Here is a 57671-nt window from a genome sequence, read left to right as displayed (position 1 = left end):
GGATCGCGTTGCCCAGCACGACGCTGCAGCGCAGCAACTCCTCGACGCAACCCGGCATCGTCTCCGGGCGGGCTCGTACCGCGTCCATGACCTCGGGGTGCTGGAGGAGGTTGAAGGCGGCCACGCCCAGGAAGCTCGCGAAGTCCTCGTAACCGCTGACGAAGAAGACGGACACGATGTTGGAGAGTTGACGGTCCGTCAATCCCTTGTGCGCGGCGTTGAGATCCGCCAGTCGGTCCGCCAGGCCGCGCGGCTCGCCCGGGCTGCGTGTGGCCATGTGGTCGTGCATGTAGACGCGGATCTCCTCCCAGTTGCGGGCGAGTTCCTCGTGGGTGGGCGTGACCATGGTCAGGTCGAGATCGGCCCGTACCGCGAGCCAGGCGCGGTCCTCGAAGGGCAGGCCCAGCAGACGGCACATGCACTGCGCGGCGACCCACTCCGCGAAGTGGTGCTGCAGGTTGCCCGGACCGCCTTCGCGGACCATCGCGTCCAGGCCCTCGCGGGTCACGTCTTCGACCCAGCCGGCGGGCAGGGCGGGCTGGTCGCGGCCGAGGGCCTTGAGCACCTCGTCGCGAAGGCCCGCCTTCTGTAAGTGGTTCATGGCGTCGAGCAGTTCGGGCGCCATGATCGGGGCATCCTGCGCCGGGCTGGCCGCCTCGGCCAGTACGGAGCGGCTGAAGGCGCGGTCGCGCAGCACGTGCTGGGTCAGCTCGTAGCCGGTGACGAGCCATGCCTCGTCGCCGGAGTTGGTGCCGACCCGCGCCACGGGACAGCGGCCGCGGAGCTCGGTGAGCTCCGGGGCGAGCCGGTCGCCCCGGGTGCTGAAGGGGTAGTGGGGGAGATCCCCGGTCGGGGATTCCTCGGAGGTGGGTGCTTGGGGGGTGGTCACGGGGTGCGGGCCTTTCTCCTGGGTCGCGTACGGGAGCGGGGGTGTCGTCACCAGCGCACGGGCAGTACGGCTGGTGCGCGCAGCGGGGTGGACTCGTCCCACGGGATCGTCTCCGCGGGCACGGCCAGCTCGACGCCGGGAAGCCGCTCCAGCAACACCTCGATGGCGATGGCGAGTTGCAGACGGGTCAGATGCCCGCCCATGCACGCATGCGGGCCATGCCCGAAGGCGACATGCGCGTTCGGGGTGCGGGCGAGGTCGAGGCGGTCGGCATCGGCGAACGCCTCCGGGTCGCGATTGGCCGACGCGGGCACCGGGACGACCGCGTCACCGGCACGGATCCGCTGCCCGTGCAGGGTGAAGTCCTCCGTCGCGACAAGGATGTTGATGGCGTTCATCAGCGGCACGTACCGCAGCAGCTCCTCCACCGCGCTGCCGATCCCCTCGGGCGCCTCACGCAGCCTGTCCAGCTGACCGGGGTGGGTGAGCAGCGCGAGCAGGGCGTTGCCGGTGTGCTGGATGTTGGTCTTGTAGCCGGCCATGAGCATGGTGACGACGAAGCTGACGACGTCGTCCCGGGTGAGCCGGCCGTCCGGACGCCGAGCCTCCGCCAGGAGCTGCCCGATGTAGTCCTCGCCCTCGCCGTCCTTCTCCCTGCGGGAGATCAGCCCGTCGGCGTAGTCCTGAAGGGCGTACAGCGCGGCGAGCACCTCCTCCATGGAGAGCCCGGAGGCGCCCAGGAGCGTGAGGGTGTGCGGAAGGTAGATCTCGCGGTCCTCATACGGCAGGCCGACGGTCTCGCACAGCACGCGCAGCGGCAGCGGCTCCGCGTAGGAGGCGACGAGATCAGCCGCCTCGCCATCCGCCGTGCCGGCCACCATCGCGTCGACGAGTTCCCCGGCCATCGCCCTGATCCGGGGCCGCATGAACTCCAGTTGGCGTCGGCCGAACATCGGCAGCACGGCGCGGCGCACACGCGCGTGGTGCTCGCCAGTCATCTCCAGGAACGTCGGCAGGGCGGGTGGCGGGGCGTCGGCACCTTCGCGGGGCGGCCAGGCCGAAAGAAGCGGCCGGACGAGCCGGGGGTCGGCGAAAGCGGCACGCACGTCCTCGTAGCGGCTGATCAGCCAGCCGGTCTCGCCGTTGGGCAACTGCGCCTGGACCACGGGCTGTTCGGCCCGCAGCCGGGCGTACGCGCACGGGGGTCCCGCGGTGCCGGGTTCGACGTCCGGGACCGGGACGAGGGCTTCGGGACGGCTCATGCGGCGTGCTCCGATCCCGCCGCGTCGGCGCGCGGCGTCGCGTGCCCCGGCGCGGGTGCGGGGCGTGCGATGTAGCCGGAGGCGAAGAAATACTCCAGATACCGGTCGAGCAGCGCCGAGTCGACCGGCGGGCAGTCCAGCCCGCTGCCGGCCAGCGCTTCCTCGGCGTTGCTCCGCCCCAGGACCGGGAAGGTGCCCTTGAGGTACATCTCCTTGACCGACATGTCGGCGTTGCGGCTGCGGTCCACGCACAGCGACACGAACGGCGCCGTGGCGCTGGTCGGGTTCTCGGCGACGTACCGCACCAGCTCGCCCACCCACTGGGCGTACGGCAGTGTGCGCAGGGCGATTCCCGCCGAGCGCATCCGGTCGAGGACGTCCGACAGCATGGCCGGGCGGGGGTTGGTGAGGTGGTAGACCCGGCCGTCGGCCGCCCGGTGGGTGGCGATGTGGACCACCGACTCGGCGAGGTGGTCGACGGGGACGAAGTCCATCGGCAGCTCGATGTCGGGCGCCAGACCCGTTTCGGCGATCGTCTTGAACAGCGAGCAGATCGCCGTCTCGGTGTTGCACGCGCCGTGCACCCGGTCGCCCGTCACCTCGTACGGCCGGTACACGGCCACCGGCAGCCCCTGTTCGGCCGCCCGCCGCAGCACGCCTTCGGCCACCCATTTGCTTTCCGCGTAGCCCATGGTGAGCCCGTCCGCATGGGCCAGTGGCACGTCCTCGGCCACCTCGCGCACCCCGGCGGTGCCGAACCCGGCGACGACGGCGACGGTCGAGACGAAGTGCACCGGCACGCGGCGGGGCGCCGCGATCCGGACGACCTCCCGGGTCCCGTCGACGTTCGCCGGGCGCAACTCGGCATACGGATAAAGGAAGTTGACCCGGGCTCCGTTGTGCACGACCAGGTCGAGACGGCGGGCCAGGTCGGCGACACGCGGGGCTGACAGCCCCAGCCCCGGCTGAGTGAGGTCGCCGGGGAAGCACTCCACACGCCGCCACTCGGCCTCGTCGAGGCGCAGCCCGTAGCGGGCGAGCGTGGTACGCACCCGCTGCTCGGCATGCGCCGGGCTCGTCGCCCGTACGGGGCAGTGGACGCGGGCGGCCGTCGAGCGCAGCAGGCGGTGCAGCAAGAACGCGCCGACGAACCCCGATGCTCCTGTGAGCAGTACGTCCTTGGGATCCCGCGGGCTGGGGGCCGGGCCTTCGGCGGGCGGCAGGGTGAAGCCGAGCTCCGTCTCGCGCACGAAGTCGACGACGGGTTCCGGGCCGGCCCCCGCGCCGAAGCCGCCCCGGGCGTCGCGTACGGCGGCCGTGAACCCCTCAAGGGTCGGCGTGGCCAGCAGGGCCCTGATCAGGGTCGAGCCGAGCGCGGCGTCGAGGTTGAGCACGGCGAGGGCGCGCGTGACGACCTCCGAGGCGAGCAGCGAATCCCCGCCGAGGAGGAAGAAGTCGTCCTCGGGAAGCGGACGTACGCGCAGCACCTGCCGCCACACCTCGGTGAGGACGTCGAGCAGCCCCTCGACCTTCTCCCGCGCGTTCCGAGCGCTCGCTGGGCCGCGGCCGGTCAGGGGCGCGGCGGACTTGAGACGGGTGCGGTCGATCTTGCCGCCGCTGGTCACCGGGAAGTGATCCACGGGCACGAGTACGGGGACGGCCTGCGGGGGCAGCCACTGGGCGCAGTACGCGCGAAGGGTGGCCGACGCGAGGGGGCGGCCCGGCGTGGAGGCGGTGACGTAGGCGGTCAGGGCATCGGATTCGGCCTCGACGACGGCCTCGCCGATCTCGGGGTGGGCCCGCAACCGGGCCTCCACCTCGTCGAGTTCGATGCGGGCGCCCCGCAGCTTGACCTGGCGGTCGAGGCGGCCGCGGTACTCAAGGCGCCCGTCGGCGGTCCGTACGGCGCGGTCGCCGGTCCGGTACAGACGCCCGCACGGTTCGACGGCGGGCAGCGCGACGAACCGTTCCGCGGTCAGCCGCGGGTCGCCCAGGTAGCCCAGGGCGAGGCCGTCCCCGCCGACGTACAGTTCGCCCTCCTCGCCCGGCCCCGCCACCGAGCCGTCGGCACGCAGGACATGGCACGTGGTGGCGCCGAAGGGACGGCCGAGGGGGACGCCGGTGGCGTCTTCGGGAAGGGGGCTCAGCACGTGCGCGGTGGAGACGACGGCGTTCTCGGTCGGACCGTAGAAGTTGACCACCGTGGTGCCGGGGCAGGCCGCGAGGACGGCGTTCGCGAGGCGCGGGTCCATCGCCTCCCCGCCCGCGGAGACGAAGCGCAGCGGGGCCAGCGCTTCGGGGCGGGTGCGGGCGACCAGGTGGAACACGCTGGTCGTCAGATACGCCACGGTGACGCCGGCAGTGTGGAAGAGCCGTTCCAGCGCGGCGGGGGAGAGCAACTCCTCGCGGTCGGCGATGACCAGACAGGCGCCGGTGAGCAGCGCGCCCCATATCTCGATCGTCGAGGCGTCGGAGGACAGGCCGTACGCGTGCAGCACCCCGTCCCCCGGCCCGGGCGGCGGCAGTTGGGGCTCCGAAAGGACCAGGCGCACCACGCCGCGGTGGGGCACGGCGACCGGCTTGGGGCGGCCGGTCGTGCCGGAGGTGAAGGCCACGTAGGCGCAGTCCGTCGCGGAGCCGCGCCGGGGGAGGGCGCCCGGCGAGGTGACTTCGTCGGTGGCGTGGTCGGCCGGCCGCGTGAACCGGGTGGTGGTGATGTGATCGTGCGGCCGGTTGCGCTCGTCGGCGGTGTGGTCGAGCGGCCGGGTGGGTCGGTTGGTGGCATGGCCGAGGGGACCGACCTCGACCGACGCGCGTAGACCGCGCACCCGGCGCGTGCTGCCCGGCAGGGTGACCGCGGCGCTGAGCCCCGCGTCCTCGGCCATGGCCCGCAGCCGGGCCGGAGGAAGATCCTCGTCGAGCGGCACGTACGCGCAGCCCGCCTTGAGAATGCCGAGCAGCGCCACCAGCGCCTCCAGCGAGCGACTCCCGCACACGCCTATCAGGTCGCCGGGGCGGACGCCGTGCGCGTCGAGACGCGCCGCCAAATCATCGGCGTAGGCGTCGAGTTGACGGTACGTCACGACACGCTGCCCATGTCGCGCGGCCGGCGCGTCCGGCCGGGCCGCGGCCTGCGCCTCGAACAGCGCCGGGATGACGCTGTCCCGGGGGTAGCCGGGCACGGGCGCGCCGGCCGCCGGGCGCGGAGGAACGGGTAACGGGCGTGACGGGGCTAACGGAACATCGGTGTGGTTCATCAAATCCTTCTTGCTCGAACGGCTTTCGTGCGTAGGCCCTGCTCGGCCCACGCGGGGGTTGCGAGGCGGGAGCGCTCAGCCCGTGCGGCTTTCCGCGCCTTCCTCGGCGAAGTCCGCCGCGAACGCGGCGAAGTCGGCGCTGCGCCAGCGTTCCGGGCGCATGCGGAAGAGGATGTCGTCCTTGAGCTGGGCCGAGGTCGCCAGCAGATAGGCGCGGGCTTCCTCGGGGTCCAGGTACCGATGAGCGAGCGCCTCGCGCACGGCCGGGGCTATCGGATCCTCGATCGCCGTGACGGGCCCCTCGACGCTGACGTATCGGTAGGGCCGCGCCTCGTCCTGCACACAGAGGCTGAAGCGCCCGGCGGTGCGCAGGAGGCGCGACTTGATGTTCTCCCGGTTCGTACCGACGACCACCTCGCCCCCGGGCTCGTAGCCGTACCACACGGGCACGATCAGCGGCGCGCGGTCGCCGCCCCGGGAGTCGCTGACGCCGAGGACGCCGACGCGTGGCTCGGCGAGGAATCGCTCGCGGTCCTGACGTGACATGGAAGGCAGCATGGGTGGGGCTCCTGTCTCGGTGTTTTGGCTGTGTGATCGGCCTGTGTGTTTTGGCTGAGGTGCCGCTTTTGTGGGCGCCACCGTCGTGAGCAGACTTGAGGACGAGTGATCACTCCCCGGGCAAATAGCCAATAAACTCATGGTTTAGGCGGTTTTGAGCCGGTTTCCGCGGTGCTTTGTCCGGTAGTGGGGCGACCGGGATCGACCCGGGGTCTCCGGCAACTGGGGGAGAATCCGGTCCGAGTCGACGGCGCCTGCGTTCCGGAGCCTGGCGCTGCGCCAGGCCCGAAGTGCACGAAATCCCGCCCAGTCGCATCGACTGGACGGGATTTCGTGAAGGGATGCCGATCAACTCCGGCCTCAACCACGGGAGTTCTGCCCCTGGCTTCCGTTCCGGGCTTCCATGCCGACGGGCGGCGGTCTCTACGGCTCGATGTCCTGGGCGAGTCCGTCCCAGTCGATGCCGCGGAGAGCGGTGTCCGCTTCGGTGCCGCTCGGAACGCTGGGGGGACTTCCACGGCCGTCCCGCTCGTCAGGGCCGTGTCGGCAGCACCCTTGTCTCCGCCTCGGGGAGCTTCGCCCACCAGTGGTTGTAGCGGCTGTACGGTGCCGGCTCCCGGTCGGCGAGGAATGCTGTCAGGGACTGGGCCTCGGCGGCGAGACCCTCCCAGGTGGCGCGTGAGAGGGGGTGGAAGGCCGTGGCCTCGATGCCGGCGTCCACCGGGCGCCACACTCCGGCTACGTATCCGTCCACCAGCAGGGTGGGCAGGACGTCACCGTTGTTCCGGATGACGGAGGGGCGGTAGGCCGCGGGGATCACTCGGCTGCGGTCGGCGTAGGCCAGCAGGACGCTGTCCCACATCGCCATGAGGCGGGGCGGGGCCGGTGTGTCCGAGGGCGGGCGGGAGCCATCCGGGAGGTCGAACAGGGGGACACCGGCCGGCCCTTGGAGTTGTTCGACCGCGCCGTCCAGGGCGCGCAGGGCTTCGCGTACGGGTGCCCGCCGCACCATCGCGAACTGTGCGACGTCCGCCACCGACGCGGGCCCGAACCCTGCCAAGTAGCGCAGGATCAGGGCTCGGAGAGCCTCCGGATCCGCCGTCTTCCCGCCAGGCACCGGCCCCTTCCCGGCCGCGACGAACGACGACCGGACGCCGAACGACCACGGCGGACCCGAAGGAGCGTGGTGCAGCGGCGCGTACGCCTTCAGCCCCCACCAGCCCCCCTCCGCCTTCTCGGCGCCGAGCCGCTCCGCGACCCACGCCCTCATCTCGGCCATGCTCCGCGGCCGGTCCGCGAAAGCCAGCAGCTGCGGCACCAGCTCCTCGGCATCGGCGGGCGTCAGCCCTGCGGCGGCGAAGCGGTACCCGAGCCGGGAGCCGTACAGCGTCGGCTGCATCGCCGCGCGGAAGACCTCGTAGTCCTCGGCGAGCACCGCGTGCAGGGTGATCCGCATCAGGGTGGCCCTGACCACCGAACGCCCCGCGAAGGCCTCGTCCAGCTCTGCCGCATCGAAGCCGGCGAGGCGGTTCCAGAGCGCGAGATAGGGAGAGGCCGGGTGCTGCGCCTGAAGCGCGACCACACGCCGTAGGCCTTCCGGGACGGTCAACGGCTCCCGCGCCAGAAGCAACTGCCGACTCAGGGTGGCCCGGTTGAGCTCGCGCTCGGTGATCTCCATGGTCGGCGATTCTGCCGTGCTCCATCCCGCACCCGCCAGCATCGGCCGCCGCCCATCAGATGGTTGCCTGGAGGTCGCCCCATCCCGCGCTCGCCCGGGGTAGGCCGTGCCCACGTCTCAGCGGCGCGGGCTCACGGTCATGCGGATGTCGTCGGCCGCCCACAGCACGAAGCGTTCGATCGGCGTCACCTCGTGCCCGGGCACGGGCCGGAACTGGAAGCGCTTGAGCAGGACGGCAAGGACCAGTTGGGCCTCGACCACGGCCAGTCCGGCGCCCTCGCAGCTGCGTGGCCCGAACCCGAAGGGGATGTACGCGAGCCTCGGCCGCTTGGCCACCTCCTGCGGAGCGAACCGCTCGGGCACGAACTTCTCGGGCTCGGGCCAGTAGGCGGGATTCATGTGCACGGCCCAGAACGGATAGAAGACCGTCGCCCCGGCCGGGATCTCGTACTCGCCCAGGACGACGGCCTCGGTCGTCTCGCGCGCACCGTACGGGCCGGGCGGATAGAGCCGCATCGACTCCTTGAGGACCATGTCCAGATAGGTGAGCCCTCGCAGGTCGGCGTACTCGGGTGCCGCACGGTCACCGAGTACGCGCTCCAGCTCGTCCGCGACGCGGGCCGCCGCCTCGGGATGGCCGCCCAGCAGATGCAGGGTCCAGGAGACGGCCACCCCGGTCGTGTGGTGTGCGGCGAGCAGCGACATCATGACGGTGTCGCGGATCCGCGCGGGCCGCTCACCCGCCTCGACCAGCGCCCCGATCAGATCGCTCCTGTCCGTTCCGCCCCCGGAGCCGTGCGCCGCGACGATCCGGTCAACTGTCGCGCGCAGATAGGCGAGAGCGTCCGCGGCCCGTTTGGCGCGCTCCTCCCCGGCGTCCGGGGCCGGCGCCTCGTAGAGCCGCCCCAGATACTCGGTGAGTACCTCCTCGAACGCGGCGATGACGCCGTCCGGGTCCTCGGCGTCGCCCCCCAGCGCGTACTCGCAGATCATCCGCAGCGTCAGCGCGGTGAGATCCTTCTGCAGCGCGACGGGCTCCCGGCAGGCCCGCTCGGCCCAGCGGTCGGCGAGCGCTGTCGTCAGCTCGGTGAACCGTGCGAAGTGCCGCTCGTGGGAAGGGCGTCCTGCCAGCACCGAAAGCAGCAGGCGCCGCAACGGGGTGTGCTCGTCGGCCGGCAGCACCTGCAGGTTCCCCGCCTCGAACAGCGGAGCCAGGAAGTCGAAGAGCCGCTCCGGCCGCTTGTCGATGTGAGCCGTGGCCTCAAGGAGTACGGGATCGGCGACCGACACGGCGGTCTCCGAGCCCGGGAGTTGGAACCGCACCACGGGCCCGTACTCGGCGTGCAGCCACCGCTGGTAGTTGTGCAGCCCGCCCGCCGCCGCGATGGCGCCGGCCCCGCCGTCCGTCCGGGGCTCGGGACCGGGGATGTTCATGGCCGCTCCTCATGGTTGTCGGGCATGTGGTCGTCGGACATGCCTCCGAGCATCCGTGATTCACCCGTGGTCCACCAGGGCATCCGGCCAGTCCGCCATCCGCATCGAGCCGCCGTGGACGGTAGCCCCGCATGCCCTGTTCGGGGCACCCGGAACGCTACGGAGTGACAAACAGCCAGGGGGCTGGTGCTCGCTGCCCACCTGCGCCGGAAGCCGATCGAGGTCGGCACGGAGCCCTTCCGTAACCGTGCTGGACCGGCATAAATCGACCCCGCTCGGAGCGTACGAAATCGGCCAGATCCCAGGAGTTGACCGATGGTCAGGATGTGTAACGTTCGACCTGAGTGAGGATCAGTGACGCGGGGGTGAGGAGGGGGCAGTGAGCGGGGTAGTGATCTATGTGCCGCAGGGGGCCGCGGAGGGTGCGGGTGAGCCGGCCGGTAACGCGGTGACGCTGCGGCTGGGACCGGGCGAGGTGGCCCGCTTCGGGCGGGGCTCCGCGACGACCCCGGTCGAACTCCGCCTCGACGACGAGGCGATCTCCCGGCTCGCGGGCGAGATCCGGGTGACGGACGACCACTGGCAGCTCAGCAACCTCAGCACGACGCAGAGCTATCTGGTCGAGAACCCGGAAGGGGCCGGGGAGTATCTGCGGGTGCCGCCGCGGCGGGCCGGAGCGCCCATCCCCTTCGAGTTCTCGCGGGTCGTGCTGCCCACCCGCCGCAACACCACGGTCGCTTTCCAGGTGTTCGCGCCCGACCACGTCTACCTGGACCCGGACGGCATGGGCGGCCAGTGGGGGAGCCGCACCGTCACGGCGTACTCCCTGGACGAGACGGCCCTCTACTTCCTCATCCTCGTCGCCCTCTGCGAACCGCGGTTGCGCGACGAGTCACCCGTCGCGGTGCCGACCACGCCCCAGATCGTCGACCGGCTCAAGGGGCATCCCGCGTGCGCCCGCCTCACGGCCCGGGCGGTCAGCTCGCACATCGACTACCTCGCCGACGAGAAGATGCGGATCAGCGCACCGGCCGAGTCCGGGCCGCGCAGGGAAGCCCGCCGCAACGGCAAACGGGAGGCGATCGTCGGGCTCGTGCTGCGCTTCGGCCTCGTACGGGAGGAACACCTCGCGCTGCTCCCGCCCCGGACCGGAACCGGCGCGCAGGAGCGGGGGACGGCGGGATGAGGCGGCGGCCCACAGATGACGGCCGACGGACCGGAGGGGGACACGGTGCAGGGTCCGGCAGACACTTCGGGAACTGACCGCACGGACCTCCTGCCGCCCGGCTACCGCGTGGGCCGCTGGGAGGTCACCGAGCCGATCGGCGCCGGGGGCTGGGCAACTGTCCATGCCGGACGGCCAGTTGGGAGTGAAGCCGAGGAAGAGGAGGCCGTCGCGCTCAAGGTGCTGCCCACCGCCGGGCTCGCACCGCGCCAGGCCCGCAAGGTGGCCGAAACCGCCCGGCGCGAGGTCGAGTTCGGCCGCCGGTCCTCGCACCCGAGGCTGATCCGCCTCCTCGACACCGTCGTACTGAGCGAACCCGACCACCCCCTCCTCGACGGCGCGATCGTGCTGGTCATGGAGCGGGCCGAGCGGAGTCTGCGCGAGCTGCTCGGTAGCGGGGTCGGCGAGGCCGAAGGCGCCCGGCTCGTCACCGAGATCTGCGAGGGCCTCGCCCATCTGCACCGCAGCGGCTGGGTGCACGGCGACCTCAAGCCGGACAACATCCTGCTCATGGCGGACGGTTCGGTGAAGCTCTCGGACTTCGGGCTCGTCACCCGGCTGACCGGAACCCACGGCACCCATGGCTACGCCCCTCCGATGGGCACCTTCGACTACCTGCCGCCCGAGCGGTGGAAGGCGCCCCTCGGCGAGCAGGGCGTCGAAGTCCGGCCGAGCGCCGACATCTGGGCCCTCGGCATCACCATCCACGAGCTGTTCGCCTCCGGTGCCTCGCCGTTCCCCGGCGCCACACCCATGGCGCGCGGCGCCGCGACACAGGAGTACGCCGACGGGCGGACCCCGCTGCGCCTGGACGGCGCGGTGCCACCCTTCTGGCGGGCGCTGGCCGCCGACTGCCTGGCCCCGACCCACCTCGCCCGCGCCGAGCACACCCCCGAAACCCTGCTCGCGCGTATCGCCGACCGGCAGTCCACCGGGACGGACGCCGATGCGCCGGCCGCGCGGCCCGCGGCACGCCGACGAGGACGAAGACGGGCCGCGTTCGTCACCCTCGCGGTGTGCGCGGTGGGCGCGACGATCTGGCCGCACGTCGAGGACGACGGCGCGTCCGGCGCGACGACCGCCGAACCGCCGGGCCGCATACGGGTGTTCAACGCCGACCGGAGCTGCCGGGTCCGTACCGATCGGGACGCACAGTGCAGTCTCGGCCTGGCGATCGACCCGACGCGGCCCTACACCATCGACAACGTCGTACCGACCCGGGTGTGGCACGGTGATGAACTCGCCGTCGACTGCCGGCTCGCCCAGGGCATGCCGATCATCGACGAGGCGGACACGCACTCCGCCGACTGGTACCGCGTCCGGCTGCCGCGGGGCTCCGACCGACCCACGGCCTGGCTGCCCGCCGTACGCACGAAGGACCGCCCCTCGGTCCCGGACTGCCCGGCTCCCGCACCCGTCCGGTGAGGGGACCCCGGCCCACCGGGATCCCCCACCGCTACGGGCGTCCGATGCCCGCCCCCGTACGTCGCCACCGTCAACTACCTTGCTGAGCAGGGTAGTTGAGCCGTCGGCTGTGGGGCACCGGTGCACGAGTCGAGTCCATCGCGGATCCGCGGGCATGTCATTCCGGATCGTTCCGGATGCCGGGCCCGGCATCCGGCGACTACCGTGCGGACCGTCGGCCCCGGGACCACGTCAGCACGTCGCACTTACCGGTCATTCACCGATCAGGAGGATCTGTTGAGCGAGCAGCACCGCCCCACCCGCAGGAACGTTCTCAAGGCCGTCGGCGGAGCCTCCGCGGCGCTGGCCCTCGGCGCCGGGACCGTCCTTTCGGCGGCGTCCGCGGCCAGCGCGGCCGACGACGGCTTCGGGCTGCGCATCGTGGAGCGCGGCGAGGGCGACCCCCGCATGTGGTACTACCGCTTCCAGACCGCCGAGATCGGCTGGAACCCCGCCGTCAACGTCCTGCTCCCTGACGACTACCACACCAGCGGGCGCACCTACCCCGTCCTCTACCTGCTGCACGGCGGCGGCACCGACCAGGACTTCATCACCTTCGACCGCCTGCACATCCGCGACTGGACGGCGGGCAAGCCGGTCATCGTGGTGATGCCCGACGGCGGCCACGCGGGCTGGTACTCCAACCCGGTCAGCTCGACCGTCGGCCCGCGGAACTGGGAGAGCTTCCACATCAACCAGCTGATCCCGTGGATCGACGCCAATTTCCGGACGTTTGCGGAGTACGACGGCCGTGCGGTCTCCGGGTTCTCGATGGGCGGCTTCGGCGCGCTGAAGTACGCGGCCAAGTACTGGGGCCACTTCGCCTCGGTGAGTTCCCACTCCGGCCCTGCCAGCCTGCGCGGCAACGCGGCCGGGATCCCCGGCGGGGTCGTGCACTGGGCCAACGCGTCCTCGGCCGCCATCGAGCTGGGCGGCGGCACCGTCTACGGCGTGCCGTGGGACCAGAACCGCGTCAGCATGGACAACCCGTGCGAGCGCGTCGAGAGCTACCGCAACAAGCGGATCTTCATGGTCGCGGGCACCAGCCCCGAGCCGACCTTCTGGGACCGGTTCAACGAGACCGCGGTGCTCGAAACCCAGCGCGAGTGGCGCGGCTTCCTCGACCGGGCCGGTATCCCGCACGAGTGGTACGAGGTGCCCGGCGGCCACTTCGTACGGCCCGACCTGTTCATCCGCGACCTCGACGGCATCGTGGACAGGCTCCGCAAGGCATAGCACCCGGCGACGTCGCGTCGCTGCTGAAGGCACCGTCCAGGTGAGCCGTGTCTCACCTGGGCGGTGCCGCTTGTCTATGCAACGAGTTGCATAGAAGGATTCGGGCATGGCGCTTGAGCACGCGATTCTCGTCTCGCTGTTGGAGAAGCCGGGCTCCGGCTATGAGCTGGCCCGGCGCTTCGACCGGTCGATCGGCTACTTCTGGGCCGCCACGCACCAGCAGATCTACCGCATCCTCAAGCGCATGGAGAACGACGGCTGGATCGACGTCCGCGAGGTGGCGCAACAGAACCGGCCGGACAAGAAGGAGTACTCCGTCGCCGCGGCCGGCCGAGCCGCGCTCTCCCGATGGCTGCACGAGCCGATCGAGCCCGAGAGCGTCCGGCACGAGCTCGCCGTGAAGATCCGTGGCGCGGCCTTCGACGACCCGGCCGCGCTACTGGCCGAGGTGGAGCGGCACCGCCGGGCGCACGCCGACCGGCTCGCGCACTATCTCGCGGGGGAGCTGCGCGACTTCACGGGTCCCGACGCCCCCGAGGCGTCCGACGCCGGACAGGAGCTCCAGCACGTCGTGCTGCGCGGCGGCATCGCGTACGAACGCATGACGCTCGCCTGGCTCGACGACGTGATCGCCACCCTCCACCGGATCGGCCCCGAGCGCTGATCCGGTGCATCAACCTGCCCTCGGGCAGCCCGAGTTCCCCGTCACCCCTCCCCAACTCCCCGAGCCGGAAAGGCGAATGGCCATGGCCGACCCGCTGCTGTTCAACCCGCGGACCTATGACCCGACCCACTTCGACCCCGAGACCCGCAGGCTGCTGCGCGCCACCGTCGACTGGTTCGAGCAGCGCGGCAAGCGCCGGCTGATCGAGGACTACCGCTCGCGCGCCTGGCTGGCGGACTTCCTCGCGTTCTCCGCCAAGGAAGGCCTGTTCGCGACCTTCCTCACCCCGGCTTCCGCCGCCGGACAGGAGACCGGACAGGACGAGGGGGACAAGCGCTGGGACACCGCGCGGATCGCCGCCCTCAACGAGATCTTCGGGTTCTACGGCCTCGACTACTGGTACGCCTGGCAGGTCACCATCCTGGGCCTCGGCCCGGTCTGGCAGAGCGACAACGCCGTGGCCCGCGCCCGCGCGGCCGAACTCCTCGACCAGGGCGAGGTGTTCGCGTTCGGCCTGTCCGAGAAGACCCACGGCGCGGACATCTATTCCACCGACATGCTCCTGGAGCCGGACGGCGACGGCGGCTTCCGCGCCACCGGCTCCAAGTACTACATCGGCAACGGCAACGCCGCAGGGCTTGTGTCCGTCTTCGGCCGCCGCACCGACGTCGAGGGCCCCGACGGCTACGTCTTCTTCGCCGCCGACAGCCGCCACGAGGCGTACCACCTGGTGAAGAACGTCGTCGACTCCTCGAAGTACGTCAGCGAGTTCCGCCTGGAGAACTACCCGGTCGCCGCCGAGGACGTCCTGCACACCGGCCGGGCCGCGTTCGACGCCGCCCTCAACACCGTCAACGTCGGCAAGTTCAACCTCTGCACCGCCTCGATCGGCATCTGCGAACACGCCATGTACGAGGCCGTCACCCACGCCCACCAGCGCATCCTCTACGGCCGCCCCGTCACCGCCTTCCCGCACGTGCGCCGCGAGCTGACCGACGCCTACGTCCGTCTCGTCGGCATGAAGCTGTTCAGCGACCGCGCCGTGGACTACTTCCGCACCGCGGGCCCCGACGACCGCCGCTACCTCCTCTTCAACCCGATGACGAAGATGAAGGTGACCACGGAGGGCGAGAAGGTCATCGACCTGATGTGGGACGTCATCGCCGCCAAGGGCTTCGAGAAGGACAACTACTTCGCCCAGGCGGCCGTCGAGATCCGCGGCCTGCCCAAGCTGGAGGGCACGGTCCACGTCAACCTCGCGCTGATCCTCAAGTTCATGGGCAACCACCTCCTGAACCCGGTCGAGTACGCACCCGTGCCGACCCGCCTCGACGCGGCCGACGACGCCTTCCTCTTCCAGCAGGGACCGGCCCGCGGCCTCGGCGCCATCCGCTTCCACGACTGGCGGACCGCCTTCGACGCGTACGCCGACGTGGCGAACGTCGGCCGCTTCCGCGAACAGGCCGACGCGCTCTGCGAGTTCGTCACCACGGCCGCCCCCGACGAGGAGCAGAGCCGCGACCTCGACCTGCTGCTCGCCGTCGGCCAGCTCTTCGCGCTGGTCGTGCACGGCCAGCTGATCCTGGAGCAGGCGCGCCTGACGGGCCTGGAGGAGGACGTCCTCGACGAACTCTTCGCCGTCCTGGTGCGCGACTTCTCCGCGCACGCCGTCGAGCTGCACGGCAAGGACTCCGCGACCGCGGAGCAGCAGAGCTGGGCGCTCGGCGCCGTTCGGCGTCCGGTTGTCGACGAGGCTCGCTCGGCACGTGTCTGGGAACGCGTCGAGGCGCTGGCCGGGGCGTACGAGATGGCGCCCTAACGGCGGTCGCTGAGTCCGTTCACCCGGCTTGGCCGACACGGCGTGGTACAGGTCCCCGGTCTGTGATGAGACCGGGGACCTGCCGCGTTGGTCAGCCCCGATGGCGCTCTTGAGCGACGTCACCCCTGGTGGGGATAGCCGGGGAGCGTCATGGAGTTGGCCGCGCGGGCGAGTTCGGCGGGTGGTGTGCGCGTGGTGCCGTCGGCCCTGCGATGGGCGAGCCGCTGATTCTTGCGGACGTACTCCCACATGAGCTGCTGGTAGCCGGCGAAGGCAGCACGGTGGTCGTCCCGGTGGTTGGCGAGTTCGCCCGCGAGTACGTAGGCGCCGACCAGGGCGATGCTGGTGCCTTGGCCGGACCGTGGCGAAGGGCAGTACCCCGCGTCGCCGACGAGCCCGACCCGCCCCTTCGACCAGTGGTCGAGGCGGACCTGGCTCATCGAGTCGAAGTAGAAGTCCGGGGCGTCCCGCATGCTCGCGAGGAGGCGGGGCGTTTCCCAGCCGACGTCGGCGAAGCGCTCGGCGAGGATGTTCTTCTGCTGCTCGGGATCGCGGTGGTCGAAGTCGAGTCCCGGGGACCCGAACAGCAGCATCGCCCGGGCCTCGGTGTTCTGCCGGGCGCTGTAGACGCCGACCAGCGCGTCACCGGCCGTGTGGTACATCTGCCAGTGGTCGAGGCCGAGAAAGTTCTCCACGCTGAAGATCGCCAGATAGCTGTCGAGGAAGTGGAGGAATGCGGACTCCGGGCCGAAGGCCAGCCGGCGCACCCCGGAATGCAGGCCGTCCGCGCCGATCACCAGGTCGAAACGGCGGGCACGTTCGTGCCGGAAGCGGACCTCGACGCCGTCCTCGTCCTGCGTCAGGGAGGTGATGGCATCGCCGAACAGGTACTCGTTCCCGTAGCGACTCGCGTCGAACAGCAGGGTCGTCAAGTCGTCACGCATGATTTCGACGTCGTCGTTGTCGATCAACCCGCCGGTCAGGGTGGCCTCGGTGGACCGGGACAGCTCCTCACCCCGGCCGTCCACGAACGACATGCCGCGCATGTCGGTGGTGACCTCCCGGACCTTGTCGAGCAGCCACATCCGTTCCACGACCTGTAACGCGACGCCCCGGATGTCGATGGCCTGCCCACCCCTGCGCAGACCGGGCGCCCGTTCCACCACCGTCGGACGGAATCCCGCGCGCTGCAGCCAGTGAGCCAGCGTCAGCCCCGCGACACTCGCTCCGGAGATCAGAACATTCCTGTTTCGCATGGCCTCTCCCAATGCTGCCGACGTGTACGCCAGTGACCGGATCGTCCGCGTTCGCGGACTCCTTGAGTCTTGACATGGGATGACGCGACGGCAATGCCCGGATCGGCAAGCAATAGTTCCGTTCCGAGCAATGGCCGGGCGGGAGGAGACGGCTTTCGGACAGCAGCCGGTCACGCCACTCGGGGGTCCACGGGGGCGTAGGCGGCGATCGCGAGCCGGACGAACGAGCGGACGGCGGGGTTCGTGTCGCCCTCCCGCCATGCCACCACCATGCGGCTCGGCGGCATGTCGATCAGCGGCACCACGACGAGCCCGTCTCCCGGCTCGTCGTCCAGCAGCGTCATACCGACCGTCCCGTTCCAGAGCACGGCCTGCCGGCACTCCTGGACGGCGCGTACGACCGGCCCTTCGCGTGGCTCCCCGCCGTTCCAGTACGCCTGCCAGAGAGGGTCGGTACCTTCCGGGAAGCGGAACCAGCGGCGGTCGGCCAGGTCGGCCGGCTTCAGGCTGTCGCGTCCGGCCAGCACATCGTCGGCGCGAAGCAGCGCGCCCACCGGGTCGCTGCGAAGCTCGCGCACGACCAGGCCGGTCTCGTCGAACGGACCGCGGGTCAGCGCGACATCGACCACTTCGGCGTGCAGCCCACAGGTGGGATCGGTCAGGCCGGTCTCGCGGACGCGGACCTCGACATGCGGGTGACGGCGGCGGTGTGCGGAGGCCAGCCGTGTCGCGCGAGGGTCGGTGCTGTCGCCCAGGATGCCGACGGTGACGGCCGTGGCTCCGGCCGCCGCGGCCACACGGTCGCGCATCCGGGCGGCCTGGGCGAGCAGGGCGCGCGCCTCATGAAGCAGCACCGCTCCCACCGGAGTGAGCGCGACACCGCCCGGGGACCGCTCGAACAGCGAGACGCCGAGCTCGGTCTCCAACTGCTTGATCGCCCGGCTCAGCGGAGGCTGACTCATGTGCAGCCGGCCGGCGGCCCGGCCGAAATGGAGTTCCTCGGCGACTGCCACGAAGTAGCGCAGCGTGCGTAGCTCCATGCCGTGACGATACCCGTTCGATATCGGCGTCCCAGAATGGGTCTTGGACAGTCGACAGCCGCCGGCGGTGGAATTCAGGCATGACTGAAGAACCGAAGGCCAGTGAACCGATCGCCGAGCCCGCCGAGCCCGCCGTGTCGGTGGTCGGTCCGGGCGACGGCGAGACGATCGTTCTGGGCACCACGCGCCTGCGCGTCCTCGAAGACGGCAGCAACACCGGGCACCGCCTCGGGATCGCCGAGTCCGTCCTCGCGCCGCACACGCCCGGGCCACCGCAGCACCGGCACGCCGAGCACGACGAGGGCTTCTACATCATCTCCGGCTCAGTCCGGTTCACCGTCGGAGTGCGGGACTACGACGCGAGCGCGGGCACGCTCGTGATGGTCCCGCCCGGAGCCCCGCACACGTTCGCCAACGTGACCGACCAGCCGGCCGTCATGCTCAGCACGTTCACGCCGGACCTGTACGTGCGGTACTTCCGCGACCTGCGGGACATGATCGCCGGCGGCCAGGCTCTGACGCCGCAGGCGACCGTCCGAACGATGAGCCGCTACGCCACCGAGCCCGCCACCGAGTTCGCCCAAGGAGCGGGGGAGTCGTGAGCGCCGCCTTGGGGGGGGCGCTGCCGGGCTGTGACGGCTCCGCCCTCGCCCTCCGTCACCGCCCGACGGAGCCGGAGGGCAGGGTATGCCCGGGGGCACCGAGTTGTCTCGTGTCACCTTCTCCAGAACAGATGGTGGGTCACGCCACTCGGGCTGGGGACGACCTCCAGGTGGAAGCGGTCGAGCAGTTCATCGGGTGACTCCCAGAGCCGAAGGCCGGACCCGAGTTTCACCGGGGAGACCGCGACATGCAGAGTGTCGACGAGGCCGGCGTCGAGGAACTGCCGGATGGTGGTGACCCCGCCGCCGAGGCGGACGTCCTTGCCCCGCGCCGCCTCCCGTGCCTGTTCGAGGACCGTGGCCGGGTCGCCGTCGACGAAGTGGAACGTCGTGTCGGAGAGTGTGAACGAAGGGCGCCTGTGGTGGGTCATGACGAACACCGGGGTACGGAACGGGGGTTGGTCGCCCCACCACCCGCGCCACTCGTGGTCGGGCCAGGGCCCGCGCTGGGGCCCGAACTTGTTGCGGCCCATGATCTCGGCGCCGATGTTGCGCGCGTAGTCCCGCGTGAAGTAGTCGTCGATGCCCCGGCTGCCCCCAGGATCGGTGCGCATCGGCCAGCTCGCGGTGGCGCCGGCCCAGGCGAAGAGTCTCCCGGGATCGACGTGGCCGAAGGGACTCTCAAGGCTCTGATCCTCACCGGCACCGATGCCGTCACTTGAGACATTGAAGTTCTGGACTCTCAGCAGCTGAACCACGCGTTCCTCCTGTTGCTGTCGATGACGGTGGTGAGACTCTCCGAGCCGGCAAAACTCATCGCCGCGTCCGTGACCGATCAGAAGAGGGGCCCCACCACACCATGGCGGGTTGCCCGGGCTGGTAGCGGTAGCCCCACTGGGGCTGGGGGGACAGCGGTAGTGAACTGGGTCGGCTGGTGCGCCTAGCGTCTGACGGTGTGAGCCACAGGCTCTCAACGTCCAGCACCTCAAGGAGACTTCGTGATCACCCCCAGCCCGGCCGTGCGCCGCACCGCGGCCGTCGGCCTCGCCCTCGCCGCCTGCCTCGGCACGACACCGGCGGTCACGGCCGCGGCTGCGCCCGCCGCGTCCAAGTCCGCTGCTGGGCTCGACCGTTACTACGACCAGCGCCCGGGCTGGGGCAGCTGCGTCAAGGCCCCGGGCGACACCATGGGCCGCGACCTGGACAAAGCCGGCGTGCAGTGCGCGGACGTCGTCGTGCCGCTCGACTACGCCGCCCCCCGGGGCCGTACGATCACCGTCGCGATATCCCGGCTCAAAGCCACCGACACCCGCCACCGCATCGGCTCGATCCTGCTCAACAACGGCGGTCCCGGCGGTCCCGCCGTTCAATCCCCGCCCGAATTCCATACGTGGATGAAAAAGGCCGGCCCGCGCTACGACGTCGTCGGCTTCGATCCGCGCTTCGTCGGCCGCAGCACCCCGCTGGACTGCGGCTGGCCCGTCGGCACCAACCTCTTCTCGGCAGGACTCGGCCGGGCGGGCTTCGAGCGCCAGGTCGCCCTCCAGAAGGATCTGGCCGACAAGTGCCGAGCCACCAACGCCTCCGTACTGCCGCACATCACCACGCGCAACACCGCCCGTGACATGGATGTCATTCGCGGAGTGCTCGGGGAGAAGAAGATCTCCTACTTCGGCTACTCGTACGGCACTTACCTGGGCACCGTCTACACGCAGATGTTTCCCGGTCGTGTCGACCGCATGGTTCTGGACGGTGCCATCGACCCGCGCGAGTTCGGGCCCCGGCTGCTCCGGGAGACCGTCGGCGAGAACGAACAGGCGCTCGCCGACTGGGCCACCTGGGCCGCGGCCCGCCATGGGACCTATGGCCTCGGCCGCACTCGTGGCGAGGTACTCGCCACCGTCGACCGCGTCATCAAGGCGTCAGCGCGCGGCCCGCTGACCGTGGGTGGCGCCCCGGAGAGCTACCAACTCGACGACACCCTGGTCCCGTTCATCCTGCTCGCGGGCATCGACAGCGACACCGACGCGTCCCGTGCGGCGCTCGGTGAGCAGGTGTCCGTGCTGAACAAGGCGGCGGCCGGGCAGCCGACCCGGCTGTCTCCCCAGCTCGCCGCCACCCTGCGGCTCGCGCTGACCGGCGAGCAGTCGCGGAGCGGCAGTGTGCAGTCCGCCGTCATCTGCGGAGACCGGGCGGCACCGCGCGACCCGGAGATCTACTGGCGGGACATCGAGCGCAGCCGTGCCGCCTACCCGCGCTTCGGCGCGTTGACCAACAACATCGGCCCGTGTGCGTTCTGGGACCGGCCCCGGGAGGAACCCACCCAGGTGAAGGAGGACGCCAAGGTGCTGATCGTCTCGGCCACGGGCGACCCCCGCACTCCGCACAAGGGCGCCGTCGCCCTGCACGGACTACTGCCGAGCTCCAAGCTGATCACCGTCGAGGGCGCCAACCGGCACGCGATCTACGGCATTTACGAGAACGCGTGTGTCGACAACCAGGTCAACCAGTACCTGGCGACCGGCAAGCTGCCGGCCGGCGACAAGGTCTGCCGCAAGTAGGCGGCCCGGCCCGGCCCTCCGCGCGAACGGCAGCCGTCGGCTGGATGCCAACGGCCGCCGAACTGCGGCGAGTTGACGCATTGGCTACCGGAGGGCGCCGTGCACGGCCTCGGGGTCGGTGGGGGAGAGGGGGCCGGTGGTGGTCTTGCGGGTGAGGCTCGGCGGCGGGGTTATGTAGGTGGGGGTGGGGTCGGCCTCCGGGGCGCAGGTCTTGGCGATGCGGCCCGTGCCCTTGGGCAGGCTGCCGTCGCGGAGGTAATCGGTGAAGGTGTCGTCCAGGCAGGCGTTGCCGTGGAAGAGGATCTCGTGGAAGCTGCCGCCGTTCTGGACGACGAGCTTCGAACCGGGCAGCGCGTCGCGCATGGCGAGCCCGCCCTCGTACGGGGTGGCCGCGTCCTCGGTGGCCTGGAAGAGCAGCACGGGCGGCAGACCCTTGCCGGTGATCTTCATCCGGCCCGCCGGATTGCCCTGGTAGGGCCAGAACATACAGGCGGCATTGTACCACATGTTGTTGTACGTGTAGAACGGCGCCGAGGCGTTGACCTTGGCCTGGTCCTTCTTCCAGAACTCCCAGTCACGCGGCCAGGCGTTCTCGGTGCACTGTGCCGCGTTGTAAGCGGGGAAGGTGCCGTCGTCGGAGCCCGGCGCCGCGTACAGGTTGTAGGCGGTGTTGAGCGGCCGGGTGTCGTGGTGGGTGACATAGGCGGAAAGCACGGTGGCCATCCGGGGCCAGCGCAGGAAGTTGTAGCCACCGCCGTAGAAGGTGTCCTCGAACTCGGCGGGACCGATCTTGCCAGGGGCCGGGGCGGCGTTCACGGGGTTGCTCCGCAGGTCCGCTTCGATCTGCTGGTACGCCTTCTCGACGGCGGCGGCGTCGGTACCCAGGTGGTAGACCGAATCCGCCTTGGCCGCCCAGGCAGCGAAGGCGTCGAAGCGGCGCTGGTGCTCCTTGTCCTGCAGGACGTTGTGGTCGTACCAGGTGATCGTGGGGCCGACGATGCTGTCGAGGACCATCCGCCGGACGCGCGAGGGGAAGAGCTGGCCGTAGGTGGAGCCGAGCGAGGTGCCCCAGGAGCCGCCGTAGAAGTTGATCTTCGGTGCTCCGAGTGCCCGGCGGATGCTGTCCATGTCGCGCGCGTTGTCGACGGTGGTCATGTGCGGCAGGAGCCAGGACCAGTTGGCCGCGCAGTCGGCGGCGTACCCGGCGGCCTTCTTCAGCCACGCCTGTGAAGTGCCATGGCTCACCTGGTAGTCGGGCCGCGCGCCGTCGAAGTAGTGGGCGTCGCAGGTGACATGCGGCTCGCTGCCGTTGGTGCCGCGCGGGTCGAAGCCGATCCAGTCGTAGGTCGAGGCGACGTCCTTCGGGATCTGCCCGGAGATGTAGGCGGGCATCCAGAGCCCGGAGTCCCCGGGGCCACCGGGGTTGAGCAGGATCGGGCCCTGCTGCTTGCCCTTGGGTGCGGTGGCGGGGAGCCGGTTCACCTTGATCTTGATCTTCCGGCCGTGCGGGTCGGCGTAGTCCACCGGCACGTCGAGCATCGCGCACTGCAGCGCGGGCGTACTGGTGTCGTTGCAGGAGCTCCAGGCGAGCTTCCCCTGCCCGGTGTCCGCGGCGGCAGCCGCGCCGGGTGCCGCGCTGGCGGACGTTCCGGTGAGGGCTGCCACGGCAGTGGCTGCCGAGAGCAGGGCGATGATTTTTCTCATGGAGAGCATGATGTGATATGTGAAATTTTACAGCTAGGGAACTGACGGGACTTTATCAAGCTGTGACTGAAGGGGAGTCGGGGGCGTCCTCCAGTGACTCGGAGCCGTCCGTGCGTCAGAGTGGTCGGCATGACGACACGGTCGCAACCCGTCACAGTGCCCGCACCGTCGCGATGCCGCCCTGCTCATCGGCGGCGTGCGGCAGCCCCTCTTCTCGCCGCGGCCTGCCTGGTCGCCGTACTCGACGGGCCGGTGGCCGCGGCCGCCCAACCGACCGGCACCCACAACGCTGGGCGGGCCGGCGCCACGTCCCCCTCCGTGGGGAGCCCCGGCAAAGCGGAGCGGCGAGCCCAACTGGAGCGCCTGGTGCGGGAGTTGATGGCAGCCGGGGCACCCGGTGTGATCGTGCGGGTGGACGACGGCCACGGTCGGCCGATCCGGATCGCCGAGCAGGCCGCGTGGAGCAGGCCGGATCACCGGCTCCGGGCGGAGGACGAGTTCCGGATGGGATCCAATACCAAGACCATGATGGCCACTCTCGTACTGCAACTGGTCGCCGAGGGCAGGCTCGCCCTCACCGACCCGGTGGAGAAGTGGCTCCCCGGCCAGGTGCCCGACGGAAGGGCGATCACGCTGCGCATGCTTCTGAACCACACCAGCGGCCTGTACGACTACACGCAGGATCCCGCGCTCCTGCCATCCGCCCTGGGCAAGGATCCGAAGCAGTGGACGTCCGAGCAGCTGCTCGCCGTCGGGGTGCGGCACGATCCGCTCTTCGCGCCGGGCACCGCGTGGGCGTACAGCAACACCGATTACGCGGCGATCGGCGCCGCCCTGGAGAAAGCCACCGGGAAGAGCCTGGCCGAGCTGGTCCGCGACCGGATCGCCCGACCGCTTCACCTTCAGCACACCTACTACCCGACGGACTCCACCTGGCGCGGCCGCCACGCCCACGGCTACGAACCCGATGCCGCCCACATGCCGCCAGGTGTGCCGGCCGAGGCCAGGGACTACGCGGGGATCCACCACGACGGCCATGTGGACGTCTCCGACAACAACCCCTCGTGGGGCGGGGCGGCCGGGGCCGTGGTGTCCACCGCGCAGGACTGGGGCCGCTTCTACACCGCGTTGATGTCCGGCAGGCTGCTGCCCGCCGCCCAGCTGGCCCAGATGCGTACGACCGTGCCGGTCGACCCGGACCAGCCGGACGGGCCCGGCTACGGTCTCGGCATCGAAACCGGCACGACCCCGTGCGGGGCGGTGTGGACCCACGACGGAGGCATCCCCGGATACCTCAGCACCAACGTCACCGACTCCACCGGCCACCGCACGGCGTCCGTTCTCGTCTCGACGGAAGCCTTCGCCGAGACGCCCGCCGCGTTTCCCGACATCAACAAAGCCGCCAAAGCCCTCCGGTACGCCACGATCTGCGCCATGTTCGACAAGCCGACGCCGACAACACCTCACATCGGCTGAGCCCCCGGCCGAACCGTCAACGGCGGTACGTGTGGAGCCCTGCCGCGCAGACGCTATGGACACCGGTCCGTCGGCCGTCCTAGATTCGTCCCAGTGCGAGGTCGGCCAGGGGGAACGCGCCAATCGTCACGTATCAGGGGGAGCATGAGATTCGGCTTACTGGGGCCGTTGCACGCCCAGATCGCCGGACGTGCGGTCCCGTTGAACGGGCCGCGACAGGCCAAGATGCTGGCAGCACTGCTGCTCGACGCCAACAACGTGGTCGCCATGGAACGGCTCGTCGCCGTGATGTGGGACACGAACGTGCCCGCCACCGCGGTCCGCCAGGTCCAAGACGCTGTCTCCGGGCTGCGCCGCAACCTCGTCGCCTGCGGAGCACCCGATTCCCTGATCAGCACGCGGCGCGGCGGCTACGAGATCCACCTGGCTCAAGATCAGCTCGACCTGCTGGAGTTCGACCACGAGCGACACCTCGCCGAACAGCAAACGGCCCCGTTGGAGACAGCGCTCGCGCTGCGGCGGGCGCTCGCCTGCTGGCGCGGAGACGCCCTGGTCGACACGCCCAGCCAAGTCCTGGAGATCGATGCGGCACGCCTCAACGAGAAACGCGCGGCGACGCACAAACAGTGCCTGGCCATCGAACTCGACCTGGGGCGTCATCGGGAGGTCATCGATGAGCTGACCGCTCTGCTCCGCGAGCACCCCTACGACGAGCAGGTCGCCGAACACCTGATGGTCGCCCTCTACCGGTGTCGAAGACAGGGCGAGGCGCTTCAGGCGTACGAGCGGCTGCGCCGGACACTGGCCGACGAACTCGGTGTCGACCCCACCCCGCCGCTCCAGACGCTGCACCAGCGCATCCTGACCGCCGACCCCGCCCTGGCGGCCCCGGTCTCGGCAGATGGCCCCTCGGCCACACCACCGGAAAGCTCTGCCTCGGCGGCCCCCGAGCCGGCGATGGCGATGCCGGTGCGTCAACTGCCCCTCGACGTACCGGACTTCGTGGGCAGGTCGGAAGCGCTGGCGGAGATCGCCCGACTGCTCGACGGGTCGGCACCGAACCGGGCCCGGGTGGCCGTCATCGTGGGCGGTCCCGGTGTCGGCAAGTCCTGCCTGGTGACGCACGCCGCGCGGCTCGCGAGCGCCAACTTCCCCGACGGCCAGCTCTACCTCAACCTCGCGGCGACATCGGACGAGCCACGGGACCCCGCACTGATGCTGGCCGAAGCACTGCGCGCGCTCTCGATCGCAGGCAGCGCGATCCCGAACGGCCTGTCCGAGCGGGCCGCGCTCTACCGGTCGTTGCTGGTGGACCGCCGCATGCTGGTGGTCCTGGAGGACGCCGGGCACGCCGATCAGGTGCTGCCCCTGCTGCCCGGCGCCGACGGCTGCGCCGTGTTGATCACCAGCCGCACTCTGCTGACGCAACTTCCCGGCGCTCGCCACATCGACCTGGACGTGCTGAGCCCGGCAGAGGCACGGGAGTTGTTCACCGGCATCATCGGGTGGCAGAGGGTCGAACGGGAACCGGGCGAAGCTGACGCGATCCTCGACTGCTGCGGCAACCTGCCGCTGGCGATCCGCATCGCCAGCGGGAAGCTCACGGGCCGCCCGGCCTGGTCGCTGCGAGTGCTGCGGGAACGAATCGAGGATGAGTCACGGCGGCTGGCCGAGCTGAGGATCGGCGACCTCAGCATTCGAGCCAGCGTCGATCTGAGCCTACGGCTCCTGCCCGCCGACGCGGTGCGCGCGCTGAGCCTGCTGGGTCTGCTCGGCCCGTACACCCTGCCCGGCTGGGTAGTCGGCCCGCTCCTGGACCGCCCGGACGGCGAAGAAGTGCTGGACAGCCTCGTCGACGCCAGCCTGGTGCGGCTGACCGCCACCGACGCACTCGGCGAGCCGCGCTACCGACTGCACGACCTGATCAGGACCTGTGCCAGGGAGGCCGCCGCCGCGCTGCCGACGGCGGACAAGCGGGACGCGATCATCCGGGTGCTGTCCGTGTGGCTGGATCTGGTCAGGCGCGCCACCGACCGGCTGCCCGGCGGACTGCTGGCCGCCGCCCCCGGTTCGGCGCCGCGCCGATCGCTGCCCGACGCCGTCGTGAACCGGCTCATGGCCGATCCGTTCGGCTGGTTCGACGCGGAACGCGACAACCTGCTCGGCGCGGTCAAACTGGCCGTCGACTGGGGCCTGGACGAGTTGGCCTGGGAGCTGGCGGCCGGCACGGCGACCTACTACGACCACCGGTGTCTGTACCAGGACTGGCAGCACGGGCACCAGCTCGCGCTGGGCGCGGCCGAGGCCGCCGGCAACGCGCGCGGGGTGTCGGTGCTGCTACGCGGACTCGGCCAACTGCACATCTACCAGGACGAGTTCGACCGAGCCACCCGCGCCCTGGAGACCTCCATCGAGCTGTGCCGGGACACCGGGGACAAGCGCGGCGAGGCGCTGTCGGTGGCGACGCTCAGTACGGTCAGCCGGGTGCAGGGCCGTGACGACGAAGCACTCGAACGTGTCGAGCAGGCGCTGAGCATCGCGGTCGGCGAAGGCGACCGGCACATCGAGGCGCAGCTGTCCTGCTCGATGGCCGTGATGCGACTCATGCAGGGTCAACTGGACGAGGCGGAGTCCTGGTTCACCGGAGCCTTGCGCCTGGCCAGGGCGCTTGACGACGAGCATCGCGTGGCCGTCGTGCTGCGGCGGTTCAGCCGGTTGCACGATCGGCGCGGCGATCCGGACGAGGCGCTGCGCTGCCTGTGGCAGGCGTTGGCCACCTTCGAGCAACTCGTCGACGAGCGCTGCGCCGCCTACACGCTGCTGGAAGTCGGCCGCGTATACGCCGGTCAGGACGACCGGGACCAGGCGAGCCCGGCGTTGGAACGCGCGGCGGGCCTGTTCCACCGGCACGGCGACCGCCAGGACGAGGCCACATGCTGGCAACTGATCGGCGACCTGGATGCCGCCGCCGGCAACCACCACACGGCGCGCCAACACCGAAGACGGGCGCTGCGGCTGTGGCAGACGATCGGCGAAATAAACCAGACGACAGCTCCAGCGCGACCATCGTCGCCGTGAAGCGCGGCCGCATCCAGCATGTGTGCGCGACCGGCCACCAGGCATGGGCGGAGTCCGGGCGCGCGTCGATGTTCGCAATCTCTCCGCTCAGGACCGGCTGGAGGCAAGGGCGGTTTCCCGGCCAACTCCCTTGCCAGGCAAGGGAGTTCGCCCCCCATAGGGAGGCTCCCCAGGGGCCGTCCAGGGCCGGTCGGGCCTGTCACCCCGGATCATTCCGGATGCCGTGCCCGCCACTCCCCGCACTACCTTGTCGACCGCGCCAGACCGACAAGACCGGGGAGCAGCGATGCCGACGACCGCCACTACCGGGCGGCCAACTGCCACCACGCTCAGGCATCAGGAGCGCAGAGTGCTCCATGCCGTCGGCTGCGGCCTGCGCGACGACGAGATCGCCGCCGACCTCGCCATCCCCGAGGACGCTGTGGCCGGACACCTCGCACGCATCCTCGCGAAACTCGGGCTGCGCGACCGGGCCGCCGCCATCGTCCACGCCTTCGACTGCGGCCTCGTCGTCCCCGGCCGCGGCCCCCGCACGCGGGAGGCGAGACCGGAGCCGCCAAGAGCCGTCGGCCGGGAGGCCGGCCCGAAGGTGCGGATCTCCGTGCTCGGACCGCTCCAGGCATGGCAGGACGGGCGGCTCCTGAACCTGGGCCATCTCCGCCAGCAAGCCGTCCTCGCGGCGCTTGCGCTGGGCGCCGGGCGGACGGTCAGCCAGCAGGAACTGCTCGACGGCGTATGGGGGTTGGAGCCGCCGCTCACGAACGTCGTGCCGGTGTACGTCTACCGCCTGCGCAAGGCCCTGCGCAACGGCGAAAGCCCGGACGCGGTGATCGAGCACGACCGGTGTGGCTACCGGCTGGCCCCGGGCGCGGTCGAAGTGGACGTGGCGCGCCTGGAGAAACTGCTCACCGATGTCCGCGGGGCAGATCGGGCGGGCGACGCGACCGAGGCGGTCCGCCTGTGTTCCCAGGCGCTGGACCTGTTTCGCGGGGAGCCCCTGGCCGGCCTGCCCGGGCCGCTCGCCGAGCTGGAGCGGCTGCGGCTCACCGAGCGCAGGATCACCGTCATGCAGCGGAAGTTGGAGTGGCAGCTCCGGCTGGGCCAGCACACCGAGGCGATCGCCGAACTGTTCGCGCTGACCGCGGCGCACCCCCTGAACGAGCCGGTGGCCGCCATGCTGATGCACGCGCTGTACCGGAACGGCCGTCAGGCCGACGCGCTGACCGTGTTCGACCGCGCCCGCCGCCGGCTGGCCGACGACCTGGGGGTTGCGCCGAGCCGGATGCTGCGAGGCACGTACCAGATGATTCTGCGCGGCGACGAGGCCGGTCTCGGCGCCACCGGAACGGAGGGGAGCGGACCGACGCCCCGTATGTGCGGCGCGGTCGGGGACCACCCTCACGGTGAACCCCGACCGACGCCTCTCGCCTGACGGCGATTACCAGGGGTACCAGGCGCTGTTGTACCACTGCTCGTTGGCGTCGTCGTTGTGGTCGATGACATCGCGATGAAACCTCCCCGGGCCGAGCGGACCCCGCACCCGGGCACGGACCGGAACGCCCTGCGAGGCAGGGCACGGGCGGCGGCTCCATCGGGATTTCATCGGTCGTCCCTAACGTGTCCGCGTTCAGGCGAGGGCCTGGACCACAGGGGAAGGGCGGTTCGATGGCGCGGAGGAGATGCAGAGCGAGGTTGCCGATCGCGGTCATGGCCGCGGTGACGGTGATCAGCACGATGACGGCCGCGGGGTCTCCGGGCGCCGGGTCGAGGGCCGCCGCGCAGGGCCCGGACAACCCGACGATCCGCTATACCGAATACGGAATCCCGCACGTCATCGCCTCGAACTGGGAGGGGCTGGGCACGGGCTACGGGTACGCCGCCGCCAAGGACAACATCTGCACCCTCGCCGACACCTATCTGATGGTCAACGCCCAGAGGTCCCGCTATCTGGGGCCCGACGGCAAGGCGAGCCCCGGCGAGACCCAGAACACCACCACCAATCTCAACAGCGACCTGTACTTCCAGCGCATCAACGACAACCGGGTGGTGGAGCGGCTCCTCGACCAGCCCGCCCCCAACGGACCGGAGCCGGAGGTCAAAGACGCCATCCGCGGCTATGTCCAGGGGTACAACAGGTACCTGGCCGAGACAGGCGTGAACAACATCTCCGACCCGGCCTGCCGCGGCGCGGCCTGGGTGAAGCCGATCACGGAGCTGGACGTCTACCGGCACGCGCACGCCGAGATCATCATGGGCAGCGCCGATCCGCTGCTGAACGGTGAGGTGACCGCCCAGCCCCCAGGGGCGTCGGCCGCGGCGCCGAAGGCAGCTTCACCCGAGGAGACCGCGAAACCCGAGGAGACCGCGAAGAAGATCCGTGACGCGATGGCCGTCAGCCGTCAACAGAGCATGGGCAGCAACGCGTTGGCGGTGGGTTCGCAGGGTGTGTCCGGGGGCACCAGCATGCTGCTGGCCAACCCGCACTTCCCGTGGCAGGGCAAGAACCGGATGTGGCAGAGCCAGCTGACGATCCCGGGCAAGGTGAATGTCTCCGGGGCCAGTCTGCTCGGATTCCCCGCGGTGAACATCGGCCACAACGACGACGTCGCCTGGAGCCACACCGTCGCCACCGTGGCCCCGTTCGGTCTCTTCGACGTGCAGGTGGACCCGCTGAACCCGACCAACTACCTGGTCGACGGGACGTGGCAGAAGATGGCCTCACAGCAGGTCAGTGTGGACGTGCGGAACGCGGACGGCTCGATGGGCAAGGTCGTCAGGACGTTGTGGTCCACCCGTTACGGCCCGATCACCACCTCGATCCTGGGCACGCCGCTGCCATGGGTGGTCAGCGCGCATGCGGTACGCGACGTGAACATGGACAACCTGCGGGCGTTGAACACCTGGTTCCACCTCGACCAGACCAAGGACGTCAACGATGTCGTGAACACCTTGGAGACCACGGAAGGCGTCCCCTTCTTCAACACCGTCGCCTCCGACCGCAAGGGCAACGCACTGTACGCGGACATCCAGGCCACCCCGAACATCACCGACGAGCACGCCCGGTCATGCCTCACCGAAACCGGAAAACTGCTGTGGAACCAGACGCTACGGCTGCCGAACGTACCGCCTGTCTCCATCTTCGACGGCAAGCGCGGCGCGTGCGACTGGCCCGACGACCCGAACGCGGTCGCGCCGGGAGTCCTCGACCCGCACAAGCAGCCACGTCTGATCCGGTCCGACTTCGTGGGCAACGCCAACGACAGCGCCTGGCTGGCCAACCCCGAGCAGCCGCTGTCGTACCCCAGGGTGATGGGCGACGCGGCGGCGCCCCGGTCGCTGCGTACCCAGGAGTTGATCCTGACCGCGCAGAACCGGATCAACGGCACCGACGGTCTGCCGGGCAGAGGCTTCACACCCGAAAACATGCGGCAGTTGCTGTTCGCCGACAACAGCAGGGCGGCCGACCTGGCCCTGGACGCCACGGTGACGATGTGTCAGAACCAACCCTTCGGGCTCATCCTGGTGGACGGCAACCTGGTCAACGTGAGCGAGGCGTGTCCGGTCCTGGCCGCCTGGAAGGACCACAACTACTCGGCGGACAGCCGGGGTTCCTGGCTGTTCGAGAACTACTGGGCCTTCCTGCTCAACGGGCAGGCGATCGAGAAGCTGCCGTGGCGGGTTCCCTTCGATCCCAAGGACCCGTTGCACACGCCCAATTCGCTGGACTCGGGAAGCTCTGCCGTCCGCGACGCCTTCGGCCGTGCGGTACTCGCGCTGCGCAAGGCGGGCGTTCCGCTGAACGCACCCCTGTCGGACGTGCAGAAGATCACCCGCAACGGCGAGCAGATCTCGATCCACGGCTCGATCAGTGAACTGGGCGTGCTGAACGTGGTCACCCCCGGCATCGTCGACGGGAAGCTGGACATCACCTTCGGATCCAGCTTCATCCAGCAGGTACGGTTCACCGCCGACGGCCCGCCCCAGACCTCCTCGGTACTGGCCTACTCCCAGTCGGCCAACCCGAAGTCGCCGCACTACACCGACCAGACCAAGCTGTTCTCGGCCGGGCAGTGGGTGACCGAGCGGTTCACCGAGGATCAGATCGCGGCCTCGCCGGCCCTGGAGGTCAAGGTCCTGGACTGACACCGACGCACGGGCACGCCGGCCCCCGATTACGGTCTCCGGCGTGCCATTTCATCGGGAAGTCATCGGCTCCCGATAAATTCCGCGCCGCGCAACGACAACGCTCACGAGGGGGCTTGCTGTGATGAGGAAATCGAGCAGATGGCGCATAGTGGTGGCCTTGATGGCCGCCGTGGTGGCAATGGCCCTGCCGACGGGTTCGGCACAGGCGGCCGGCCCCACCGCGCCGCCGCCGATGGCGGACGGGTTCGGTCTGACCCAGGTCGACACGGCGACCGGCGGGCCCACCAACTTCTACATCACCGTGACCACGCCCGAGGTCGCGGGCAAGCACCACATCAAAATCATCCTGCCGAGCGGCTACTACGACGATCCGGCCAGGCGCTACCCGGTGCTGTACTTCCTGCACGGGTCCCCCGACGACCCCATCCAGCAGACGTATCCGGCGCTGACCAGCTCGAACTCGATGATCACCGTCATCCCGGACGGCGGCGCCCGGGGCTGGTATGCGAACTGGCTCAACCAGAAGACCCCGGCCGGTGCCCAGAACTGGGAGAACTTCCACCTCAAGCAGGTGATTCCGTTCATCGACGCTAATCTGCGCACCGTCGCCACCAAGAAGGCCAGGGCCGTCGCCGGTGTGTCGATGGGCGGGTTCGGGGCCCTCCACTACGCCCAGGACCGTCCCGACCTGTTCAGCCAGACCGCGTCCATGTCGGGAGACATCGACCTGTCGACCGACTCCATGGATCTGCGACTGGCGGTCGTCGCCTCCCTCATCGACGCCCAGGGCGCGATATGCGGCGCGATATCCGGCTGTGACCCCAACACCGACCCCTACAAGCCCGGTGTGGACAGTGACGCTCTGTTCGGCACGCCCTACCCGGTCTTCAACGCCGACTGGCGGTGGAACGAAGCCGACCCGTCACAGCACATGGACAAGCTCAAAGGCGGCGGAGTCGGGGTCTCCATCTATGTGGGCAGCGGAGGCGGCCGGGTCGGTGACCTGGAGTTCTGGCTCGAAAGCGCGTCCAAACACGTCAAGGACCGCATGGACGCGCTGGGCATGACCTACCACTACGTCGACTACGGCGACGGCGCCGCCTGGGGCACCCAGTGCAACGGCGGCCACAACGGCGGCTGCTGGGAACAGGACCTCCGAGACCTGATCCCCCGCCTGGAAAGGTCCTTCGCCTCCTGATCGTCCAGATCTGCCGACCACGGACGGTGCTCCTTCCGCAGCCACTCTCCGCATCGCGCGACAGCCCCGGTGTACTGTCACCGGGGCTTGTTGGCTGCTCGGGCCACCCGACACCGTACGAAGGCAGAGAAGATGCCCACACCTACCCGTCCCGTCGACCACGAACTCATCGAAGCCGCGGCCCACGTCGCGCGTACTCGGTGCCGGGGCGACAACCACACCATGGCGGCCGCGGCCCGCGCCCGGGACGGCCGGATCATCACCGCGGTGAACGCCTACCACTTCACCGGCGGTCCCTGCGCCGAGCTGGTCCTCATCGGGGCGGCGGCCGCCCAGGGGGCGTATGAGCTGGACACGATCGTTGCCGTGGGGGACCGGGACCGGGGGGTCGTCTCCCCGTGCGGCCGGTGCCGCCAAGTCCTTCTCGACTACTTCCCGGCCCTGAACGTCATCGTCGGCGCAGGCGACCGGCTCCGGACCGTCGCTGTCACCGACCTGCTCCCCGAGAGCTACGTCTGGGCCGACCACCAACTCGACGCCGAGCCGACCACTCCACTCAGCGCGGGCTGAGAGCCTGTATCTAGCTCCCGGCAACGGTCGCGCGCAGGGTCTCGGTCCACCAGTCGAGCGCGCGGTCGCCTGCGGCCGCGTCCAGTCCGACGCTCCGGCGGAACTCGCCGCCGAACAGGGGCTCCGTCGCGACGGCCTGATGCAGCGCGGCCACCGTGAGCTGGATCGTCTCGCGCGTGGGGGGTGTCCTGCCGGTGGCCGCGCAGTTGGCCCGTGCTTGTGTGTACAGGCGGTCCACGATCTCGTCGAGCATGCCGCTTCCGGTGTCTCGCCAGCCCGATTGGTGCAGCGCCAGCGCCAGTTCGGCGTAGCCGTCGGCGTAGAGCGCGGCCAGTACTCGTACGAGTTCGGCCGGGTCGGCCGGGCCGTCGGTCAACTTACCCAGGGCGGCGTGCAGTTGGGATTTGAGCTTCGTCCCGCCGAAGCGCAACAGTGCCGACAGCAACTGTTCGCGGGTGCCGAAGTGATGGTTGACCGCGGCGTCGGACACCCCGACGTCGGCCGCCACGGCCCGCACCTGCACGGCCGCGGGACCGCCCGCGGCGAGCAGTTTGCCCGCCGCTTCCAGGATCAGTCGCTTGGCCTCATCGGGTGTGCGTCGTACGCGGGTAGCCACGTCCCAACGTTACCTTGACCAGTCAAGGCAAGGAGCCTACTTTGGGGAGTCAAGGTAAGGGGGTGTCGCGGTGAACGGACGGACCACGGTTCTGTCGATGACCGAGCTGGCGGCGTCGCTGGGCGTCCGGATCCACGATCCGGCGCCGCCGTCCGAGATCTTCCACTCCCGCGCGGGCTGCCGATTGCACGGATTCGACTGGGGCGGAACGGGACCCGCGGTGCTCCTGCTGCACGGCGGCGGATTGAGCGCGCGTACCTGGGACTTCGTCTGCCTCGGCCTGCGCGGGGGCGCGCGGCTCGTCGCACTGGACCTGCGCGGCCACGGCGACAGCGACTGGTCCGACGACTACCGCATCGCCACGATGGCCGAGGACGTCATCGCCGCGGCCGACCACCTCGGCTTCGACCGGGTGCGCCTGGTCGGTATGTCGCTCGGCGGCGTGGTCGCCGCCCATGTCGCCGACGCGCACCCCGATCGCGTCGAGCGGCTGGCGCTGATCGACGTCGCACCCGGCGTCGACTTCGAGAGCACCGGACGGATGCGGGCCTTCATGACCGGACTTGGCCCGGTCGCCGAACTCGACGCGGTGGTGGACGCCGCCCTGCGGGTCAACCCGCGAGCCGACCGCGCGAGCGTCGCCTACCGCATGAGCACGCTGTTCCGCCGCGCGCCCAACGGTGACTGGGTACCGAAGAGCGATCCCCGACCACCCGACTTCCCCGCCATCCTCGCCGCCATCGAGCGACTCGCCGCGCAGCTCACCGGCCTGCCGGTTCTGCTCGTACGAGGCGGGCGCAGCCGGGTGCTCCCGCAGTCCACCGCCGAACGCCTGGTCGCGCGCGTTCCCGACGGCGAACTCGTGGTGGTGCCGGACGCGGGACACAACGTCCAGGAGGACAATCCTGCGGCGCTGATCACCGCGCTCCGCGCGTTCCTGACTCGCTGACCGGATGGAAGCGCGCTAACGGTGTGGCACTTGCGCCGCTTCCCTGCGCGCCGGCCCTGCCGCATCATGCTCCTACCGCCGGTACTCGTGGGGCTACGGATGCGAGCCGGAGCGTACGTGCGCATGCACCCCTTGCAGGCCGAACAGGATCAGAAGCTCGACCGCGGCGCCGTCGGCGCTGCCCAGCCAGTGCGGCACGGACGTGTCGAACTCGGCTGCCTCACCCGGCGGCAACGTCAGGTCGCGCGCGCCGAGCACCAGCCGCAGCCGCCCGTTCAGCACATACAGCCACTCGAAGCCTTCGTGCGTCTGGGGGGTCGGTTCGAGCGGTTTCGGCCGGGCCGGGATGATCATCTTGAACGCGTGCACTCCGCCCGGTCGCCGGGACAACGGGATGAAGACCATCCCGAACCGTTGGATCGGCTTCAGGTGAATCCGGGGATCGCCCGTGCTCGGGGCACCGACGAGGTCGTCCAACGGAACGTCGTAGATCCGGGCCAGCGGCAGCAGCAACTCCAGGGTCGCCCGGCGCTGCCCGCTCTCCAGGCGGGACAGGGTGCTCTCCGACACCCCGGTCGTCGCCGCGAGGGCGGCGAGGGTGATGCCGCGGTCACGACGCAGCGCACGCAGCCGCTGCCCCACCGCGCCGAGCACGTCGTCCGTTTCACGGTCCACACGATCAGCTTGCCAGAACCGCAAGATTTCGTGCCAGGTCGCGGTGGGTCCGACAAGACTGAGCGCATCCCGACACAAGGAGCCTCAATGAGCACCACCGACGCGGTCACGTACTGGCAAGACGTCTACGCGGCCCGGCCGGCAGCCACCGCACCGCAGCCGAACGACCGCCTCACCGAGACGGTCACGGGCCTGCCGCCCGGCGACGCACTCGACCTCGGATGCGGCAACGGCGGTGACGCCCTGTGGCTCGCCCGCCGGGGGTGGCACGTCACCGCCGTCGACATCTCGGCCGTGGCGGTCGACCGGCTCGCCGGCCTCGCCCGCTCATACGGTCTGGGCGACCGAGTCACCGCCGAGCAGTGCGACCTGCACGAGTCGTTCCCGCAGGGCGAGTTCGACCTGATCTGTGCCCACTACCTGCACACCCCCTTCGACCTGGACAGGGCAACCGTCCTGCGCAAGGCCGCGCACGCGCTGCGCGTGGGCGGGCGGTTGCTGGTCGTCGACCACGGATCGACCGCGCCCTGGTCGTGGAACCAGGACCCCGACGTCCACCACCCCACCCCTTCGGAGGTCGCCGCGGGCATCGCCTTGGACCCCGCCGCGTGGACGGTCGAGCGCGCTGACGCACCCCACCGGATCGCCACTGGACCGGGCGGCCAAACCGCCGAGGTCACCGACCACGTCCTACGCATCCGCCGCACCGCCTGACCGGATGCCGCAGGCGCTCCGACCTCCCGGCACACAGCGGAAGCCGTCTCCGCACCGCCCGACCGGTCGCCCGAGACGCCCCCACCCCCGCACAGGAGAGACCCACCATGCCCCGCGACACCCCGCCGCCCCGGACCGGAAGCAGCGAGTCCGAAACCCTGCGCGGCTTCCTCGACTACCTGCGTACCTCGATTGCCGCGAAGGTCGAAGGCGCTCCGGAACCACACGTCCGAACGCCCGAAGTGCCGTCGGGAACGAACCTGCTCGGCCTGCTCAACCACCTGACCTCCGTCGAGCGCGCGACGTTCCTCGGTGACCAGGTCACCGACTGGCAGGCGACGTTCGAGGCCTCACCGACGGACGGCGTGTCCGACATCGTCGCCCGCTACCGGAAGACGATCGAGCGCGCGAACGAAGTTCTCGACGGGTGCGCCGACCTCGGCGCACCGATTCCCCGACCACGAGCGAACCGCCCCGCCCCCAGCATCCGCTGGGCCCTCACCCACATGATCGAGGAGACGGGCCGCCACGCCGGCCAGGCGGACATCCTCCGCGAACTGATCGACGGCACGACCGGGCGATGATCCCAAGCCCCTTGTGCAACAGTGCTGTTGGTGACGGGGCGCCTGCGTGTGCGCGATGGAGCCGACGGCGACATTCGTACAAGACCTGCGGCCGGCGGACGGGGCATCATCGTCGGCATGAGTGAGTCCAGCACTGAGTCCTCGCATGGGATGCGTGTGGTCCACGACGGCCCCCGACAGGCGCCGCCGCTGTTGCTCATCCACGGTTCGGGGGCGTCGGGCAGATTTTGGAGTCCGCTGGTCCCGGCACTCGCCGGCCACCACCACGTCATCCGGGTCGACCTGCCGGGCTGCGGCCAGTCCCCGCCCGCGAAGTCGTACGACGTGGCCGCACGGGCGGACCAGGTGGCGGCACTGCTCGACGGGCTCGGCCATCGCCGCGTCGCCGCGGTCGGGCATTCCAGCGGCGGCTACGTCATCACCGCGCTCGCTGAACGGCGCCCCGACCTGGTGGGGTCGCTCGCGCTGATCAGCAGCGGCCCGAGCATGGACGCGCTGCTCGCACAGCCGGTCCTGTCGCGGGTCCTGCTGGCCCCGCCGTTCGGCCCGCTCCTGTGGCCGAGGCGTTCGGACGCGCTGATCCGCAAGGGGATCGCCGTGACGTGCGCTCTTCCGGTGGACATCACGGACGCCATGGTCGCCGACCTGCGGAACGTCAACTACCGCGTGATGAGGGCGGTGTTGAGCCGGAACGGCGCGTACATCACCCAGCGGAGCGTGCCCGAGCGACTCGCCGCCATCGACGTCCCGGTACTGGTGATCTTCGGTACGGCCGACCCCCGCTGGGAGCCGACGTCGGCGCACCGGTACGACGCGGTGCCGGGCGCCCGGGTCGAGCTGCTGCCCGGAGTCGGACACGTGGCCATGCTCGAAGCTCCGGGCGCCACCGGCGAACTGCTGCTCGCCTTCACGGCCAAGGGCGCCGGCACCCCGCCCGGCACTCCTGAGTCATAGGCCGGCCACATGTCTCCGACCGGCGGCGGACGCATCCCCGACCCTCGTTGCGCGTCCGGATCGCAGCCGACCCGGCTCCTCACGGGGTGTAGACGGCGTCGCTTCCGTACAACTGCTTGGTGAAGCTGGAGATGTAGGTGTGCCGGTCGGAGCCGTCCAGGTTGTACGTGAGGTACACGCCGTAGCCTTCACCGACCGTTCGCTTGGCCAGGCCGGCCGCCGTGCTCGCGGGTGTCGCCGTGACGTCGATGGCGGCGGGAGACAGGGCCGATTTGGGCAGCGCGATGCCCGGAACGCTCCAGGTGCCGTAGTACGGGTTCCATGCGTAGTTGAACTTCGACGAGATGTTCACGCCGCCGTAGGACAGCCGTGACGCCGCGGGGCCGATGTTGTAGAGGGAGATGAGTTTTCCGGGCATGCTGTCGCGCAGCGCGGACACCAGGTGGACGAACGAGCCGTTGTTGGGCTGGCCGGTACCGTTGTTGCCGTACTCGGCGTACTCGTCGTCGAAGTCGATGCCGTCCAGGCCGTACTTGCCCACGGCGTCGGACAGCTGCTTGGCGAACGCCGTGGCCGCCGCCTTGGACGGGAAGTTGGCGAAGCCGGCGCCCTGGTGGTTGCCGAGTACCGACAGCATGACCTTGATGCCCTTGGCCTGCAGGGGACGGATCTGGCTCTGCGCGTTGTCGAGGACCCGTCGTACGTTGTCGTTGAAGTACAGGTATGCCGACTTCTTGGTGGTGTCGTAGTTGATGTTGGCGGCGAAAATGACGGCGACGTCGAATACGTTGCCGCCGCCGTTGGCCAGCTTGTACTTGCCGGCGTTGAGCATGCTGTTGCTGTTCACCTCGATGTAGGCCACGGAGGTCGGCCCCTTTTTGGCGGCCGGCGTCGCGGGGGCGGGCGCCGTGTCGGGGGTGGTTGCCGTCGTGCCGCCCGTCAGCGCCGCAGCCGCGATGAGCGCGAGTGCGGCCGTCCGCACCCTGCCCAGACCCGATATGCGCATGTGCATCAGCCTCCTGTCATGTGGACCTGCCGCATGAACCCGTTCGCAGGAAGAGTGGCAGGCGCATGCCAAATCTGCCAGGTGGAGGTGCGCGACAGTCAACCCCCGTACCGCCGGGGCGAGTTCCATCGGCCCGCGTGGCGGCGCGATGCTGTTCGAGTTCGCCGCCCAGCAGCACGAAGAGGGCGTCGGCGCCGCGGAGGTCGGAGCCGTGATCCGGCAGCTGCTGGAGTGGGCCGACAAGGACGTCGGCCCATCAGCGCAGCACGGCAGCCCGGGGGACCGGTAGCCCGGTCACCGTGTCAACGGGCGAGGAACGGACCCAGCGCCGCGGTGAGTTCGGCAGGTGCGTCCAGTGCGATGAGGTGAGCAGCGGTGGGGAACTCCACCAGGGTCGCGTCGGGGATCTCGGCGGCGTACCGGCGGGCGATGTCCTGGAAGTCCGGGACGTCGAGCTTGCCGACGCCCACCAGGGTGGGGACGGATATGGCGGCCAGGTCGCCGTCCCTGGGGCCCTGGGAGTGCTCGCCCACGATGTCCTGGTTGACCAGTGACGTCCGTAGCGGGCCGCGGAGTTGGTCGGTCAGCCCCGCGGCGACGTCGTCCCACTCGCGGGCCGGGCCGCGCAGCCACATGTCCAGGTTCACTTGCACGGCGGCGTCCAGGTCGTGCGCCTCCAGGGCCGCTGTTTCGGCCTGGTCGTAGGCGACCATCTCCGCGGACCAGTTGTATCCCGGCCACGGCGGGGCGAACAGCGCCAGGGAGTGCACCCGGTCCGGGTGGCTGAGCGTGAAGTCCACGGCCACGCGGCCGCCCCAGGACGCGCCGACGAGCCTGACGCGCTCGTGGCCGAGGTGGTCCAGGAGACGGCGCAGGTCGTCGGCCTCGCTGAACGGTCCGGTCGGCGGTGCGGACTCGCCGAAGCCGCGCAAGTCGTACCGGATGACGGTGTGCCGCTCTGCGAGGGCGGGCACGACCGCGTCCCACATTCGATGATCTGCGACGCCGGCGTGCACGAGCACGACGGGCGGTCCGTCGCCGGTGAGGACGTGGGAAAGGTGGCCGAGATCGTCGGCGTATACGAGCATCCGCAGATGTTCGCAGGACGACAGGGCATGTGCCAACCAATAGGGTGCGCCAGTGCGCCAGTGCGCCAGTGCGCCAGTGCGCCAGTGCGGCACTCGCGGTCACGCTCTGCGCAAGAGGCGCCGTCCCGGACGCCGCACACAGGCGACGGCATGGTCCGCGATGGAGTGCTCAGATGCGGTTGATGGCCTTGCGCACGGCATAAACGGCGGCGCCGAGGGCGAGGGACGCCGCGCCGGAGGCGGCTGATGCGGGTGGCAGGGCGGAGGCCAGGGCGATGCAGCCGGTGAGGCCGAGGACGGGTACTGGTCGTGGTGGGCGGGCTTCGGTGGAGGAGAGGGTGAGAGCGGCGGCGTTCGCGATGGCGTAGTAGGCCAGGACACCGAAGGAGGAGAATCCGATCGCCCCACGCACGTCGACGCTTGCGGCGAGTACCGTGACGGCGGCCCCGACGGCCAGTTCCGCCCGGTGGGGGACGTGGAAACGCGGGTGGACCGCGGCCAGCGCACGCGGCAGGTGCCCGTCGCGGGCCATCGCGAGGGTGGTGCGCGAGACCCCGAGGATCAGAGCGAGCAGGGAACCCAGGGCGCCGACGGCGGCCCCGGCCCGCACCACCGGCGCCAAGCCGGGGATCCCGGCACTGCGGACAGCATCGGCCAGCGGCGCGGTGGCTTCTGACAGCCTGTCAGGTCCGAGTGCGGCCAGGACGGTGACGGCGACGGCCGCGTACACCCCGAGGGTGATGCCCAGGGCGATCGGGATCGCGCGCGGGATGGTGCGAGCGGGGTCGCGGACTTCCTCGCCGAGTGTGGCGATGCGCGCGTACCCGGCGAAGGCGAAGAACAGCAGTCCGGCGGCCTGGAGTACCCCGCCGAAGGTGGCGTCCGCGCCGATGTCCAGCCGGGCGGCGTGTGCGCTCCCACCGGTCAGGCAGGCGGCCACGACCGCGGCGAGCACGGCCAGCACGACGGCGACGATGATCCGAGTCAGCCAGGCGGACTTCTGCACCCCGGCGTAGTTCACCGCGGTCAGCGCCACTACGGCGGCGACGGCCACCGCGTGCTCCCAGCCCGGCCACACGTAGGAACCGACGGTCAGGGCCATCGCCGCGCACGAGGCGGTCTTGCCGACCACGAAGGCCCACCCGGCCAGATAGCCCCAGAATTCCCCCAGCCGCTCGCGGCCGTAGACGTAGGTGCCGCCGGAGGCGGGGTAGCGGGCGGCCAGCCGTGCTGAGGACGTGGCGTTGCAGTAGGCGACCACGGCGGCGAGCGCCAGGCCGAGGAGCAGGCCCGACCCGGCCGCACCGGCGGCAGGGGCGAGCGCGGCGAAGATCCCCGCCCCGATCATCGAGCCCAGTCCGATGACTACGGCGTCAAAGACTCCCAGCCGACGCTTCAAACCGGGGCCACCTGCTGAGGGCGCTGGCGCGTTCAACACTCACTCCTCGAACGGTGACCCGTGCGGGCACCGCGTCCGTCCGGCGGTCGATTTTCGGGGCACGGTATCGAGTCGATGTGCCGGGGCCGGGGCCGGCCCCTCCGCATCCGGGACTCGCTGTTGACCGCGGCGCGCTGTCGCTACGGTGGCTGCCGCAGCCTGGCGCGAGGCCCTGCTCGCCGCTGACGACGCCGCGCTCGACAAGATCGGCCACTGCACGTACCCGCACGGTGGCGACCCGGAGGAGCCGTTCATCGACGTCATCTGGTGGGTGAACCAGGAACTCCTGCACCACGGAGCCGAGATCGCACTGCTGCGTGACCTCTACCGATACCGGGCGCCCGGCCTCGATCGTTCGTAGTCCGGGGCGATTCTTTGGCGTGTACCCGTACCCGTACACAGTGTTCTTGCCCGGTGCGCGTCACCGCTTCGCGAGAGGCTTGCCGGTCCCCTTGGACGGCAAAAGACGAAGGCAAGGAGAAACCTCTCCTTGCCTCTCTCAAGTTATAGCGCCATGGGGGGCTTGCCACAAGGCCCGGGTCACGGCGCAGAATCGTCGGCCGAGGCCACAACCTGCGGAAATGAGGGCAGGGATGAGGACGGGCCCGGTGAGCGGTACGACGGAGTTGGTGGTGTCGGTGAGTCGATCGGCCACCGCAGTGCACGGCAGCACGGCTGCCTGGGAGGCAACGCAGTGAACGAGCAGTACGTGTTGGATCTTCAAGAGATCGACGAGACCCAGGCCGCGGTCGTCGGCGGCAAGGGCGCGCACCTGGGCGGCCTGTCGCGGATCGACGGCATCCGCGTGCCGGGTGGATTCTGCGTGACGACGGACGCCTTCCGGCGGATCTTGGCGGAAGCGCCGTCGATCGACGATCAGCTCGATCAATTGTCGCGCCTTACCAAGTTCAGTGAAGCCCAGTTCAGGGAAGAGGGGGACGACCGGGAGGCGGTCCGCACGCTCAGCGCGCAGATTCGTCGGGCCATCGAAGAGATTGCCATCCCGGACGATGTCGCGGCGGAGATCACCAGCGCGCTCGCCCGGTTCGGCGAGCACACCGCCTATGCCGTCCGATCCAGCGCGACGGCCGAGGACCTGCCGACCGCCTCCTTCGCCGGCCAGCAGGACACGTACCTGAACGTCGTGGGGCCGGCGGCCGTCCTCCAGCACGTCAGCCGGTGCTGGGCCTCGCTGTTCACCGAGCGGGCCGTGACGTACCGCCGGCGGAACGGCATCGACCACCGTACGGTCGACATGGCCGTGGTCGTGCAGCAGATGGTCTTCCCGCAAGCGGCCGGCATCCTGTTCACGGCCGACCCCGTCACGGGCAACCGGAAGGTCGCCACCGTGGACGCCGGCTTCGGCCTCGGCGAGGCCCTGGTCTCCGGCCTGGTGAACCCGGACGTCTTCAAGGTGCGCGACGGCGAAGTCGTCGCCAGGACGATCGCCGCCAAGCAGCGTGCCGTCCACGCCCTGCCCGCCGGAGGCACGCGGGAAGTGGCGATCGACGCGCAGCGGCAGGAGCAGCCGACGCTGACGGATGCGCAGGTCGTGCGGCTCGTACAGCTGGGGCGGCGGATCGAAGCGCACTTCGGCAGCCCGCAGGACATCGAATGGTGCCTGGCCGACGACGGCTTCCAGATCGTTCAGAGCCGGCCCATCACGACGCTGTTCCCCATCCCCGCGGCCGACGACCAGGAGAATCACGTCTACGTCTCCGTCGGCCATCAGCAGATGATGACCGACCCCATGAAGCCCCTGGGGCTGTCCATGTGGCAGCTGACGGCCATGGTGCCGATGCACGAGGCCGGCGGGAGGCTGTTCGTCGATGTCACCCGGCGCCTGGCCTCGCCCGCGAGCCGCGTCGGCCTCCTGGACCTCATCGGGAGAGGCGATCCGCTGGTCAGGGACGCGCTGGAAACCGTCCTCGACCAGGACGGCTTCGTCCCGTCGCTCCCGGACACGGGTCCCGGCGGGCCGCCGTCCGCAGGCGTCTCGTTCCCGGCCGAGCCCGATCCGGCTATCGTCACCGAGCTGATCGAGCGCAGCGAGGCGTCCATCGCGGCGCTGGAGCGCGACATCCGGACGAAGACCGGACCGGCACTGTTCGACTTCCTCCTGGAGGCCTTCGAGGAGCACAAGCGAGTACTCACCGAACCGCCGAACTTCCAGGCGATCATGGCGGGGATGGAGGCCACGTGGTGGCTCAACGACAAGCTGGAGGAGTGGCTGGGCGAGAAGAACGCGGCTGACACGCTCACACTGTCCGCACCCGACAACATCACGTCGGAGATGGGACTGGCGCTGCTCGACGTCGCGGACGTGATCCGCCCGCGTTCAGAGGTGGTGGCTTTCCTGCAGGGCGTGGAGGACATCGGGTACGACGCCTTCCTGGACGAGCTGGCGAAGATCGAGGGCGGCACCGAAGCGCGCGACGCCATCGAGGCGTACCTCGACCGGTACGGCATGCGCTGCGTCGGCGAGATCGACGTCACGAGGCCGCGTTGGCGCGAGCGCCCCACCACGCTCGTGCCCGTGATCCTCGACAACGTCAGGAACTTCGAGCCGGGCGCCGCCGAGCGGCGCTTCGAGCAGGGGCTGCGGAAGGCGCAGAAGAAGGAACAGGACGTGCTGTACCGCTTGCGGGCCCTGCCGGACGGGGACCAGAAGGCGGACGAGACCAAGCGGATGATCGACCAGGTCCGAACGTTCATCGGGTACCGGGAGTACCCGAAGTACGGCATCGTCAGCCGCTACTTCGTCTACAAGCGGGCCCTGCTGGAGGAGGCCGATCGCCTCGTGGAGGCCGGCGTGCTTCCTGACAGGGAGGACATCTACTACCTGACGTTCCAGGAACTCCACGACGTCGTGCGCTCGAACCAGGTGGACGGCCGGCTCATCCAGCAGCGCAAGGACGCGTTCCGCTCCTACCAGGCGCTCACACCACCCCGGGTGCTCACCTCGGACGGTGAGGCCCTCACCGGGGCGTACCGGCGCGACGACGTGCCGGCCGGCGCCCTGGTCGGCCTGCCGGTTTCCGCCGGGACCATCGAGGGAAGGGCCCGCGTCGTCCTCGACATGGCGGATGCCGATCTCGAAGCGGGCGACATCCTGGTCACGCCCTTCACGGATCCCAGTTGGTCGCCGCTGTTCGTCTCCATCGCGGGCCTGGTCACGGAGGTGGGCGGCCTGATGACCCACGGCGCGGTGATCGCCCGCGAGTACGGTTTGCCGGCTGTCGTGGGCGTGGAGCAGGCCACCCGGCTGATCCGGGACGGGCAGCGGATCCGCGTGCACGGAACCGACGGGTACATCGAGATCCTGCCCTGACCGATCACGCCGAGCGGTGAACTCGGCCCGGGATACGGGGAGTTGGGGGCTCAGGTCCTGTCCAGCAGATCTTGCCGGGCGGGCCCTGGTCGCGGGCGTTCGCGGCATCAGCTGAGGCAACTCGGCAAGGAACCGGTGGAACCATCGGTCCGGCGACGCCGTCCGTATCAGTGGTTGTTGTTGACGTGACTCCGTCACGACTCGGTTTCATCACAGGGCAGTTCTCGCGGGCTCACGGGGGGCATGGATGAGTGGGGATTCAGTGCGGAACCAGGATCACCTCGACCCGGACGGGGTCGCGCAGCAGGTCGGCGCGGCGGCCGCGCGGGAAGGGCTGGGGGCGCATCGCGCGGCCTATCCGTCGATCGCCCAGGCTCAGCGTCAGCACGTCAGGCGCGTCCAGATCGCGGCCGGGGTGCTGGCTGTCCTCGTGGTGATCTGCCTGGCGACCGGCTATGTTCCGCTCGCGTTCGTCGTGGGGCTGCCGCTGTTGATGTGCCTGTACGCGAGCGTGAAGTACAGCGGTGCCGCCAGCAGGAACGAGGGGGCGCGCCTCGATCTGTTCGAGCACGGACTCACCTCGGCCCACCGCGGTGCTGTCCGAGTGGTTCGCTATGCCGACACGACCGTGCTGCAGAACAACGTCCGGCACACCCAATACGGCCAGACCACCAGGATCACTTACGCCTACACCGTCACGGACACCACGGGCACCCAGATCGTCCTCCAGGCGGGCTACGCGCAGCCCCACGAGTGGGGACCCGCGATCCAGCAAGCCGTAACGGAGGCCCAACTACCGCAAGCGGTCGCCCAGTTGAACGCGGGACGGCGGCTGGAGTTCGGCCCGCTCTGGCTGACGCCCACGGAGATCGGGTCGGGCGGCAAGTCCACGCCCTGGTCACAGGTCGAGGAGGTCGCGGTGAAGGACGGCTTCGTACGGATCCGTGTCGCCGGGCGGTGGAGCGCCCTTTCGATGACGGCGGTGAGCCGCATCCCCAACTTCCTCGTGTTCCGCGCCCTCGCCGATCACCTGCAACGAGGGTCGGCCTCCAGGGGCTGAGCGACCTTTCGGAGTGGACTCGGGACCCGATGTGGGGCGGGCCGGTTTCCGAGGCCACCCGAGAGAAGCGGCCCGGCACTCCTAGTACGAGTCGTGAGCCTGCCAGAACGACCAGGCGCCGCAGGGGCTGCCGTACCGTTCGTTCATGTAGTTGAGACCCCACTTGATCTGCGTGGCGGGGTTGGTCTGCCAGTCCCCGCCCACGCTGCTCATCTTGGAGCCGGGCAGCGCCTGGACGAGTCCGTAGGCGCTGCCGTTGGTGGCCCGGTAGTTCCAGCTGGATTCGTTGTCCACGATGTTGCTGAAGCACTGGAACTGGTCGGCGGGGATGATCTGACGGGCGATCGCCTGCACGTCGGAGACCGAGTAGGAGCTCTGGACCTGGAAGGTGCTCCGGCTCGCCGAGCGACTGGCGGCCTGGGTCTCCAGGTCGCGGGCCTTGGCGTCCTTGCTGGCCTTGTCCTTGTCGGCGGCGTTCTTCTTGGCCTTGGCGTCCTGGGCGGCTCGCAGGCGGGCCGCTTCTTCGGCGGACTTCTTCGCCGCGGCACTGGCCTGCGCGGACTGGGCGTCGGCCTGCTGCGTCAGGGACGCGGTCTGCACCTGGGCCTGCTGGCCGGCGGGTATGTCCGCGAGGAGCGTGGCATCGGCCGCGGTGGCCTCGAAGTTGTCGTTCGAAGCGGCAGCGGGGCCTGCCGCGGCAACGCCGACCACGGCGCCAACGGTGGTGACCGCAGTGGCCGACGCCACCGCGAATCCCCGGACCGAGATCCGGCTGCTCACACGGTTTCCTTCCAGCTGTGTGCGCACGGGTGACCTCGCGGACGCAATCGTGCCCCTGGCTCTCTCCTCCCAACTACTGGGCCACGGGAGGACTCGACCCGACGGACACCCCCCTTGTGGGGAGGGCCACTTGGTACTCGGGCGGCATACGGCTCACCTGTTGAGTCACGTGGAGATCGGCGTGCCGTATGCGGGGGCCTGACGGATGCAAGACTCTGCCGGAAGTCGCCGCGAGGCAATTCCCCGATACGTGTGAAACCTCACACCTCGTTTACCCCAGTAGTTTCTCCATTACCCACACAAGAAGAAGCTGCCTGGTTTACAGTGCACCACTCACCGGACTGTACCAAATGGTGCTAACTGGCTCGTACCTGAACATCCATCAGTATTTCGGGCACCCCGGCGGCCGGGCCGCTAACGGCGTGGAGTCGGGGCGTTAGGGAAGCGTTGGCGGCTGGTGAAAGGGTCAGCACGGCGTCCGCGAACGCCGGAGGAACCAGCCGACCGAGACACCGCCCCGAGCCCCCTCACGCGGAAGACCCTCGCCGCGATCCCCATGACCGCAACTCGCCCCCGGCGGCCGGGCTGTGACCGGCGGCGGGCCCCACCGTAATTGGCTTGACCTGGCCACAGGGCGACGCTGCATCGTGGCGGGACATCACGAGTCGTGGTGCCGGTATCCCGAGGAGGCAGCAGCAACAATGGAGACACGTCCCACGACCGATCAGGACCTCGACTCGTTCGTCGACACACTGCATGCCGCGTTCGGACGGTTCCCGGAGACCCGGACCGAAGGCGGCGGCGGAGTCTGGTGGGCGGCGCTCGAAATGGACCGCAATCTGTTCGCCATGACGGAGGACGGGCGGCCCATCGGCACCGCCGGTGCGTACTCCTTCGAACTCACCCTGCCCGGTGAGATCCTCGTCCCGGTCTCCGGGGTGACCGCCGTCGGCGTCCTGCCCTCGCACCGGCGCCAGGGCGTGCTCAGCGCGATGATGCGGCATCAGCTCACCGAGCTGCGGGCCCGAGGGGAGTTCCTCTCCGTGCTGCTGGCTTCCGAGGCCCTGATCTACCGCAGATTCGGCTACGGACCGGCGACCTACACGCAGCGGCTGACGGTGCCGCGCCACCAGGGCGCTCTCGCCGTTCCCCGGGCGCGCGCGGCAGCCGAGGCCCCGGCGACCGGCTCGGTCGAGGTACTGCGGCGTGCCGAATGCGGCGAGATCCTGGAAGAGGTCTACGACCGGTACCGCAGGACCCAGCCCGGCGCGCTGTCCCGGCCGCACCGCTGGTGGGCCTTGGGCGCGGGGCAGCCCCCGATCGCTCCGGCGCCGCGCTATGTCGCCGTCCACCGTGACGCCGACGGCGTCCCGGACGGCTACGCCAGCTACTCGCTCGGCGAGCCCGACACCTTGACGGTGGACGAGACCATCGCCACCGACGACGCCGTCTTCACGGCCCTGGCCCGTTTCGTGCTGGGGCACGACCTGGTCGGTCAGGTCGTGTTCAAGCATGTCCCGCCCGGGCACCCGCTGCGCTGGCAGCTCGCGGACTCCCGCGCCGGCGAGGTGAGTAACGACACCGACTGGCTCTGGGCGCGACTGCTGGACGTCCCGCGTGCGCTGACCTCACGCGGCTGGTTCATGGACGGTGAGCTCGTCCTCGACGTCGACGACCCGTTCCTCGACGAGCACGACCGCTACCTGCTGACCGTCCGGGACGGCAAGGCCGAATGTGTTCCGACGGACCGGGAGCCCGACCTGTCCCTGGACGTGAGCGACCTGGGCTCGGTCTACCTCGGCGGCACCGCCCCGAGCACGCTCGTGCGCGCCGGACACATCCGCGCCCACAACCCGGGCGCGGCCACCCTCGCCGACGCCCTCTTCCGCACCGAGCGCGCCCCGCACTGCCTGCATTGGTTCTGACCGCGGGCTTGCCGACCCTGCACAAGTGGCGTTCCTGGGGTTGCAGCCGACTGGGAGGGGGAGCGGACCAGGCTGTTGCCGGCGGCGCCCGGGTTGCTCGGCCCAACTCGCCGTGCACGATGGCCATGTGATGATGGAAGCAGGCCGAGAACATGTCACGAAATCTGCGCTGGACACGGTATTTTTTGTGATGGACGGACGGCACGGGGGCGTCACGTTGTGCGGCAGGGGAGTGCCGTGGGGGCAGTGGCGACGTACTGCCGTGCGAAGGACGCGGCGCCCTGCGCAGCGTTACGACGAGGCCTGCCGGGCCGGAGTCTGTCGGTCCCGTAACGCGGGAAGGCGTCGGCGCACCCAGTGCTCGCCGACGCTGCCCGCGTACCGCCGCTTCCGGATGCGTCGGTGGACCTGCTCGTCGCCTCACCGCCGAAGTTTGTGCGGCCGCCCTCTTCAGGACCCCAACATGCAGGACACCACCAACATGCGGGACACCGACATGAAGGAGTAACCCTCTTGATCACTCACCTCCGACACGGCATCGGCGGGCGAACGTTACGGGCGCTGGTGGCGGCGCTGTGCGGAATCGTCGGTGCCACCGCGCTCGCCGCGACCCCGGCGGCAGCAGCCGATCAGCGTCATGCGATCTACGCCATCGCGCACCGGGTCGACACCCTGGACGGCGTGGACGCCGCGCTCAGCCATGGCGCCAACGGCATCGAGATCGACGTCTGCGCCTGGTACAACCCGAACGAATGGCGCGCGTATCACGACTGTTCCTCGGCCGGTGAGACCCGGCACGGCCCCAGCTTCGACAGCATGATCGACCGCATCGTCTCCAACGCCAAGGCGGGGCGAAGGCTGGCGCTCGTCTGGCTGGACATCAAGGACCCGAACTACTGCGGAGAAGCACCCAACCGTGGGTGCAGCGTCGCCGGACTGCGCGACAAGGCACAGCGGCTGACGGCAGCCGGGGTCCAGGTGCTCTACGGCTTTTACGAGTACCACGGCGGCAGCACCCCGGACGTCGGCGGCAGGGGCTGGAAGAGCCTGGAAGGCAAGCTCGGCAGCCTGGAGGGCATCACGACGACCGGGACCCGCGATCAGGTGGTCGGCGCCTTCAACCGGTCCGGTTCCGGATTCCCGACCGGCCACCGGGCGATGGACTACGGCGACTCCGACATCACCAAGGGCTTCGGCAACTGCACGGAAGCCACCTGGAACACATGCGCGGAACTGAAGAAGGGGGCCGGGGACCGCGCCGCCGGACAGCTCGCGGCCACGCTGTCCTGGACGACCACCTACAACGACCCGTGGTACGTCGACAAACTGCTGGGCGACGCGCGCGTGGACGGCATCATCGCGGGCTACGGCGCCTTCAACGGAGTGAAGGAGTACGACAGCAGCTGGCAGTGCGCCAACGCCATCAACCTCATCCGTGACTGGGTGAACCGCCACAGCGCCACCCATCGCATGGCCACCAGCGGTGACCGGATGTTCAGGTAGTACCGGACAACCCCGGGCCGGCTCGGCACCGCCCCGCGTCCCATGGGACATGGAAACGCGGTTGCCGACCAGCACGTGCCCCGGGCGCGAGATCGAGGACCGGGCAGGGTGGTGGGCGTGATGTCAGCGGCGGGCCGCAGTGATGAAGGAGCGGATCAACTCCGTTGATTTCACGCCGCGTTCGCTCTCCACGCCGCTGGAGACGTCCACTCCCCAGGCGCCGGTGGTGTCGGCGGCCCGGCGGACGTTGCCCGGGTGCAGGCCGCCGGCGAGCAGCCAGCGTCCGGCAGGGGCGGTGAACTCGGGGGAGGCCCAGTTCCACGGTCGGCCGGAACCGGGATCGGGGGCGTCGAGGAGCAGCAGGTCCTCACCCAGCTCACCCAGCCGTGCAGGGATCTCGGTGGCGGCCGTGGCCCGGATCAGCGTGAGGCTCTGCGTCCGCAGAGCCTCGTAGTACTCGGGGCCCTCGTCGCCGTGCAGTTGGATGGCGCGGATGCCACTCTCCTCCGTGAGGCGGCGAACCTCGTCGAGTGGCTGGCCCCGGAAGACACCCACCGTGAGGATGTGCGCCGGTACGCGTTCGGCGAGCCGTCGTGCGGTGGCGGCGTCGACGGTGCGCGCACTGGTCGCGAACACGAACCCGACCGCGTCCGCGCCCGCCTCGACGCAGGTGTCGACGTCCTGCGCGGTCCGCAGACCGCAGATCTTGACGAAGAGATCACTCATGCCCCGAGTCAATCAAACCGCGCGACGCTCGGCCTATACCCCTCGGCGGGGTGCTGAGAGGCAGTGCGTCGGGGAGCGGAGTGAACCGCCATGCCGGGCACGGGGAATGGGGGCACGGCGGATCACGGCGGTGACGGAACCGCCGGCCCAGGCACCAGTGGCCGGCCGACTGCCCGTCGACGGCGAAGGCGGCCGAGTGAGTGTCAGATGGGTTTCCTTACGGGGCCGTTGGTGGGGATGGCTGGAAGGTGAGCAGTGCGCCGAGTGCTGCTTCGGGCATGGTGGTGAGGTGAAGAGGTTTCAGGGTGCTGTAGCAGTGTTCGTGTTCGCTGTTGTGGGTGCCGCGTCGTCCTGGACGTCAGCCTCTGCCTCTGCCCCGGTCTCTGCCGGGACCGTGGTCGGCCGGGCGGACGCGGCCGGTACTTCGGAGGTGGTCGCGCCCGGAGTCGGGTACCGGGCGTTCACTGTCCGTACGTCGCACGGCAGCGCCCGGGTCCATGTGCTGACGGTGGAACTGGGCCGTCGGGGAACACGGGCCGGCCTGCTGTACCCGGGGGTTGTGGCCGCGCGCGAGAAGGTGTCCGTGATGGCAGCGGAACAGGGAGCGGTGGCCGCTGTCAACGGCGACTTCTTCGACATCGACGAGTCACAGCACCCCGGCGTCCAGGCGACCGGTGCGACCTCCGGCCCCGCCGTGCGGGCAGGCCGCCCGCTGAAGGGCGCGGTCCCCGACGGGCAGCGATTCGGCTGGCCGTTGCCCCAGGGAGGCTCCACCGAAGATGTCTTCGGCGTCGGCGTCGACGGCCTCGCCCGCACCGGCCGGCTGACCCTGCAGGGCCACATCCGCACCAGCCACGGCACCCTGCCCCTGCGCGGCCTCAACCAGTACGCCCTGCCCGTCGGTTCGATCGGGGTCTTCACACCGCGCTGGGGTGAAGTGTCCCGCGCCCGAGCTGTCTGTGGCACTGACGACCACAGGGCGGCGCCCTGCACCCGGGACACCTACGAGGTCACGGTCCGGCACGGCATCGTCCGCTCCGCCTCATCGACACCCGGAGCCGGGCGGATCCCAGAGGGCAGCCTCGTCCTGCTCGGCCGCGAGGCCGGAGCGGAGGCCCTGCATGCGCTCACCCCGGGGATGGCCGTGAGGGTGGACTACCGCCTCGCTTCCAGCAGCCGCACCGCGTTCGCCTTCGCCCTGGGTGCCCACCCGATCGTCGAGCACGGCCGGTCCTTTCCCGGTCTGGACAGGGTGGTCGCCGAACCGCGTTCGGCCGTCGGGATCGCCCGGGGCGGCCACGTGATGCGCCTGCTGTCGACGGACGGCAGGGAAGGAACGTCCAGCGGACTCACCGTGAGCGAACTCGCCGGCCTCCTGGCCGCCATGGGGTGCGATACGGGCGCCTATCTGGACGGCGGCGGATCCGCCACCCTGGCGACCCGGGACCACGCCGGCCACCTCGTGGTACGCAACGCCCTTGACCACGGCGAGGAGCGCAAAGTCCCCAACGGCGTTGCGGTGTACTCCCGTTGAAGAGGCCCAGGCGGTTTCTCCGATGTCATCGGGACCTCGGGCGGAATCCCGTGAAGACGATCAGGCTTCTGTACGTGGGTGAAGCGGGTGACGCCGGTCGCACTGCGGGGACCGGACGGCAACTGGGGCGGTGTCCGACCCAAGGTGGCTCCGTGGCCCATGGCGGGGTTTAGACACAGGCTCTCAGTGTCCGGCCGCTCGTGTCAGGGCCTCCTCGGCCTGAGAGGCCAGGGTGGCAACGAGATCGGCTGCCGGTGGCCGATCCGTAATGAGATCGACGGCCTCACTGGCCCAGACCGGCAGGGGTGGTAGCTCGCCGCTGGCCACATCGTCCTGATAGTCGCGCCGGGCCTGCGGATCCGCGGCGAGTTCCGCTTCCCGGTTCCGCCATTGGTCGAGGTAGCGATGGCCGAGGGTACGGGCGGTGTACCGGGAGGGCCAGTCGGAGCCGCGCGCGATGTCCAGGATGCGGTTTCGCTCGGTGTCCTGGCCGCGTCCCTCGACGATCGCGGCGGCGATCGACGGGTGGACCAGGGCTTCGGCCGTGGCCTGGAAGCGGGTGCCGATGAGCGCCCCCGCAGCTCCCAGAGCCAGGACGGCGGCCAGACCGCGCCCGTCGGCGATCCCTCCGGCCGCCAGCACCGGAACCGGCGCCACCAGGTCCACCACCGCCGGCACGAACGGCAGGGTTGAGCGTCCGTGCCGGGCCCCGTGGCCCCCGCCCTCGGTACCCTGCGCCACGATGACATCGGCGCCCAGCTCCACCGCTTGCCTCGCCTCCTCCAGATCGGTGACCTGAAGGATGAGCGTCGCCCCGCCCTGGCGGATGCGCTCGGTGAACGGACTCGGATCCCCGAAGGACAGCATCACCGCACTGGGACGGTGCTCCAGCGCCCGGTCGACCGCGTCGGTCCCGATCGCCCAGGTCTGGAAGCCGATTCCCCACGGTTCGTCGGTCCCCTGTGTGACGAGGGGCAGCTCGCGGGCCAGCCACCGCGCGTCCCCGTTCCCGGCTCCCAGCAACCCGAGTCCGCCACCGCGCGAGACGGCTGCCGTCAGCGCCCCACCGGCCGACCCGCCCATGGGCGCCAGCGCGATCGGATGCCGCACACCGAACAACTCCGTGAAGGCCGTCGACAACGTCATGACCGCCATCATCGCGCCGATCGCGCCGATCGGGCATCCCTCGGAGCGGCGGCATGCGCTCTCGACGGGCCTTCAGGTTCGGGACGTTGGGCCGGGCGGACCGGCGGGCTCCGGCGGGGAGGGGGTGCGCGGCTGCGGCGCCGTCCAGTTGACGAGGAGCTGCAGGGAGCGGGCGGTTTCGGAGCCCGGCTCCACGTTGTAGACGCAGAGGGTCTGCTCGCTGTCGCCGGGCACCTGGAACGACTCGTACGAGAAGTGGAGGTCGCCGACGAGGGGGTGGTGGTAGCGCTTGGCCCCGTGAGTGCGGCGCAGCACGCGGTGGTCGTTCCACCAGCCGGTGAACTCCCTTGATTTGATGGTGAGTTCCCCGACGAGGTCGGCGAGTTGGCGGTCGTGCGGATGGCGCCCGGCTTCCAGGCGGAGGATGGCGACGGTCTCGGCGGCGATGCGCTCCCAGTCGCCGACGCGTTCGCGGGCCTCGGGGTCCAGGAGGTAGTAGCGGGCCAGGTTGCGGCGGGGCGCCGGCAAGGCGTCGAAGTCGGTCAGGACTTCGCGGGCCAGCCGATTGCCGGCAAGGACGTCGGTGCGGCGGCCGAGGATGAAGGCGGGCACGTGGTCGAGGGTCCCCAGCATCAGGTGCAGACCGGGCCGAACCCGCTGGGGGCTGGACGGCCCGCGGCGGGCGGGGCGGCTCAAGAGGTCCGTGAGGTGCTCGCGCTCGGACTCGTCCAGGTGCAGGGCGCGCGCGAGGGCTTCGAGGACCTCGGGGGAGGGATTGCCCGCACGGCCCTGTTCGAGCCGGGTGTAGTACTCGGTGCTGACCCCGGCCAGGCGGGCCACCTCGTCGCGGCGCAGCCCGGGGACACGGCGGGTGCGTCCGTCGTCGGGGAGCCCGGCCCTGTCCGGGGTGAGTCCGGCGCGCCGGGTGCGCAGGAAGTCGGCGATCTCGTGGCTGCGGTCCATGTCTCCAGTGTTCTCGTGCCGGGCTGGGCCAGTCCCTTCCCGGGTGGCCCTGCTGGTACCTGTATCGCGGATACCTGCCTGGTAAGGGCGACCTTCGGCGCTCCGCGAGAGCTTCTCGGGTGGTGTTCTGGATCAGGGGCACGGCGGCAGTCGGCCGTCATCGATCCGCCCCCTCATCGAGTCACCTTGAAAGGTGCGCACCATGGCCACGCAGTCTATTGCCCGTCCCCTCACCGGCCGAGTGGCGGTCGTCACCGGCGCCTCCAGCGGCATCGGTGCCGCGGCAGCCGAGCACCTGGCCGAACTCGGCGCCCGCGTCGCCGTCCTGGCCCGGCGCGCGGAACGCCTCGACGATCTGGTCGCCCGGATCGAGAAGAACGGCGGCCAGGCCCTGGCACTGGCCGCCGACGTGACTGACAAGACGGCGCTCCTGGCGGCCGCCGACCGGGTCGCGGCCGAATTCGGAGGCGCCGACCTGCTGTTCAACAACGCCGGCGTCATGCTGCCCGCCCCGATCGAGGAGCTCGCCACCGACCAGTGGCAGCGCCAGATCGACCTCAATGTCTCCGGTCTCATGAACACCATCGCCGCGTTCACCCCTCAGCTGGTCCGGGCCGCCGCCGAGCGCGGTGTGGCCGACCTGATCAACACGTCGTCGATCGCGGCGCAGAACATCTTCCCGAACTTCGCCGTCTACTCCGCCACGAAGGCGTACGTCACCCACCTCTCCCGCCACCTGCGGGCCGAACTCGGTACGAAGAAGGTGCGGGTGGCGGCGATCGAGCCGGGCATCGTCGCCACCGAACTGCAGAGCCATGTCACCGACCAGGGCGCGCGGGAGTGGCTGCAAGACTCCAAGGAGACGATGGAGTGGCTCACGCCTCAGGACATCGCCCAGACAGTCGGCTTCCTGGCGAGCCTCCCGCCCCGGGCCAACCTGCAACAGGTCACCATCATGCCGACCGGCCAGCCCAGCTGACCACGCCCGAGCGGTGGGGCGCCCTCCCGCGGACGTCCCCACCGCGCCCGGGGGAGTTGACCGGCGGAGGATCCAACTCGCCGCTGGTATTGGCCAGTTGGCGTAGTCGATGGGCACCCTTTACTCGTGGTGCACGTCGTCTTCGGATCCGCCCGGGTCAATGGAGAGTGGGTCGGTAGACGAGCTCCTGGATGTGACCGTCGAGCGTGCGGTTCTCGATCAGCTCCAGGTCGAAGTCAGCCGCGCCTTGGAAGATCGGGTCCAGCCCCGACTGCCCCGTGATGACCGGGAAGAGCGTCACCTGCAAGCGGTCGACCAGGCCGGCCGCCATCAGCGCCCGGTTCAACGACAGGCTGCCGTGCGAGCGCAACGGCACCTCGGACTCCTCCTTGAGCCGGGCGACGACATCGACGGCGTCACCGCTCACGATGGTGGCGTTCGGCCAGTCGAGGGGACCTTCCAGCGTCGTCGACACCACCGTTGCCGGCAGGCTCCTCATCCGGGTGACCCACGGGTCACGTACATCGGAATCCTCGGTGCTTGACGCCAGCATCCGGGCGAATGCCCGATACGTGTTGGCCCCGAAGACCATCCGCTGCTCCGCTTCGTACAAGCCGAGACGGTGGTCGAGCAACTCCGGGCCCTGCTTGCCCCAGTAGCCGGTCCAGTCGGCGCCGGCGGCGCCGAAGCCGTCCAGGCTGGAAAAGACGTCGAAGGTGTAGGTAGCGGTCATGTCGTGCCTCTCAGGTGCGGTTGATCGGTGTGGACACAGGCGGGCGATCTTCTTCGGATGGGCTGCGGCGACCGTCGCACATGTAGACCCGGCACGCCGCGGAAACTCATCGCCCTGGCAACCACGCGTGGCCCCGACCGCTCGCATGGCACGTGACCTGCGACTTCCGGCACAGCCGCGCTCCGCCCCGGGCGGGCGACTCGACGCTGCCCACACCGACGAACTGCCCTACGTGTCCGACATCGCCGACAAACCCTGGCAGCACGGGGACGCCCGACCGGCCCGGCGGCGCAGTGCTCGGGGTGAACGCTGGTGGGGTCGCGGACCGGCTCACCACTCCGCATGGCACGCCGCCGAACACCCCGACGGCATCACCCTCCTGCTCGCCACGCGCCGGTCCACATCTCCGCAGGGATGCCGGTCCGCCGAGCGGCTCTCACACAGGTGCCGCATCCAAGTGGCGCGAACGGGCCGCCCACCCAGTAAATGGTCAACAACAGGTAACTCAGTGCACAGGTGGCCCAAAGGTAAACGCACCCGTCCCCATGGAGCCGAGTATGACCACTCCCTCTTCGTCACCCCTACCAGGCCGGCCCGGCATACCTCCTATCCCGTCGGCCGACCCGCCCCTGCCGACCGAGGACGCCGGAGCCGTCGCGGGCGCGCCCGGGCTTTCGTACTCCGACCCGATCGACGGCCTGGTGCACGCAGCCGTCGCCGACCGGCCGTTGGAGGAGGTCGTACAACTCATCACGCTCCTGGAGCAGTCACCCGAGTACGCGCGGGCCACGGTCGACGCGCTCCACGCGGTCGGCGTGGGCCGTTCGGTGGAGGACGTCTCCCGGCTGGTGGCGCTGCTGACGCAGCCGCCGCGCAGCGCCGACAGCGCCGACGAGGCGATCCGTGCGGCGGCCGAATGCCGGCCCGTGGAAGAAGTCACCCGGCTGATGGCACTGCTGCACCGGCCGCCGATGGAGCCGCACTGTGGAGAGGAGGCGATTCGGGCGGCCGCGACCAGCAGGCCCGTCGAGGACCTCGTGCAGCTGATCGGCCGCTTGGCCCAGGACAAGCAGTCGGAGGTGCGGCGGCCCGGCCCGGAGGCGTCGGCATTGGTCTCGGCCTCCGCCTCGGCCGATACCGACGGGGACCTGCCGTTCGCGGAGTCCGCCGGAGACCTCGCGTTCGCCTCCGGCGAACCCGTCGACGTGGGCTTCTCGGCCGCCCCCGGCGAGCCCTACGTCAGCCTCCCGGTCGACGCACGGCGCGGCCGTGAACAGGCGCAGGGCGGCACTCCCCGGGCGTGGCCGAGGTGGCTGGCGGCCCTGGCGCTCTTCGTGTGCAGCCTGGCCTACTTCCCGCTGCACCGGGACGGCGCGCCGCTCAGCTCCTCGGCCCTCGACCTCGGGGTGTCGGGTCTGTGCTTCCTGGTGGGGGTGACGCTGGTCGCCACCGGCAGGCCGCTGGTTCTCGCCGCGGCTGTGCTGGTGCCCTCCGCGCTGGCCGTCGTACAACTGCTGGAGGGCCAGTTCCATTCGCGGACTCTCTCCCGCGCTCTGGAGATCACGGCCGCACCGTCCTGGGCCGCGGGTCTCGCGGCCGCGCTCGCGGCGCTGCCGGCTCTGATGGCCGTGCTCGCCCACATCGCGTCCGCGCAGCCGGATCGGCATCCCCGGCCCGAGCCCCGTCCGGTGGTGGAGGAGCAGCCGGCCCGATAACGACAGCCCGCCGCACATCGACTCGGCCGACGGTTCATCGAGGCCCGCCGACCGAGTCGCCGTCATCTACGGCAACAAGGTCGAGTACGCCGTCGTCGGCGACACGGGCCCGAGCAACGTGATCGGCGAGGCGTC

Annotated in this window: 45 protein-coding genes and 2 pseudogenes (1 of these 47 running past the window's edge); 27 read left to right on the top strand and 20 right to left on the bottom strand. The window is 70.2% G+C overall.

Translation table 11 applies throughout. The features are described 5' to 3' along the window. The 6 genes from ACWC2B_RS08115 to ACWC2B_RS08090 form a co-directional block, all read right to left on the bottom strand. A protein-coding gene (locus ACWC2B_RS08115) for a cytochrome P450 (protein WP_450715626.1) crosses the window boundary here: on the bottom strand, positions 1 to 889 show its 5' portion. Its footprint begins 335 nt before the window's first position; the window shows 889 of its 1224 coding nt (coding positions 1–889); it begins with the start codon at positions 887 to 889; the stop codon falls past the left edge of the window. Positions 890 to 936: 47 nt separating this feature from the next. Beyond that, positions 937 to 2151, bottom strand: coding sequence for a cytochrome P450 family protein (locus ACWC2B_RS08110; protein ID WP_450715625.1), 1215 nt, complete (start codon positions 2149 to 2151; stop codon positions 937 to 939). Beyond that, positions 2148 to 5408, bottom strand: coding sequence for an amino acid adenylation domain-containing protein (locus ACWC2B_RS08105; RefSeq protein ID WP_450715624.1), 3261 nt, complete (start codon positions 5406 to 5408; stop codon positions 2148 to 2150). Before ACWC2B_RS08105 ends, ACWC2B_RS08110 begins: the two co-directional genes overlap by 4 nt. A gap of 75 nt (positions 5409 to 5483) precedes the next feature. Then, on the bottom strand, positions 5484 to 5954 hold the full coding sequence (locus ACWC2B_RS08100; RefSeq protein ID WP_450715623.1) for a pyridoxamine 5'-phosphate oxidase family protein: 471 nt from the start codon (positions 5952 to 5954) through the stop codon (positions 5484 to 5486). 544 nt (positions 5955 to 6498) lie between these two features. Then, positions 6499 to 7644, bottom strand: a complete 1146-nt coding sequence (locus tag ACWC2B_RS08095; RefSeq protein WP_450715622.1) for a winged helix DNA-binding domain-containing protein — start codon at positions 7642 to 7644, stop codon at positions 6499 to 6501. Positions 7645 to 7761: 117 nt separating this feature from the next. Next, the gene (locus ACWC2B_RS08090; protein WP_450715621.1) at positions 7762 to 9078 is read right to left on the bottom strand and encodes a cytochrome P450; all 1317 of its coding nucleotides are present in this window, start codon (positions 9076 to 9078) and stop codon (positions 7762 to 7764) included. A 379-nt stretch (positions 9079 to 9457) separates the two neighbouring features. On the opposite strand from ACWC2B_RS08090, the gene ACWC2B_RS08085 reads away from it, so the two are divergent. The 5 genes from ACWC2B_RS08085 to ACWC2B_RS08065 all read left to right on the top strand — a co-directional run bounded on the left by ACWC2B_RS08085 (position 9458) and on the right by ACWC2B_RS08065 (position 15486). After that, positions 9458 to 10264 (top strand): serine/threonine protein kinase, encoded by an 807-nt coding sequence (locus ACWC2B_RS08085; RefSeq protein WP_450715620.1) that lies wholly within the window; start codon positions 9458 to 9460, stop codon positions 10262 to 10264. A gap of 45 nt (positions 10265 to 10309) precedes the next feature. Further along, a complete protein-coding gene (locus ACWC2B_RS08080) occupies positions 10310 to 11728 on the top strand; it encodes a serine/threonine-protein kinase (protein ID WP_450715619.1) in 1419 nt (472 codons plus the stop codon). A 276-nt stretch (positions 11729 to 12004) separates the two neighbouring features. Next, on the top strand, positions 12005 to 13003 hold the full coding sequence (locus ACWC2B_RS08075) for an alpha/beta hydrolase (RefSeq protein WP_450715618.1): 999 nt from the start codon (positions 12005 to 12007) through the stop codon (positions 13001 to 13003). A gap of 106 nt (positions 13004 to 13109) precedes the next feature. Further along, positions 13110 to 13667, top strand: coding sequence for a PadR family transcriptional regulator (locus ACWC2B_RS08070; protein ID WP_450715617.1), 558 nt, complete (start codon positions 13110 to 13112; stop codon positions 13665 to 13667). A gap of 82 nt (positions 13668 to 13749) precedes the next feature. Beyond that, positions 13750 to 15486, top strand: a complete 1737-nt coding sequence (locus ACWC2B_RS08065; RefSeq protein ID WP_450715616.1) for an acyl-CoA dehydrogenase family protein — start codon at positions 13750 to 13752, stop codon at positions 15484 to 15486. A gap of 119 nt (positions 15487 to 15605) precedes the next feature. Here the strand turns inward: ACWC2B_RS08065 and ACWC2B_RS08060 are convergent, their stop codons facing one another. Together ACWC2B_RS08060 and ACWC2B_RS08055 are read right to left on the bottom strand one after the other, a co-directional pair. Continuing rightward, positions 15606 to 16742, bottom strand: coding sequence for an FAD-dependent monooxygenase (locus ACWC2B_RS08060; RefSeq protein ID WP_450715615.1), 1137 nt, complete (start codon positions 16740 to 16742; stop codon positions 15606 to 15608). Between the two features lie 170 nt (positions 16743 to 16912). Next, positions 16913 to 17782 carry a LysR family transcriptional regulator gene (locus tag ACWC2B_RS08055; protein ID WP_450715614.1) on the bottom strand — a complete coding sequence of 290 codons (870 nt, stop codon included), beginning with the start codon at positions 17780 to 17782 and terminating at the stop codon, positions 16913 to 16915. Between the two features lie 80 nt (positions 17783 to 17862). Here ACWC2B_RS08055 and ACWC2B_RS08050 point away from each other — a divergent pair, with 80 nt between their 5' ends. After that, positions 17863 to 18384, top strand: coding sequence for a cupin domain-containing protein (locus tag ACWC2B_RS08050; RefSeq protein WP_450715613.1), 522 nt, complete (start codon positions 17863 to 17865; stop codon positions 18382 to 18384). A gap of 113 nt (positions 18385 to 18497) precedes the next feature. Here the strand turns inward: ACWC2B_RS08050 and ACWC2B_RS08045 are convergent, their stop codons facing one another. Continuing rightward, positions 18498 to 19142 (bottom strand): dihydrofolate reductase family protein, encoded by a 645-nt coding sequence (locus ACWC2B_RS08045; RefSeq protein WP_450715612.1) that lies wholly within the window; start codon positions 19140 to 19142, stop codon positions 18498 to 18500. Between the two features lie 240 nt (positions 19143 to 19382). Between ACWC2B_RS08045 and ACWC2B_RS08040 the strand changes: the two genes are divergently transcribed. After that, positions 19383 to 20945, top strand: coding sequence for an alpha/beta hydrolase (locus ACWC2B_RS08040; RefSeq protein ID WP_450715611.1), 1563 nt, complete (start codon positions 19383 to 19385; stop codon positions 20943 to 20945). An 84-nt stretch (positions 20946 to 21029) separates the two neighbouring features. Here ACWC2B_RS08040 and ACWC2B_RS08035 read toward each other — a convergent pair whose 3' ends face one another. Continuing rightward, positions 21030 to 22649, bottom strand: coding sequence for an alpha/beta hydrolase (locus ACWC2B_RS08035; RefSeq protein ID WP_450715610.1), 1620 nt, complete (start codon positions 22647 to 22649; stop codon positions 21030 to 21032). Positions 22650 to 22778: 129 nt separating this feature from the next. On the opposite strand from ACWC2B_RS08035, the gene ACWC2B_RS08030 reads away from it, so the two are divergent. From ACWC2B_RS08030 to ACWC2B_RS08005, 6 genes are all read left to right on the top strand, one after another. Further along, on the top strand, positions 22779 to 24125 hold the full coding sequence (locus ACWC2B_RS08030; RefSeq protein WP_450715609.1) for a serine hydrolase domain-containing protein: 1347 nt from the start codon (positions 22779 to 22781) through the stop codon (positions 24123 to 24125). A 144-nt stretch (positions 24126 to 24269) separates the two neighbouring features. After that, the gene (locus ACWC2B_RS08025) at positions 24270 to 27203 is read left to right on the top strand and encodes a BTAD domain-containing putative transcriptional regulator (RefSeq protein WP_450715608.1); all 2934 of its coding nucleotides are present in this window, start codon (positions 24270 to 24272) and stop codon (positions 27201 to 27203) included. Between the two features lie 286 nt (positions 27204 to 27489). Next, complete coding sequence (locus ACWC2B_RS08020; protein ID WP_450715607.1) at positions 27490 to 28635, top strand: BTAD domain-containing putative transcriptional regulator; 1146 nt, start codon at positions 27490 to 27492, stop codon at positions 28633 to 28635. A 260-nt stretch (positions 28636 to 28895) separates the two neighbouring features. Beyond that, on the top strand, positions 28896 to 31346 hold the full coding sequence (locus ACWC2B_RS08015) for a penicillin acylase family protein (RefSeq protein ID WP_450715606.1): 2451 nt from the start codon (positions 28896 to 28898) through the stop codon (positions 31344 to 31346). 163 nt (positions 31347 to 31509) lie between these two features. Next, on the top strand, positions 31510 to 32547 hold the full coding sequence (locus ACWC2B_RS08010; RefSeq protein WP_450715605.1) for an alpha/beta hydrolase: 1038 nt from the start codon (positions 31510 to 31512) through the stop codon (positions 32545 to 32547). 132 nt (positions 32548 to 32679) lie between these two features. Next, on the top strand, positions 32680 to 33117 hold the full coding sequence (locus tag ACWC2B_RS08005; RefSeq protein WP_450715604.1) for a cytidine deaminase: 438 nt from the start codon (positions 32680 to 32682) through the stop codon (positions 33115 to 33117). 10 nt (positions 33118 to 33127) lie between these two features. On the opposite strand, the gene ACWC2B_RS08000 is transcribed toward ACWC2B_RS08005, so the two are convergent. Continuing rightward, positions 33128 to 33733, bottom strand: coding sequence for a TetR/AcrR family transcriptional regulator (locus ACWC2B_RS08000; RefSeq protein WP_450715603.1), 606 nt, complete (start codon positions 33731 to 33733; stop codon positions 33128 to 33130). 70 nt (positions 33734 to 33803) lie between these two features. Between ACWC2B_RS08000 and ACWC2B_RS07995 the strand changes: the two genes are divergently transcribed. Then, the gene (locus ACWC2B_RS07995) at positions 33804 to 34682 is read left to right on the top strand and encodes an alpha/beta fold hydrolase (RefSeq protein ID WP_450715602.1); all 879 of its coding nucleotides are present in this window, start codon (positions 33804 to 33806) and stop codon (positions 34680 to 34682) included. Positions 34683 to 34775: 93 nt separating this feature from the next. Here the strand turns inward: ACWC2B_RS07995 and ACWC2B_RS07990 are convergent, their stop codons facing one another. Then, on the bottom strand, positions 34776 to 35357 hold the full coding sequence (locus ACWC2B_RS07990) for a helix-turn-helix domain-containing protein (protein WP_450715601.1): 582 nt from the start codon (positions 35355 to 35357) through the stop codon (positions 34776 to 34778). An 87-nt stretch (positions 35358 to 35444) separates the two neighbouring features. On the opposite strand from ACWC2B_RS07990, the gene ACWC2B_RS07985 reads away from it, so the two are divergent. The 3 genes from ACWC2B_RS07985 to ACWC2B_RS07975 all read left to right on the top strand — a co-directional run bounded on the left by ACWC2B_RS07985 (position 35445) and on the right by ACWC2B_RS07975 (position 37609). Next, positions 35445 to 36071, top strand: a complete 627-nt coding sequence (locus tag ACWC2B_RS07985) for a class I SAM-dependent methyltransferase (protein WP_450715600.1) — start codon at positions 35445 to 35447, stop codon at positions 36069 to 36071. 107 nt (positions 36072 to 36178) lie between these two features. After that, complete coding sequence (locus ACWC2B_RS07980) at positions 36179 to 36655, top strand: DinB family protein (protein WP_450715599.1); 477 nt, start codon at positions 36179 to 36181, stop codon at positions 36653 to 36655. Positions 36656 to 36772: 117 nt separating this feature from the next. Further along, positions 36773 to 37609, top strand: coding sequence for an alpha/beta fold hydrolase (locus ACWC2B_RS07975; protein WP_450715598.1), 837 nt, complete (start codon positions 36773 to 36775; stop codon positions 37607 to 37609). A 79-nt stretch (positions 37610 to 37688) separates the two neighbouring features. Here ACWC2B_RS07975 and ACWC2B_RS07970 read toward each other — a convergent pair whose 3' ends face one another. Next, complete coding sequence (locus tag ACWC2B_RS07970) at positions 37689 to 38615, bottom strand: endo-beta-N-acetylglucosaminidase H (RefSeq protein ID WP_450715597.1); 927 nt, start codon at positions 38613 to 38615, stop codon at positions 37689 to 37691. Positions 38616 to 38763: 148 nt separating this feature from the next. Here ACWC2B_RS07970 and ACWC2B_RS07965 point away from each other — a divergent pair, with 148 nt between their 5' ends. After that, complete coding sequence (locus tag ACWC2B_RS07965) at positions 38764 to 38904, top strand: hypothetical protein (RefSeq protein ID WP_450715596.1); 141 nt, start codon at positions 38764 to 38766, stop codon at positions 38902 to 38904. 13 nt (positions 38905 to 38917) lie between these two features. On the opposite strand, the gene ACWC2B_RS07960 is transcribed toward ACWC2B_RS07965, so the two are convergent. Both ACWC2B_RS07960 and ACWC2B_RS07955 read right to left on the bottom strand, forming a co-directional pair. Continuing rightward, positions 38918 to 39703, bottom strand: a complete 786-nt coding sequence (locus tag ACWC2B_RS07960; protein WP_450715595.1) for an alpha/beta fold hydrolase — start codon at positions 39701 to 39703, stop codon at positions 38918 to 38920. Positions 39704 to 39872: 169 nt separating this feature from the next. Continuing rightward, a complete protein-coding gene (locus ACWC2B_RS07955) occupies positions 39873 to 41138 on the bottom strand; it encodes an APC family permease (RefSeq protein WP_450715594.1) in 1266 nt (421 codons plus the stop codon). A 151-nt stretch (positions 41139 to 41289) separates the two neighbouring features. Here ACWC2B_RS07955 and ACWC2B_RS07950 point away from each other — a divergent pair. From ACWC2B_RS07950 to ACWC2B_RS07940, 3 genes and pseudogenes are all read left to right on the top strand, one after another. Next, a pseudogene (locus ACWC2B_RS07950) lies at positions 41290 to 41502 on the top strand (DinB family protein); the annotation flags it as partial. 333 nt (positions 41503 to 41835) lie between these two features. After that, complete coding sequence (gene rph, locus ACWC2B_RS07945; protein ID WP_450715593.1) at positions 41836 to 44472, top strand: rifamycin-inactivating phosphotransferase; 2637 nt, start codon at positions 41836 to 41838, stop codon at positions 44470 to 44472. Positions 44473 to 44719: 247 nt separating this feature from the next. Continuing rightward, a complete protein-coding gene (locus tag ACWC2B_RS07940; protein WP_450715592.1) occupies positions 44720 to 45532 on the top strand; it encodes a DUF6585 family protein in 813 nt (270 codons plus the stop codon). An 81-nt stretch (positions 45533 to 45613) separates the two neighbouring features. Here the strand turns inward: ACWC2B_RS07940 and ACWC2B_RS07935 are convergent, their stop codons facing one another. After that, positions 45614 to 46312: an aggregation-promoting factor C-terminal-like domain-containing protein gene (locus tag ACWC2B_RS07935; RefSeq protein WP_450715591.1), complete on the bottom strand. Its 699-nt coding sequence runs from the start codon at positions 46310 to 46312 to the stop codon at positions 45614 to 45616. Between the two features lie 701 nt (positions 46313 to 47013). Between ACWC2B_RS07935 and ACWC2B_RS07930 the strand changes: the two genes are divergently transcribed. Both ACWC2B_RS07930 and ACWC2B_RS07925 read left to right on the top strand, forming a co-directional pair. Continuing rightward, entirely contained in the window at positions 47014 to 48237 is a 1224-nt protein-coding gene (locus ACWC2B_RS07930; protein WP_450715590.1) for a GNAT family N-acetyltransferase, read from the top strand. 513 nt (positions 48238 to 48750) lie between these two features. Next, the gene (locus ACWC2B_RS07925) at positions 48751 to 49740 is read left to right on the top strand and encodes a phospholipase (RefSeq protein WP_450715589.1); all 990 of its coding nucleotides are present in this window, start codon (positions 48751 to 48753) and stop codon (positions 49738 to 49740) included. Positions 49741 to 49863: 123 nt separating this feature from the next. On the opposite strand, the gene ACWC2B_RS07920 is transcribed toward ACWC2B_RS07925, so the two are convergent. Beyond that, the gene (locus ACWC2B_RS07920) at positions 49864 to 50466 is read right to left on the bottom strand and encodes a phosphoribosylanthranilate isomerase (RefSeq protein WP_450715588.1); all 603 of its coding nucleotides are present in this window, start codon (positions 50464 to 50466) and stop codon (positions 49864 to 49866) included. Between the two features lie 586 nt (positions 50467 to 51052). Here ACWC2B_RS07920 and ACWC2B_RS07915 point away from each other — a divergent pair. Next, a complete protein-coding gene (locus tag ACWC2B_RS07915) occupies positions 51053 to 52000 on the top strand; it encodes a phosphodiester glycosidase family protein (protein WP_450715587.1) in 948 nt (315 codons plus the stop codon). A gap of 183 nt (positions 52001 to 52183) precedes the next feature. Here the strand turns inward: ACWC2B_RS07915 and ACWC2B_RS07910 are convergent, their stop codons facing one another. After that, a complete protein-coding gene (locus tag ACWC2B_RS07910) occupies positions 52184 to 53146 on the bottom strand; it encodes an NAD(P)H-dependent flavin oxidoreductase (RefSeq protein ID WP_450715586.1) in 963 nt (320 codons plus the stop codon). A gap of 72 nt (positions 53147 to 53218) precedes the next feature. Continuing rightward, the gene (locus ACWC2B_RS07905) at positions 53219 to 54109 is read right to left on the bottom strand and encodes a helix-turn-helix transcriptional regulator (protein ID WP_450715585.1); all 891 of its coding nucleotides are present in this window, start codon (positions 54107 to 54109) and stop codon (positions 53219 to 53221) included. 202 nt (positions 54110 to 54311) lie between these two features. Between ACWC2B_RS07905 and ACWC2B_RS07900 the strand changes: the two genes are divergently transcribed. Continuing rightward, complete coding sequence (locus tag ACWC2B_RS07900; RefSeq protein WP_450715584.1) at positions 54312 to 55088, top strand: SDR family oxidoreductase; 777 nt, start codon at positions 54312 to 54314, stop codon at positions 55086 to 55088. Positions 55089 to 55245: 157 nt separating this feature from the next. Here the strand turns inward: ACWC2B_RS07900 and ACWC2B_RS07895 are convergent, their stop codons facing one another. Further along, positions 55246 to 55821 (bottom strand): dihydrofolate reductase family protein, encoded by a 576-nt coding sequence (locus ACWC2B_RS07895; protein WP_450715583.1) that lies wholly within the window; start codon positions 55819 to 55821, stop codon positions 55246 to 55248. A 557-nt stretch (positions 55822 to 56378) separates the two neighbouring features. Here ACWC2B_RS07895 and ACWC2B_RS07890 point away from each other — a divergent pair. After that, entirely contained in the window at positions 56379 to 57536 is a 1158-nt protein-coding gene (locus ACWC2B_RS07890) for a hypothetical protein (protein ID WP_450715582.1), read from the top strand. Between the two features lie 55 nt (positions 57537 to 57591). After that, a pseudogene (locus ACWC2B_RS07885) lies at positions 57592 to 57671 on the top strand (glycoside hydrolase family 75 protein); the annotation flags it as partial.

The sequence above is a fragment of the Streptomyces sp. NPDC001415 genome, from assembly GCF_053597395.1.
The sequence above is the reverse complement of the archived record's forward strand: the minus strand, read 5'-3'. Positions and strand labels throughout refer to the sequence as shown.

Excerpts from the sequence above, each read along its gene's own strand:
- ACWC2B_RS08025 (WP_450715608.1), top strand. The coding sequence starts at position 24,270 with ATGAGATTCGGCTTACTGGGGCCGTTGCACGCCCAGATCGCCGGACGT.
- ACWC2B_RS08110 (WP_450715625.1), bottom strand. The coding sequence starts at position 2,151 with ATGAGCCGTCCCGAAGCCCTCGTCCCGGTCCCGGACGTCGAACCCGGC.
- ACWC2B_RS07970 (WP_450715597.1), bottom strand. The coding sequence starts at position 38,615 with ATGCGCATATCGGGTCTGGGCAGGGTGCGGACGGCCGCACTCGCGCTC.
- ACWC2B_RS07975 (WP_450715598.1), top strand. The coding sequence starts at position 36,773 with ATGAGTGAGTCCAGCACTGAGTCCTCGCATGGGATGCGTGTGGTCCAC.
- ACWC2B_RS08070 (WP_450715617.1), top strand. The coding sequence starts at position 13,110 with ATGGCGCTTGAGCACGCGATTCTCGTCTCGCTGTTGGAGAAGCCGGGC.
- ACWC2B_RS07890 (WP_450715582.1), top strand. The coding sequence starts at position 56,379 with ATGACCACTCCCTCTTCGTCACCCCTACCAGGCCGGCCCGGCATACCT.
- ACWC2B_RS08035 (WP_450715610.1), bottom strand. The coding sequence starts at position 22,649 with ATGAGAAAAATCATCGCCCTGCTCTCGGCAGCCACTGCCGTGGCAGCC.
- ACWC2B_RS08090 (WP_450715621.1), bottom strand. The coding sequence starts at position 9,078 with ATGAACATCCCCGGTCCCGAGCCCCGGACGGACGGCGGGGCCGGCGCC.
- ACWC2B_RS08060 (WP_450715615.1), bottom strand. The coding sequence starts at position 16,742 with ATGCGAAACAGGAATGTTCTGATCTCCGGAGCGAGTGTCGCGGGGCTG.
- ACWC2B_RS08065 (WP_450715616.1), top strand. The coding sequence starts at position 13,750 with ATGGCCGACCCGCTGCTGTTCAACCCGCGGACCTATGACCCGACCCAC.
- ACWC2B_RS08005 (WP_450715604.1), top strand. The coding sequence starts at position 32,680 with ATGCCCACACCTACCCGTCCCGTCGACCACGAACTCATCGAAGCCGCG.
- ACWC2B_RS08095 (WP_450715622.1), bottom strand. The coding sequence starts at position 7,644 with ATGGAGATCACCGAGCGCGAGCTCAACCGGGCCACCCTGAGTCGGCAG.
- ACWC2B_RS07905 (WP_450715585.1), bottom strand. The coding sequence starts at position 54,109 with ATGGACCGCAGCCACGAGATCGCCGACTTCCTGCGCACCCGGCGCGCC.
- ACWC2B_RS07895 (WP_450715583.1), bottom strand. The coding sequence starts at position 55,821 with ATGACCGCTACCTACACCTTCGACGTCTTTTCCAGCCTGGACGGCTTC.
- ACWC2B_RS07900 (WP_450715584.1), top strand. The coding sequence starts at position 54,312 with ATGGCCACGCAGTCTATTGCCCGTCCCCTCACCGGCCGAGTGGCGGTC.
- ACWC2B_RS07930 (WP_450715590.1), top strand. The coding sequence starts at position 47,014 with ATGGAGACACGTCCCACGACCGATCAGGACCTCGACTCGTTCGTCGAC.
- ACWC2B_RS07985 (WP_450715600.1), top strand. The coding sequence starts at position 35,445 with ATGAGCACCACCGACGCGGTCACGTACTGGCAAGACGTCTACGCGGCC.
- ACWC2B_RS07960 (WP_450715595.1), bottom strand. The coding sequence starts at position 39,703 with ATGCTCGTATACGCCGACGATCTCGGCCACCTTTCCCACGTCCTCACC.
- ACWC2B_RS08055 (WP_450715614.1), bottom strand. The coding sequence starts at position 17,782 with ATGGAGCTACGCACGCTGCGCTACTTCGTGGCAGTCGCCGAGGAACTC.
- ACWC2B_RS08105 (WP_450715624.1), bottom strand. The coding sequence starts at position 5,408 with ATGAACCACACCGATGTTCCGTTAGCCCCGTCACGCCCGTTACCCGTT.
- ACWC2B_RS08030 (WP_450715609.1), top strand. The coding sequence starts at position 22,779 with ATGACGACACGGTCGCAACCCGTCACAGTGCCCGCACCGTCGCGATGC.
- ACWC2B_RS07965 (WP_450715596.1), top strand. The coding sequence starts at position 38,764 with ATGCTGTTCGAGTTCGCCGCCCAGCAGCACGAAGAGGGCGTCGGCGCC.
- ACWC2B_RS08100 (WP_450715623.1), bottom strand. The coding sequence starts at position 5,954 with ATGTCACGTCAGGACCGCGAGCGATTCCTCGCCGAGCCACGCGTCGGC.
- ACWC2B_RS08010 (WP_450715605.1), top strand. The coding sequence starts at position 31,510 with ATGGCCGCCGTGGTGGCAATGGCCCTGCCGACGGGTTCGGCACAGGCG.
- ACWC2B_RS07940 (WP_450715592.1), top strand. The coding sequence starts at position 44,720 with ATGAGTGGGGATTCAGTGCGGAACCAGGATCACCTCGACCCGGACGGG.
- ACWC2B_RS07910 (WP_450715586.1), bottom strand. The coding sequence starts at position 53,146 with ATGACGTTGTCGACGGCCTTCACGGAGTTGTTCGGTGTGCGGCATCCG.
- ACWC2B_RS08020 (WP_450715607.1), top strand. The coding sequence starts at position 27,490 with ATGCCGACGACCGCCACTACCGGGCGGCCAACTGCCACCACGCTCAGG.
- ACWC2B_RS07915 (WP_450715587.1), top strand. The coding sequence starts at position 51,053 with ATGGCAGCGGAACAGGGAGCGGTGGCCGCTGTCAACGGCGACTTCTTC.
- ACWC2B_RS07920 (WP_450715588.1), bottom strand. The coding sequence starts at position 50,466 with ATGAGTGATCTCTTCGTCAAGATCTGCGGTCTGCGGACCGCGCAGGAC.
- ACWC2B_RS08050 (WP_450715613.1), top strand. The coding sequence starts at position 17,863 with ATGACTGAAGAACCGAAGGCCAGTGAACCGATCGCCGAGCCCGCCGAG.
- ACWC2B_RS07980 (WP_450715599.1), top strand. The coding sequence starts at position 36,179 with ATGCCCCGCGACACCCCGCCGCCCCGGACCGGAAGCAGCGAGTCCGAA.